Origin of the sequence: Frigoribacterium endophyticum (genome assembly GCF_011759585.1) — a bacterium.
Classification (GTDB): Bacteria; Actinomycetota; Actinomycetes; order Actinomycetales; family Microbacteriaceae; genus Frigoribacterium; species Frigoribacterium endophyticum.
Map to the genome: position 1 here is coordinate 918,737 of NZ_JAAOYV010000002.1, position 57,180 is coordinate 975,916.

Here is a 57,180-nt window from a genome sequence, read left to right on the forward strand (position 1 = left end):
CGTTGGCCGGCCAGAGCGACGGGTCGGGCGAGAGGCAGGTGCCGCCCGCCGTGCCCGTCGGTCGGTAGTCGCCCGCGACCATGCGGTAACCGGTGGCGAGCGGGAAGAGGAAGACGTCGGACGGCGTGCCCGTGGTCGTCGTCGGAGCGGGCCCGCCGAGGACGGTCGTCTTTAGGTCGTCGGGCAGGAGGACGGAGGGACCGCTGTAGTTCGAAGCGTACTTGACGGCGAAGTCGTCGCCCGGGGCGTAGGTGAACGACACGCCTGCGGAGTCGCCCTTGACGACGACGATGCCGGTCTTGACCGGGGCCGCCGCCTGGGCGGCGTCCCGCCAGGGAGCGGCGTCCGATCGGGAGATCGTGACCTTGTACGCGCCGGGGAGCACCTTGATGGCGACCGCGCAGCCGTCAGCGTTCGTGGTGCCGGGCTTCGACGCAGCGGTGAGCGCCTTGCCGGGGCTCGACGTGGTCGTGTCGGGCTCGACGGTGACGACGAGGCCGGGGACGGGTGCGCCCTGGGCGTCCTTGACGCCGACGAGGATCGTGCCGGTGTCCTGGTCGTTGAGGCGACTGTTGGGGGCGAGGATCGTCTCGCTGCGCACGGGCGAGTCGGAGCTGCGCATGCCCTCCCACTTGACCTCGACGTGGACGTGCTTGTAGAAGAGGGAGCCGTTGCCGCTCGCGGCGGCCGGGGTGCAGGTGGCGTCGACGCCGGAGGTCGTCTGCCACGACGCGGTCTGCTTGACGGTGTATGTGACTCCGCCGACGCTCTTCTTCGTCTGGCCGCTGGCCACCTGGATGACGTCGGAGGTGCCGCGGGCGACGTCGACGGCCTCGGAGGCCAGGTTCGTCGCCACCTCACGGCTGCGGTTGTCGCTCGAGATGGAGAGCGTCAGCCCCACGGCGACGACGGAGCCGACGGTGATGACCGCGAAGACCAGGAGGGCGACGACCACCTCGACGAGCGAGAGGCCGGCGTCGCGGTCGGCCGGGTCGGCGGGCCGCAGCCGGTCGCTGAGGAGCTGGAGCATGGTGGGTCACCTCCCGGTCGGGTCAGGGGTGGAGTTGCGGGGGGATGTCTCGGGGGGAGGGTGGGCGCCCTCCCCCCGAGGTGAGGAGTGCTACTTGCAGGCGCCTTCGACGACTGCTGCAGCGTCCGTGATGCTGAAGGCCTTGCCGGTCTTGCCCGTTCCGTTGATGCAGAAGGTGGTCGTGCCCGCGGTGGGCGCTGCCTTGAAGCCGAGGACGTTGTCCGCGCTGACCGTGTAGCCGTACTTGCCGAGGGTCGCGGCGTCGAGCGTGGTGGGCAGGTTGCCCGTGTCGGTCTGGAACCCGATGACCGCGGTCTTCGCGTTCGAGAGGTCGCTCTTCACGGAGGCGTCGCGGGCGTTGTTCTGCACGCCGAGGTACACCGGGATGGCGATGGCGGCGAGGATGCCGATGATGATCACGACGACGAGGAGCTCGATGAGCGTGAAGCCCTTGTCCTTGTCGGCGGCGAGGTTCTGGCGGCGAGCGCTGAGCTTGCCCATGAGCGCGAAGTACATGAGGGTGTCCATTCCGGTACGGGGTGCAGGGGGAGAGTGATCGGCAGCGGTCACTGATCACCGCCGGGAACGATGCTGCCAGCGGGCCGCGGCCCCCGGAATCCCTTGGACGGGGGGTTATGCCCTGCGACACGGCCCCAGTCCGGGGCTCCCCCGAACGGGACAGAACCCCTGGTCACGCCTCGATCACACCCGTACGGGGCACACGCACGGAGGACCCCCTCCGGGCGACAGGTGTCGCCCGGAGGGGGTCCCGGGCAGTGCGGGCCGAGCGCTACTTGATCAGCGAGGTGATCTGGAAGATCGGCAGGTAGAGCGCGACGATCATGCCGCCGACCACGACGCCGAGGAAGGCGATCAGCAGCGGCTCGATCAGCGCGGTGAGCGACTCGGTGGTCGACTTGACCTCCTGGTCGTAGAAGTCCGCGACCTTCTCGAGCATGGTCTGCAGCGAGCCGCTGTCCTCCCCCACCGCGATCATCTGGGTCACCATCGACGGGAAGACGCCGGAGGCGGTGAGCGGGGCGGCGATGGACTCGCCCTGCCGCACCGACTCCGCGACCTCGACCAGCGCCTCCTCGAGCACGTAGTTGCCCGAGACCTCGCCCACGATCCGCAGCGCGGTGAGGATGGGCACGCCGGCGCCGATCATGTTCGAGAAGTTGCGGGCGAAGCGCGCGATCGCGATCTTGCGCAGCAGCACGCCGAAGACCGGCAGTTTGAGCTTCAGCGGGTCGAGGCGCGAGCGCACCTTGACGCTGTTCTTGTTCGTGCGCCACCAGATCGAGAACACGATGCCGAGCACCAGGGCGACGGGCACCACGTACGGCATCGCCTGAGACGCGTAGACGAGCATCATCGTCGGCAGCGGCAGCTTGCCGCCCAGGTTCGTGAACATGTCCTGGAAGATCGGCACGATGAAGAGCAGCATCACGACGACGGCGACGAGCGACATCACGAGCACGACGACCGGGTAGGTCATCGCCGACTTGATCGTGCCGCGGAGGGCGACCTCCTTCTCGAAGTTCTCGGCCGTCGACTCGAGCGCCTTGTCGAGGAACCCGCCGACCTCGCCCGCCTTGATCATGTTGATCATCAGGGGCGGGAAGTCCTTGTCGTGCTTGCCGACCGCGTCGGAGAACGAGACCCCGGTCTCGACGTCGTCGCGCACCTCCCCCATGATCTTCGCCAGGCGCTTGCTCTCGACCTGGTCGGCGAGGATCGTCAGGGTGCGCAGCAGCGACAGGCCCGACCCGATCATGGTCGCCATCTGGCGCGACATGACCGCGATGTCCTTCATCTTCACGGCCTTGTCGCCGAGGCCGGGGATCGACACCTCGCGCTGCAGGCCGGTTCCGGCCGCCGCCTCCGTGATCGAGATCGGCTGCACGCCCATCGTGCGCAGGCGTGTGATGACCGCGCCCTCGCTCGAGGCGTCGACCTTGCCCTTGACGACCTTGCCCGCCGTGTCGCGCCCCTTGTAGGCGTAGGCGACCGCGCCGGCCATCAGGCGTCGCCCCGCGAGAAGGCGTCGCCGAAGTCGATGCCGCTGTCGAGGCCCTGCGACTCGCTCTTGTTGATGACGCGCGTGACGAGGCGGTCGAAGCCCTCCCGGTCGTGCACCTTCTCCATCGCGGCCTTGTGCGTCACGACGCCCGTGTTGACGAGGTCGGCGAGCTTCTGGTCCATGGTGTGCATGCCGAGGTCACGGCCCGCCTGCATCGACGAGGCGATCTGGTAGGTCTTGCCCTCGCGCACGAGGTTGCCGATGGCCGGCGTCATCATCATGATCTCCGTCGCGACGACCCGGCCACGGCCGCTCGCCTTGGGCAGCAGGGTCTGGCAGACGACGCCGCGGAGCGTCGAGGCCAGCTGGGTGCGCACCTGGTCCTGCTGGTGCGGCGGGAAGACGTCGATCACGCGGTCGATCGTCTGCGCGGCGCTCTGCGTGTGCAGCGTCGCGAAGACGAGGTGCCCGGTCTCGGCGGCCGTCAGCGCAACCGAGATGGTCTCGAGGTCGCGGAGCTCGCCGATCAGGATCACGTCCGGGTCCTGGCGCAGCACGTGCTTGAGGGCGGCGGCGAAGCTGTGGGTGTCGTGCCCGACCTCGCGCTGGTTCACCAGCGAGCGCTTGTGCTGGTGCATGAACTCGATCGGGTCCTCGACCGTGACGATGTGGTCGGCCCGGGTGCGGTTCACCAGGTCGATCAGCGCCGCGAGGGTGGTCGACTTGCCGGAGCCCGTGGGGCCCGTGACGAGCACGAGGCCGCGGGGCAGCTTCGCGAAGGTCGACACCGACTCGGGCACCCCCAGCTCGTGCAGCGGCTTGATCTCGGTCGGGATGAGGCGGAACGCCGCCCCGAGCGAGCCGCGCTGCTGGTAGAAGTTCACGCGGAAGCGCGAGTCGTCGGAGAGCGACCAGGCGAAGTCGAGCTCGAGCTCGTCGTCGAAGCGCTCCTGCTGCTCGGGCGTGAGCAGGCTCGCGAGGGCCGCGGCGACCGTCACGGCGTCCCACGGCTCGGGCGAGGTGTGGGTCGGCTGCAGCGAGCCGTCCACCCGCAGCGTGGGAGCGGCGTCGACCGTGACGTGGAGGTCGGAGGCGCCGCGCTGGACGACCTCGATCAGGGCGGCGACGAGGCCGGGGTGCGCCGTGGTGCGGGCGTGCTCGTGCAGCTCGATGCCGAGGTCAGTGGCCGAGACGACGGGCAGGGCCGCGGTGACCGGAGTCGCGGGCGAGGCCACCGGGGCGGCGTGCTGGGGCTGGGGCTGCGCCACGGAGGCGGCCGCGGGGAGCACGGGACGGGCGGCCGGAGGGGTCACGGGCGACGGGGCGGAGGCGTGCACGACGGGAGCCGGGGCCGGGGCCGGAGCCGGAGCAGCAGTCGGCTCCGCGACGGCGACCACCGGGGCGACGGCCACCGGCACGGCCGACACGGCGGGCTCGTCGGCCATGTCCGCGATCGCGTCGAAGCGCGGGTCGCTCCAGCTCGGCGTGGCCGGGGCGCGCGTGAGCCCCACCACCGCTGGTGACGACGGGGCGCGACCGCTGCCGACCTCGGCCGCGGCGGACGCGACCGCCGCGCCGAGGGCCTCGGCGAGGCGCGCGGCCCGTCGGCTCGAGGGCGCGGGCGTCGGGGTCCAGCCCAGCACCGCCTCCTGGTCGCCCTCGAGCGCGTAGACGTGCTTCGTCGGGTCGACGGGGGGCGAGGCGGGCACGAGCGTCACCGGCGCGGGCGGCTCCCACGACGTCGCGGGCGTGTCGGTGCTGACCTCGCGGCCGGGTCGGCCGGGGGCCCACCCGTCGGCGGCGTGGGGCTCGTCGGGGATCTCGTAGACGCTCATGCGGCGGCCTCCGGGGCGGTGGTGGCGGATCGGGTCTCGGGGGCGACGACGCGCGTCGCGGGAGCAGGTGCCGGTGCCGCAGCCCCGGCGGGCGCCGAGGCAGGGGCGGAGGAGGCGCGGGGCCGGGTCACGCGACCACCCGCAGGATCTCCTCGACGCTGGTGAGGCCGAGCTTCGCCTTCTCCCAGCCGTCCTGGCGGAGCGTGAGCATGCCCTGCTCGCGGGCGGTGCGGCCGATCTCGGCGCTCGAGGCGCGGGTCACGGCGAGGCGCTCGATCTCCTCCGAGACGCTCATCACCTCGTGCAGGGCGATGCGCCCGCGGTAGCCCGTGTTGGAGCACTGCTGGCAGCCGACGGGCTGGAACACCGTCGGGTCCTCGCCGTCGCGCAGCTCGAACTTCAGCGCGGCGAGCTGCCGCGGCGAGTAGTTCGTGGGCTGCTTGCAGCGGTCGCAGAGGCGCCGGGCGAGGCGCTGGGCCACGACGCAGTCGATGGCGCTCCCGACCAGGAAGGGCTCGATGCCCATCTCGGTGAGCCGCGTGATGGCGCTCGGGGCGTCGTTCGTGTGCAGCGTGCTGAGCACGAGGTGGCCGGTCAGCGACGCCTCGATGGCGATCTGCGCGGTCTCGTGGTCGCGGATCTCGCCGAGCAGGACGACGTCGGGGTCGGAGCGGAGGATGCTCCGCAGCGCGCTCGCGAACGTGAGGCCGGCCTTCGGGTTGACCTGCACCTGGTTGATGCCGCGCATCCGGTACTCGACCGGGTCCTCGACCGTGATGACGTTGATCTCGGGGCGGGCGACGGCGTTGAGCGTCGTGTAGAGCGTCGTCGACTTGCCCGAGCCCGTGGGGCCCGTGACGAGGATCATGCCGTACGGCTTCGAGTACGACGCCGCGTAGACGTCGAAGTTGCGCTCTAGCAGGTTGAGGTCGCGGAGGCTCATCGACGTGTTCGAGTTGTCGAGGATCCGCATGACGACCTTCTCGCCCCACACCGTGGGCAGCGTCGCGACGCGGAGATCGATCTGGCGGCCGCCGTGGCGCACCGACATGCGGCCGTCCTGCGGCTTGCGGCGCTCGGCGATGTCGATCTCGCTCATGATCTTGAGGCGCGAGATGACGCCGTTCTGGATGGCCTTCGGGGCCGGCTGCATCTCGTGCAGCACGCCGTCGATGCGGTAGCGGATCCGGACGTCGGTCTCGCTCGGCTCGATGTGGATGTCGGAGGCGTGGTCGGTGATCGCCTGGCTCACGAGCAGGTTGACGAAGCGCACGATGGGCACGTCGTCGTCGGGGCCGTCGGTGATGTCGGCCGCCGACTCCTGCGCCTTCTCCTCCTCGAGCGTGCTCGTGAGGTCGTTGAGCTCGTCGTCGGCGCGGAGGTAGCGGTCGATCGCGGCGAGCAGGTCGCCCTTCTCGGCGACCACGGGGTCGACGCCGATGCGGAGGCCCGCGCGCACGTCGTCGATGGCGAAGACGTCGCCCGGGTCGGCCATCGCGAGCAGGAGGCCGCCGTCGCGCACGCCGATGGGCAGCACGCTGTGGCGGCGACAGACGGCGGCGGGCACCATCGTGACGGCGGCGCGGTCGACGGGGTAGTCGATCAGCTCGACGAAGTCCATGCCGGCGGCCTGCGCACGCGCGCGGGCCACCTGCGAGGTGGTCACGACGCCCTGCGACAGGAGCTCGCGGATGGAGGCCTCCTCGTCGGTGGAGCGGCGACCGACGCGGTCGAGGTACTCCATGGGCAGCAGGCCGTGCAGGATCAGGATCTCGGTCATGGAAGCCACGGGACGTACCTCCTCGGTACAGCCGCCGCGGGTGGTCGGGATCGCGTCGGCACGGTCGCCCGGGTCGGGAGTCCGAGCGGTGTCCACGCTAAGGCGAGCAGGCCTCGGGGGCACGTCCCAGAGCGGGTGCCCCCGCAAGGGGGCACAGGGCGTCACCCGTCGCCGCGGCCGGCCGTGCAGGAGGCCTGCGGGAGGCGCGGGCCGGCTACCCGAGGACGCGCTGGTAGAGCACGTGGTCCTGCCACCGCCCGGCGATCCGGAGGTAGCTCGGCGCCGTGCCGATCAGCGTGAACCCCGACGCCTCGAGCACGCGCCGGGAGGGCACGTTGTGCGGCAGGGCGCTCGCCTCGAGGCGGTGCAGCCGCAGGCGCGTCGCGGCGAGGTCGGCCACGACCGCCACGGCCGCCCGGGCGAGGCCTCGGCCCGTCCGCTCCCGGTCGACCCAGTAGCCGACCGAGGCGGCCTGGACCGGGCCACGGACGATGTGGTTCAGCGAGATGCCGCCGACGACGCGGTCGCCGTCGGGTCCGCGCTCGACGAGGTGGAGGGGCAGGGCCTCCCCCGAGTCCGCCGCCGCGATCCGTGCCGTCAGCAGGGCGAGCTGGCCGGCCGGCTCGAAGAACGAGGCCGGGCGAGCAGGGTCCCAGGGGGCGAGGTGGTCGCGGTTGCGCGCCTGCGCGGCCGCCAGCGACGCGGCGTCGCCGACCCGCGCCTCCCTCAGGGTGACGTCGTCGGTGAGGGCCTGCTCGAACTGCACCCCACCGAGCGTAGGCGCGGGCACCACGAAGGGCCCCGGCTCTCGCAGGTGCGAGAGCCGGGGCCCTTCGTGGTGCTGGGCCTCCTGGGGAGGTGCGGGTCAGGTCAGACCCTCACCGCGCCTCCCCGGGGGTGCTCAGTTGTAGGTGCCGGGCGTGAAGTCGTCCGACGAGAACGAGTCGAAGTCGACGAAGCTGAGGTCAGCCTCGTTGAACGACGCGTCGTCGGTGAAGACGCGGTTGGGGTACCGCTCGGCCTTCGCCTCCTCCGTCGCCTCGACCGACACGTCGCGGTAGCGCGACAGGCCGGTGCCCGCGGGGATGAGCTTTCCGATGATCACGTTCTCCTTGAGGCCGACCAGCGGGTCGCTCTTGCCCTCCATGGCGGCCTGCGTGAGCACGCGGGTCGTCTCCTGGAAGGACGCGGCGGACAGCCACGACTCGGTCGCGAGGGAGGCCTTGGTGATGCCCATGACCTCCTGGCGAGCCGACGCCGTGCGCTTGCCCTCGGTGAGCGCACCGCGGTTGATCTCGTTGTACTTCGACCGGTCGACCAGCTCGCCGGGGAGCAGGTCGGTGTCGCCGTGGTCGACGACGGTGACCTTGCGGAGCATCTGACGGACGATGACCTCGATGTGCTTGTCGTGGATCGGCACGCCCTGCGAGCGGTAGACGTCCTGGACGCCACCGACGAGGTGCTGCTGCACCGCACGGACGCCCTTGACTCGCAGGACCTCCTTCGGGTCGACCGCACCGGCGATGATCTGGGCACCGAGCTCGACGTGCTGACCGTCCTCGACGAGGAGGGTCGAGCGCTTGAGCACCGGGTAGATCACCGGCTCGTCGCCGTTGTCGAGGTTGAGGATGACGCGGCGGGCCTTGTCGGTGTCCTCGATCGTGATGCGACCCGCGCCGTCGGCGATCGGGGACGCGCCCTTGGGGGTGCGCGCCTCGAACAGCTCCGTCACGCGGGGCAGGCCCTGCGTGATGTCGTCGGCCGAGGCCGAACCACCGGTGTGGAAGGTGCGCATCGTCAGCTGCGTGCCGGGCTCACCGATCGACTGGGCCGCGATGATGCCGACGGCCTCGCCGATGTCGACCAGGTTGCCGGTGGCCAGCGAACGGCCGTAGCACTGGGCGCAGACGCCGACGGCGGCCTCACAGGTCAGCACGGAGCGGACCCTGATCGACTCGACGCCCGCGGCGACCAGCTGGTCGATGAGGACGTCGCCGACGTCCGCACCGGCCTCGGCCACGACGGTTCCCTGCGGGTCGACCGCGGCGGCCGCGAGCGACCGGGCGTAGACCGTGTTCTCGACCGTGGCGTCGCGCACCATGACGCCGTCGGCGTCGGGAGCGGCGATCGGCAGCTCGAGGCCGCGCGAGGTGCCGCAGTCGTCCTCACGGATGATGACGTCCTGCGACACGTCGACGAGTCGACGGGTCAGGTACCCCGAGTCGGCCGTACGGAGGGCCGTGTCGGCCAGTCCCTTGCGGGCACCGTGCGTCGCGATGAAGTACTCGGCCACCGACAGGCCCTCGCGGTACGACGAGATGATCGGGCGGGGGATGATGTCGCCCTTCGGGTTGTTCACGAGACCTCGCATGCCGGCGATGTTGCGCACCTGCAGCCAGTTACCACGAGCACCCGAGGTGACCATGCGGTTGATCGTGTTGTCGACCGGGAAGTTCGACCGCATCTCGGCGGCGACCTCGTTCGTGGCCTCCGTCCAGATCTTGATCAGGTCGGCACGACGCTCGGCGTCGGAGATGAGGCCCTTGTCGAACTCGGCCTGCACCGCCGCGGCCTGCTTCTCGTAGCCCGCCACGATCTCCGGCTTGCGCGGAGGCGTGAGGACGTCGGAGAGCGCGACCGTGACACCGGAGCGCGAGGCCCAGTAGAAGCCCGCGTCCTTGATGTTGTCGAGGGCCGCCGCGACGGCGACCTTCGGGTAGCGCTCGGCGAGGTCGTTGACGATCGTCGAGAGCATGCCCTTGTCGGTCACCTGCTGGACGAACGGGTAGTCCGCCGGCAGGTTCTCGTTGAAGAGCGCACGGCCGAGGGTCGTGTCGAGCAGGATGTCCTGGCCGACCTCGTAGCCCTCGGGGCCCTCGCCCTCGGCGAAGTGCACGCCGTTCATGCGGATCTTGACCATCGCGTTGAGGTCGAGCGAGCCCTGGTCCTTGGCGAGGATCGCCTCGGACACCGACGAGAAGGCACGGCCTTCGCCGGTGGCGCCCTCGGTGACCGTCGTCAGGTAGTGCAGGCCGATGATCATGTCCTGGGCGGGCAGGGTCACCGGTCGGCCGTCGGACGGCTTCAGGATGTTGTTCGACGCGAGCATCAGGATGCGCGCCTCGGCCTGGGCCTCGACGGACAGCGGCAGGTGCACGGCCATCTGGTCGCCGTCGAAGTCGGCGTTGAACGCCGCGCAGACGAGCGGGTGCAGCTGGATGGCCTTGCCCTCGACCAGCTGGGGCTCGAAGGCCTGGATGCCGAGACGGTGCAGGGTGGGCGCGCGGTTCAGCAGCACGGGGCGCTCGCGGATGATCTCCTCGAGCACGTCCCACACCTGCGGGCGCGAACGCTCCACCATGCGCTTGGCCGACTTGATGTTCTGAGCGTGGCTCAGGTCGATCAGGCGCTTGATGACGAACGGCTTGAACAGCTCGAGCGCCATCTGCTTGGGCAGACCGCACTGGTGCAGCTTCAGCGTCGGGCCGACGATGATGACCGAACGACCCGAGTAGTCGACGCGCTTGCCGAGCAGGTTCTGGCGGAAGCGACCCTGCTTTCCCTTGAGCATGTCGCTCAGGGACTTCAGGGCGCGGTTGCCGGTGCCCGTGACGGGACGACCGCGACGGCCGTTGTCGAACAGTGCGTCGACGGCCTCCTGCAGCATCCGCTTCTCGTTGTTGACGATGATCTCGGGGGCACCGAGGTCGAGCAGTCGACGGAGGCGGTTGTTGCGGTTGATGACGCGGCGGTACAGGTCGTTCAGGTCGCTGGTCGCGAAGCGGCCACCGTCGAGCTGCACCATCGGGCGCAGCTCGGGCGGGATGACCGGGACGACGTCGAGCACCATCGCGGCCGGCGAGTTGCCGGTGGCGAGGAAGGAGGAGACGACGCGCAGTCGCTTGATCGCGCGGATCTTCTTCTGGCCCTTGCCCTCCGAGATCTGCAGGTGCAGGTTCTCGGCCTCGGTCGCGAGGTCGAAGGCCTCGAGGCGCTTCTTGATGGCCTCGGCGCCCATGTGGGCCTCGAAGTACATGCCGAAGCGGTCCTGGAGCTCGTGGAAGACGGCGTCCTCGGGCTTGAGGTCGCCGACCTTGAGGGTGCGGAAGTCCTCCCACACGCGCTCGAGGCGGTTGATGTCCTCGTCGAAGGCCTTGCGGGTCTGGCCCATCTCCTTCTCGGCGACGTCCTTCGCGCGACGCTTCTGGTCGCTCTTGGCGCCCTCCTCCTCGAGCACCGCGAGGTCGTCCTCGAGCTTCTTGAGGCGGTCGGCGATGCGCGTGTCGCGCTGCGACTCGAGCTGCTTGATCTCGAGGCGGAGCTCGTTCTCGAGGCCGGGCATGTCGGCGTGACGGCCCTCCTCGTCGATCGAGATCACCATGTAGGCCGCGAAGTAGATGACCTTCTCCAGGTCTTTCGGGGCCATGTCGAGCAGGTAGCCGAGGCGCGAGGGCACGCCCTTGAAGTACCAGATGTGCGTGACGGGGGCGGCGAGCTCGATGTGGCCCATGCGCTCACGGCGCACCGACGACTTCGTGACCTCGACGCCGCAGCGCTCACAGACGATGCCCTTGAAGCGGACTCGCTTGTACTTGCCGCAGGCGCACTCCCAGTCACGCGACGGCCCGAAGATCTGCTCTCCGAAGAGGCCGTCCTTCTCGGGCTTCAGCGTGCGGTAGTTGATGGTCTCCGGCTTCTTGACCTCACCGTGCGACCAAGCACGGATGTTGTCGGCCGTCGCGAGGCCGATCCGCAGCTCATCGAAAGTTGTTGCTTCGATCAAAATTCAGTCCCTTGTCAGAAAGATTCGACGTGTCGTTGTGGGAGGGGGCTCAGATTTCGTCGACGTTCGACGACTCGAAGCGCGAGGAGATGTTGATGCCGAGCTCTTCGGCGGCACGGAAGACCTCGTCGTCCGTGTCGCGCAGGCTGACCGTCTGGCCGTCGGCCGAGAGGACCTCGACGTTCAGGCAGAGCGACTGCATCTCCTTGATGAGGACCTTGAAGCTCTCCGGGATGCCGGGCTCCTGGATGTTCTCGCCCTTGACGATCGCCTCGTAGACCTTCACGCGGCCGAGGATGTCGTCGGACTTGATCGTCAGGAGCTCCTGCAGCGCGTAGGCGGCGCCGTAGGCCTCGAGGGCCCACACCTCCATCTCTCCGAAGCGCTGTCCGCCGAACTGCGCCTTACCACCCAGCGGCTGCTGCGTGATCATCGAGTAGGGGCCCGTCGACCGAGCGTGGATCTTGTCGTCGACGAGGTGGTGCAGCTTCAGGATGTACATGTACCCGACCGAGATGGGGTTCGGGAACGGCTCACCCGAACGACCGTCGAACAGGCGCGCCTTGCCGGACGAGCCGATCAGGCGGTCGCCGTCACGGGTCGGCAGGGTCGAGTCGAGGAGGCCCTCGATCTCGCGCTCGGCGGCACCGTCGAACACCGGGGTGGCGACCTTCGTGCCGGGAGCGGCGCTGAGCGCCTCCGGGGGCAGGTTCTTGGCCCACTCCTGGACGCCCTCGACGTTCCAGCCCTGCGCGGCGATCCACCCGAGGTGGATCTCGAGCACCTGGCCGAAGTTCATTCGACCGGGGACGCCGAGCGGGTTGAGGATGATGTCGACCGGCGTGCCGTCCTCGAGGAAGGGCATGTCCTCCACGGGGAGGATCGTCGAGATGACGCCCTTGTTGCCGTGGCGGCCGGCGAGCTTGTCGCCCGCGGTGATCTTGCGCTTCTGGGCGATGAACACGACCACGCGCTGGTTGACGCCCGAGCCGAGCTCGTCGTCGCCGTCCTGCGAGTCGAAGACCTTGACGCCGATGACCGTTCCCTGCTCGCCGTGGGGCACCTTCAGGGACGTGTCGCGGACCTCACGGCTCTTCTCGTTGAAGATCGCGCGCAGCAGGCGCTCCTCGGCGCTGAGCTCGGTCTCGCCCTTCGGCGTGACCTTGCCCACGAGGATGTCGCCGGGGCGGACCTCGGCGCCGATGCGGATGATGCCGCGCTCGTCGAGGTCGGCCAGCAGGTCCGGGCTGACGTTGGGGAGGTCACGGGTGATCTCCTCCTTGCCGAGCTTCGTGTCGCGGGCGTCGACCTCGTACTCCTCGATGTGGATCGAGGAGAGCGTGTCGTCCTTGATGAGGTTCTGCGACAGGATCATCGCGTCCTCGTAGTTGTAGCCCTCCCACGGCATGAACGCGACGAGGAGGTTCTTGCCGAGCGCGAGCTCGCCGTTCTCCGTCGCCGGGCCGTCGGCGATGACCTCGCCGACCTCGATGCGCTGACCGGCGTCGACGATCACGCGGTGGTTGTAGCTGGCGCCCTGGTTCGAGCGGTCGAACTTGCGCAGGTAGTACTCCTGCGTGCCGCCCTCGTCGAGCTGGACCACGACCACGTCGGCCGAGACCTCGGTGACGACGCCCGCGGCGTCGGCGGTGACGACGTCACCGGCGTCGATCGCGGTGTAGCCCTCCATGCCGGTGCCGACCAGGGGGCTCTCGCTGCGGACCAGCGGGACGGCCTGGCGCTGCATGTTGGCGCCCATGAGGGCGCGGTTCGCGTCGTCGTGCTCGAGGAACGGGATGAGCGAGGTCGCAACCGACACCATCTGGCGCGGCGAGACGTCCATGTAGTCGACCTCGTCCTTGGCGACGAGCTCCACCTCGCCGCCCTTCTTGCGGACGAGCACCTTGTCGTCGACGAAGTCGAAGCCGTCGGTGAGGGGGGCGTTCGCCTGGGCGACGACGTAGTCGTCCTCCTCCGACGCGGTGAGGTAGTCGATCGTCGCGGTGACGTGACCGGCCTCGACCCGGCGGTAGGGGGTCTCGATGAAGCCGAACGAGTTGATGCGCGCGAACGAGGCGAGCGAGCCGATCAGGCCGATGTTCGGGCCTTCCGGGGTCTCGATCGGGCACATGCGGCCGTAGTGCGAGGGGTGCACGTCTCGCACCTCGACGCCGGCGCGCTCACGGGAGAGACCGCCCGGCCCGAGGGCCGAGAGGCGACGCTTGTGCGTCAGGCCCGAGAGCGGGTTGTTCTGGTCCATGAACTGCGACAGCTGCGAGGTGCCGAAGAACTCCTTGATCGCGGCGACGACGGGGCGCACGTTGATCAGGGTCTGCGGGGTGATCGCTTCGATGTCCTGGGTGGTCATGCGCTCGCGGACGACGCGCTCCATGCGGGAGAGACCGGTGCGGACCTGGTTCTGGATCAGCTCGCCGACCGCGCGGATGCGACGGTTGCCGAAGTGGTCGATGTCGTCGACGTCGAGGCGGAGCTCGACGGCGTTGCCGTCGCGCGTGCCGTCGATGGTCTTCTCCTCGGCGTGCAGCGAGACGAGGTACTTGATCGTCGCGACGATGTCGTCGACGGTCAGGACCGAGTCGCCGAGGGGCGCGTCGATGCCGAGCTTGCGGTTGATCTTGTAGCGACCCACCTTCGCCAGGTCGTAGCGCTTCGGGTTGAAGTAGAAGTTGTCGAGGAGCGCACGCGCGGCCTCGGCCGCGACCTGCTCGCCGGGACGGAGCTTGCGGTAGATGTCCTTGAGGGCCTCTTCCTTCGTGAGGATGGCGTCCTTCTCGAGGGTGGCCTCGATGGACGCGAAGCCCTTGAACTTCTCCGTGATCTCTTCGCTCGTCAGGCCGAGGGCCTTGAGGAAGACGGTGACGCTCTGCTTGCGCTTGCGGTCGATGCGGACGCCGACCTGGTCGCGCTTGTCGATCTCGAACTCGAGCCAGGCACCGCGGCTCGGGATGACGCGGGCCGAGTAGATGTCCTTGTCGGAGGTCTTGTCGGAGGCGCGCTCGAAGTAGACGCCGGGGCTGCGGACCAGCTGCGACACGACGACGCGCTCGGTGCCGTTGATGATGAACGTGCCGCGCTCGGTCATGAGCGGGAAGTCGCCCATGAACACGGTCTGCGTCTTGATCTCACCGGTGAGGTGGTTCATGAACTCGGCGTTGACGTAGAGGGGGGCGGCGTAGGTCTTGCCGCGCTCCTTGCACTCGTCGATCGAGTACTTGGGGTCTTCGAGCTCGGGCGCGGTGAACGACAGCTGCATCGTCTCGCCGAGGTCCTCGATCGGGGAGATCTCCTCGAAGATCTCCTCCAGGCCGGAGTGGAGGGCGAGGTCGGTGCGACCCTGCTCGGTGGCCTCGGCGAGGCGCTGCTTCCAGATGTCGTTGCCGACGAGCCAGTCGAAGCTCTCGGTCTGGAGCGCCAGGAGGTCGGGGACCGTCAGCGTGTCGGTGATCTTGGCGAACGAGAGGCGCGATGCGCCACGGCCGTTCTTGGGTGAGTTGGTGTTTGCGGTGTTCGCAGCAGCCAAGGAAGTAACCTCCGTGGACCCCGTCGGGTCATCACTGTCGGACAGTATGAGTGAGTGGTTGAACGGCCCTCCCGGAGCCGTCGGGGCGTACAGTCCGAGGACCAGCCCGTTCCGACGACCGGACGCGCCCCCGCCGCGATATTCGGAGGCCGTCTCGAGGTGCGTCGTCGACCGCAATATGACGACGGGACGCACGGGGAGCGCAAAGGTCAATACTATGCAGCCGGGACACGCCTGGCAAGCCCTGTCGTTGACTCTCAGCGGAACCTTCGGTATAACGCGGGAGCGGCCCGTGTGTTCCCGCCCCCGAGGGGTGGGAAGCTGGGCCACATGGCTGCTGCGCACGACGACCCCTCCGGCGAGATCTCGATCGGCGCCGGCCTCGCCCGCGTCGACGAGGACCGCCACCGCCCCGGCGCGTTCACGCTCGTCGTCGACGGCACCCCGCAGTCGCACGTCGACCTCGACGACCCCACCCACCTCGCCTTCGAGTACGTGCGGCGCATCGGCCACGCCATCGACCTCCTGCCCGAGGGGCCGGTCACGGCGCTGCACCTCGGAGCCGGCGCGCTGACGCTGCCCCGCTACGTGGAGGCCACCCGCCCGGGGTCGCGACAGCAGGTGGTCGAGCTCGAGGCGGACCTGGTGGCGCTGGTGCGCGAGAAGCTGCCGCTGCCGAGGGGCGCCTCCATCAGGGTCCGCTACGGCGACGCCCGCGAGGTGATGCTGAAGCTCCCGGCCGGGCTGCGCGGCACGGTCGACCTGCTCGTCGTCGACGTCTTCGGCGGCTCGCGCATCCCCGCCCACGTGACCTCGCTCGAGTTCTACTCGGCCGCGGCGGAGTTCCTCTCCCCCACCGGCATGCTGATCGTCAACTCCGCCGACGGGGCCGGGCTCGCCTTCGCCCGCGGCCAGGCGTCGACGCTCTCCACGGTCTTCGACCACGTCGCCGCGGTCGCCGACCCGGCGACCCTCAAGGGCCGGCGGTTCGGCAACGTCGTGCTGATCGGCTCGCCGTCGCCGCTGCCGACCGACCGCATGCCGCGGCTCTACTCGTCGGACCCGCTGCCGGCCAAGGTCGTGCACGGCCGCGAGCTGCGCGACTTCGTCGCCGGCGCCCCCGTGGTCACCGACGCGACGGCGGTGCCGTCGCCCGAGCCGTCACGGAGCGTGTTCGGGGCGCGCTGACCGCGTGCCGCGGCGAGGCACCCCGTCTTCGCACGGGAACCCAGCCGCGGCGGGGTTCGCCTGCGAGAAGCGGGTGTGTCACGAGCAGGGCAGGGGCGCAGGCGCCGGGCGCGCCGGGCGCGCGGCGGCTACTGGTCGGTGCGGGGCGCGGGGGCGCCGAGCGCGGCGCGGAGGCGGGCCTCGGCGTCGTCGGGGGCCGCGGCCGCCGCGACGTTGGCCTCGGAGACCGCCTGGACGACCTCCTCGCGCTGGATCTTCACGCCGCGGGGGGCGTCGATGCCGATGCGCACGCCCTCGCCCCGGGAGTCGAGGACGGTGATGACGATGTCGTCACCGATGAGGATCCGCTCCCCGACCTTGCGCGTCAACACCAGCATCGGGCCAGCTTAGCGACGTGAGGGTCGCTGGCTACTCGCGCCACCCCACGGGCACGCCGAGCAGGTGCACCGTGCCGGGGGTCGCGGTGTCCTGCGCGCCGACGACCGCGACGGCCGCGACGGGCTGCACCGCGCGGACGGCCTCGACCCAGCGCGCCGTGTCGTCGTGCTTGCGGCCCACGTCTACCGCGACCCAGAGCTGGTCAGCGCCGATCGAGCGGAGCGCCTCGGGGGCGTCGTCGTCCCACGCGAGCGCGGTGACGACCGACGAGCCCTCGTGCACGCCGGTGGCCCGGGCGAGGATGGCGCTGCGGCGGTCGGAGACGTCGACCGAGCGCAGCCCGAACGCCGACGCCATCTGCGCCGCGACCCGGAACGCGTCGCCGGGGCGGCCCACCACGACGACGAGGTCGCCGGCGCCGCGCAGCAGCCCCGGAGCGGCCGGCAGGTCGGCCTGCCCGGCCGCGGCGAGCGCGGGCGACGTGGTGGCGGCGGCCGCGGCGAGGAACTCCGCGGCGGTGGTCAGCGGCCCCGGCCGGGCGTCGTCGGCGGCGGGGGCGACGACGGGGTCGACCGCGATGCCGTTGAAGGTGAAGTCGTCCATGATGTCGGCGAACGCGTCGGTGCGGGTCGAGACGTCGGCCGGCGACGGGGCCGGCACCGCGCCTCCGGCGGTCGACGAGGAGGCGGTGGTCGCGCCCGCGGCGGAGGCGGCGGCCGCGGCGGCACGGGCGGCGCGACGGGGGCTGTCGACGGCGCCCGCGTCGGCGGCGCGCGGCAGCACGACGACCTCGGGCGCCGGGCGACGGCCGGCTCCCCCGCCGGCGAGCACCTCGTCGAAGGGGTCCCGCGCGGGCGAGGGGGCGGCGGCCGCGGCGCCGGGGCGGGCCCCGTCGTCGAAGCCGTCCGCCGCGTCGGCGTCGGCGAGGAGCGCCGCGATGCCCGCCCGCGAGGCGGGCTGCGTGATGGTCACCCGGGCGACCGGGCGGTCGGTGGCCGGGTCGGGCACCTCGACGGTCACCTCGTAGTGCTTGCGGGCGAACAGGCCGCCCACTCCCCCGACGGTGACCTTCTGGGCGGCGACGACCCGGGCGCCCGGCCCGTGCACCGCGCGTGCCTCGGCGGCGAGCTGCTCGAGCGACTCCCCGCTCATCTGCACCCTGCGCGCCACGTCAGGCCGCCGTGATCGGGTCGGCGGCGCGGACGACGCCGACGGTCTCGATGGTCGAGCCGGCGGCCGTGGCCTCCTGGTACGACAGCACCGGCAGGCCGTTCTGCTGCGCCGACACGAGCCGGTGGATGGCGGGGCGGAGCGCGGGCGCGCAGACGAGCACCGCGCTGAGGCCCTGGGCCTCGACGCTCGCGACCGAGTCGCGCAGCGAGCCGAGCACCTGCTCGACGCGGTGGCCGTCGAGCAGGATCTGCGTGCCCTGGTCGCTCGGCCGCAGCCCCTCGAGCATCGACTGCTCGAGGCCGGGGTCGATCATGATGACGCGCAGCACGGCCCCGTCGAGGTAGCGCGCGGTGAGCGCGGGCCCGAGGGAGGCGCGGGCGGCCTCGATCAGCCCCTCCGGGTCGGTCGACAGCTTGGCGCGGAGCGTCAGCCCCTCGCAGATGCGCGCGAGGTCGTTGATCGGGATGCGCTCGGCGAGCAGGCCCTGCAGCACGCGCTGCAGCTCGGCCAGCGAGAGCATGCTCGGCATGAGGTCGTCGACGGCGGCGGCGTTGACCTGCTTCACGCCCTCGGTGAGCACGCGGACGTCCTCACGGCTGAGGAGGCGGGCGGCGTTGTCGCCGATGATCGACGAGAGGTGCGTGACGAGCACCGAGACGCGGTCGATCACGGTCGCGCCGGTCATCTCGGCGCTGTGGCGCATCTCGGCCGGCACCCACTTGCCGGCGAGGCCGAAGACGGGCTCGATCGTGACCGTGCCGGGCAGCGAGTCGAGCTGGTCGCCGAGGGCGAGCACCGAGCGGGCGGGCGCCTGGCCGCGGCCCGCCTCGACGCCGGCGATGCGGATCGAGTAGGTCGACGGCGGCAGGTCGACGCTGTCGCGCGTGCGGACGGGCGGCACGACGATGCCCATGTCGACGGCGATCTTGCGGCGCAGCGCCTTGACGCGGCCGAGCAGGTCGTCGGAGGCCCCGCTGACCATGTCGACGAGGTCGGGCGCGAGCAGGATCTCGAGGGCGTGGACGCGCATCTGCTCGAGGAGGTCCTCCGTGGTGTCGGTGGGGGCCGTGGGCGGGACCTCGGCCTCGAGGGCCGCCCGCGCCTCCTCGGCCTTGGCCTTCGTGCTGAGGCGCTGGGCGATGATCAGCAGCGTCGCGCCGATGACGAGGAAGGGGATGATCGGCATGCCGGGGATGAACCCCATGCCGATGGCCGCGACGCCCGCGATGGCGATCGCGATGCGCGACTGCCCGAGCTGCGCCGCCGCCTGCGAGCCCATGTCGCTGTCGGCGCCCGAGCGGGTGACGATCATGCCGGTGCTGACCGCCATCAGCAGCGCGGGGATCTGCGTGACGAGGCCGTCGCCGATGGTCAGCAGGCCGTAGTGGCCGAGGGCGTCGGCGGGCTCCATGCCGTTCTGCAGCACGCCGATGGCGATGCCGCCGATGAGGTTGATGACGATGATCAGGATGCCCGCGATCGCGTCGCCCTTGACGAACTTCGACGCGCCGTCCATCGCGCCGTAGAAGTCGGCCTCGGCGCTGACGTCGGCGCGGCGCTGCTTGGCGACCTCGTCGGTGATCAGGCCCGCGTTCAGGTCGGCGTCGATGGCCATCTGCTTGCCGGGCATCGCGTCGAGGGTGAAGCGCGCGCCGACCTCGGCGACGCGCTCGGCGCCCTTGGTGACGACGACGAACTGGATGATGACGAGGATGCAGAAGATGACGGCGCCGATGATGATCGAGCCGCTCACCGCGACGTGCCCGAACGCCTCGATGACGTGGCCGGCGAAGCCCTCGCCGAGCACGAGCCGCGTCGACGCGACGTTGAGGCCGAGGCGGAACAGCGTCGCGACGAGCAGCAGCGACGGGAAGACCGAGAAGTCGAGCGGCTTCTTCACGAAGAGCGTCGTCAGCAGGATCACCAGCGCGAGCAGGATGTTGCAGATGATCAGCACGTCGAGCATCGGGGCCGGCACGGGCACGACGAGCAGCAGCACGATCGCGACCACGCCGACGGGCACGGCGAGCTTGGGGAGTGTCTTCTTCATCAGGCGGTTCCTCCGGTGACGGACGGACGGGGAGCAGTGGGGGCACCGGCCGGAGGCGCGGTGCGGGAGGCGGCGTCGCGCGCGACCCGCAGGCGGCGGGGCATCGCGTCGGCCTCGAGCGAGCCGGGCGTGAGCACGCCGGCGACCTCGTCGGGGGTGGTGGGGCGGGGGTTGGCGTGGGTGCCGGCGACGGCGGACGCCCCGCGGGCCTGGAGGGCCATCACGAAGGTCAGCACGCGCGCGACCGGCGTGTAGAGGTCGACCGGGATCTCGTCGCCGAGGCCGCAGGACGCGTGCAGGGCACGGGTCAGGGGGACGTCGCGGACGAGCGGCACGCCCGACTCCTCGGCGCGGGCACGGATCGCGGCGGCGACGGCGCCGGCGCCCTTGGCGACGACGCGGGGCGCCGACTTGCCGGGCTCGTAGCGGAGCGCGACGGCGTAGTCGGTCGGGTTGACCATGACGACGTCGGCGTCGACGATCGCGCCCATCATGCGGTTGCGGCTCATGGCGAGCTGACGCGAGCGGCGCTGCGACTTGACCAGGGGGTCGCCGTCGCTGCTCTTGCTCTCGTCGCGCACCTCCTTCTTGGTCATGCGGGTCTTCTTGCGGTTGCGGCGCATGACGACGAAGACGTCGGCGGCGGCGAGCAGCAGCCCGGCCACGATCGCGGCGCGGAGCAGGATGCCCGTGCCGGCCTCGGCCTCGGCGAGCAGCGCGGAGACGCTGAGGCCGCCGCCGCTCATCAGCACGGGCATGAGGCCCTGGATGGCCATCCAGAGCACGACGCCGACGACGGCGGTCTTGATCAGGGCCTTCGCGCCGTTCCAGAGGGCCTGGGTGCCGAAGGTGTTCTTGATGCCGTTGAGGAGGTTGAACTGCTCGTAGTTGCCGGTCATCCGCTTGATGTGGACGCCGCCCTGCACGATCGCGGTGACGAGCACGGCGACGCCGACGACGGCCAGCATGGGCGCGATGGTCGCCGCCATCGACCCCACGCCGTCGCCGAGGAGGGCGACGACGGTCGTGTCGTCGGGGTGGCGGATGATCTCGCCGATCGAGAACAGCTGGTCGGTGCCGGCCTCGGCCCCGCGCTGGATGGTGCTCGGGATCATCACGGCGGCGGCGCCGACGCCGATCCACGCGCTGAGGTCCTGCGAGCGCGACAGCTGGCCCTTGGAGTGCACCTCCTTCATCCGCTTGTCGGTCGCGGCCTCGGTCTTCTCCCCGGAGTCGTCGGCCACGGCTACCCCACCCCCAGGAGCATCTTCGAGGCGTCGCCGGTCAGCGAGCGCACGACGCCGGGCAGGGCGAGGAAGACGCCGCCCGCGAGCATCACGGTCATCAGGATCTTGAGCGGGAAGCCCATCGCGTAGGCGTTGAGCGCGGGGGCGACGCGGCTGAGCAGGCCGAGCCCGACGTCGGCGAGGAAGAGCACGACGGCGAGGGGGCCGGCGATCTGCAGGGTCGCGAGGAACATCTGCGAGACGCCGTGCGCCATCATCTCGACCGGGCGGGAGAGGTCCATGCCGAGCCCGAGCGGGAACGCGTCGAACGAGCGGGTCAGCCCGCCGATCAGCAGCTGGTAGCCGCCGCTCGCGAACATCAGCGCCAGCGCCGTCATCTGGAAGAGGCGCGTGAACTGCGCGCCGTTCACCATCGACTGCGGGTCGAACGCCTGCGCGAGCGTGAACCCGCCGAAGAGGTCGATCAGGCTGCCCGCGGCCTGCACGGCCGAGAACGCGAGGAACACCAGGAACCCCAGCACGCCGCCGACGACGACCTCGAGCACGAGCGCCACGACGAACTGCCCGGTGGCGAGCGACTCGTACCCGGGTGTCACGCGCGGCGCGACGGCGAGGCCGAGGCCCACGCCGAGCATCGCCTTCACGCGGCCGGGGAAGGCCTTGTAGGAGAACGGCGGCGCGATGACGATGAACGCGGTCATGCGCACGGCGGCCAGCATCGTGGCCTCCAGCCAGCTGAGGTCGAGGGTCACGGTCGGGCCTAGCCGCCGCTGAGGAGCTGCGGGATGCGGTCGAAGACGGCCGTCGTGAACGAGACCATCTCGGAGATCATCCAGTGCCCGCAGACGATGAGGGCGACTCCCACCGCCACGGCCTTCGGCACGAACGAGAGGGTGACCTCCTGGATCTGGGTGATCGACTGCAGGAGCGAGATCGCGAAGCCGACGACGAGGGAGGTGATGAGCACGGGGGCGGCGAGCTTGCCCGTGATGATCAGCGCCTGCATCGACAGGTCGAGGACGGCGTTGGAGTCCATCAGCTGCCCACCTGGTAGCTCTCGATCAGGCTCGTGATGATGAGGCCCCAGCCGTCGACGAGCACGAACAGCAGGATCTTGAAGGGCAGCGAGATCATCACCGGCGGGAGCATCATCATGCCCATCGACATCAGCGCGGCGCTGACGACGAGGTCGATGACGAGGAAGGGGATGAAGATGACGAAGCCGATGATGAAGGCGGCGCGCAGCTCGCTGATCATGAACGACGGGATGAGCGTGAGCATCGGCACGTCGGCCTGGTCGGCGGGGTTCGGCTGGTCGGCAGAGCGGGTCATCAGCGCGAGGTCCTCCTCGCGGGTGTGCGCCAGCATGAACTCGCGGAGCGGCGCCGAGCCGGCGTCGATCGCGCCCTGCAGGTCGAGCTGGCCCGAGAGGTAGGGCTGCACGGCGTCGTCGTTGATGTGCCCCAGGATCGGCGCCATGATGAACAGGCTCAGGAAGAGCGCGAGCCCCGCGAGCACCTGGTTCGGCGGGATCGACGGCAGCGCAAGCGCGTTGCGGGTCATCGCCAGCACCACGAAGATCTTCGTGAACGACGTCATCATCAGCAGCAGCGCCGGCGCGACGCTCAGGAGCGTGATGCCGATCAGCGTGACGACCGCCTGGCTGGGCGTGCCGTCGGGGCCGGTGATGTCGATGTCGAGGCCGCCCGTGCCGGTGCCGTCGGTGACGGTCTGGTCGGTGTCGGTGTAGTCCGTCGGCGTGGTGCCGGCGGTGCCGTCCGTGCTGCCGACGGCGGGAGCGGTCGGGTCGACCGGCGCCGTCGGCGAGACGGGGGCGGGCGCCGGGGCGGCACTGGCGCTCTGGCCGATCAGCATCAGCAGCGCCGAGGCCACGACCATCGCCAGCAGGGCGACGACGACCGTGCGGGCGAGCCGGGTGTCGGCGAAGCGCACGGGGGCGGCGTCGATCGAGACGAAGCTGCTGCGGCGGGTGGGCCCGCCGGCGAGGGCACGGCCGCGCAGGCCGTCGTGCAGCGTCGGGGCGAGCCGCGCGACGAGCGCGGAGCCGAAGGAGGCGCGGGTCGGGCGGGCGAGGGAGGCGCGGGTCATCCGGCGCGTCCGGCCCGCAGGGCCGCGGCCGCCTGGCGCCACGTGCCGGGGGCGAGGATCGAGCCCTCGAGCGGGGTCGAGGCACGGCCGCGGCGGCGCTCTCGCGGGTCGCGCGGGGCGCGGGCGGCGGTGGCCGACGCGGAGGCGACGGTCGCGGCGCGGCGGGCGGCACCGCGGGGGCGGAGGAGCTCGGGGGCCTGGACGGCGGCGGGGGCGACGGCAGCGGGGGCGACGGCGGCGACCGACGCGGCCGGGACGGCGGCCACGGGCAGCGGGGGCTGGGTGGCGAGGACGGCCTCGAACGACATCGGCGCGGGCGCGGGCACCACGGCGGGGGCCGGGGCGACGGCCGGGGCGATCGGGGTGACCCGCGCCTCCTGCGGGGCCGTCACGGGCGCGACCGGGGCCGGCACCAGCGCCAGCGGCGCGGGGCCGGGCACCTCGGCGGCCGAGAGCACCGTGACCGACGACTCGGTGACGCCGAGCACGAGGCGCTCGCCCTCGACGTCGACGACGACGACGCTGGCCTTGGCGCCGAGGCCCTGGCGGGCGACGACGGTGACCGGGGCGGCCGACTTGCCGGAGCCCCGGACGCCCTTGACGAGGCGCTTCTGCAGCACCCACAGCAGGGCGAGCACGACGCCCAGCGAGAGGGCGACGCGCAGCGCGACGAAGAGCGTGTCCACCGGTCAGACCAGGCCGTCGGCGACGTCGAGGATCTTGGTGATGCGGACGGCGTAGTCCTGGTCGACGACGACGACCTCGCCGTGCGCGATCAGACGGCCGTTGAGCAGCACGTCGGCGGGGGCGCCGGCCGAGCGGTCGAGCTCGATGACGGCGCCGGGCTCGAGGCCGAGCACGTCGCGCACCGACATGCGGGTGCGGCCGATCTCGACCGTGAGGGCCATCTCGACGTTGTTGATGCGGCCGAGGTTGCCGGCGACGGAGTCGAACAGGGGCGACGAGGAGGCGCGGGCCGGGCTCGACCCCACGGTGCCGCCTTCCCGGATGCGGATCGCGAACCAGCCGGCCGGCTGCCCCGCGGCGGTCAGGTCGAAGACCACCGTGTCGGGGTCGGCGAGCAGCGCGTCGGCGGGCTCGCGCCGGCTCTCGCCGAGCACGCCCACGCCGAGCACGCCGGTCGCGGCCTCGAGGGCGGGGCGGAGCACGTCGCCGACGGAGACGAGGGGCGAGTCGGTGCCGGCGGCGGCGGTCAGCTGCTCCATGTCGACGAGCACGAGCGCGGTGTCGGCCGAGACGGCGCCGACGAACGAGGTCATGACGACGCTCGACGCGGCCGTGCGGCGGCCCTGGGCGACGACGGCCTCGAGCGGCACGGCACGGAGCGGCGACGGCGTCGGCAGCACGGAGACGAGCGCCTCCGCCGCGGCGGTGTGCAGGGTGATAGTCGTGCCGGTCATGAGGTTCCTTCTTCGGTGCCGGTCAGGGAGGTGGAGACGACGATGCCCGCGAGGCGCGAGCCGTTGGCCCCGACGGCGGCACGGCCGACGGACTGGCCGTCGACGGTGATCTCGAGCGGTCGCGAGCGCGGGTGCGGCAGGGGCAGCAGGTCGCCGACGGCGAGGCCCAGCACGACGCCGGGGCGCACGGAGGCGGGGGCCAGCTGGAGCGCGACGCCCACCGGCACGGCGGCCAGCTGCGCGCCGAGCAGGCGACGGGCGTCCGCGGCGCCGACGGTCGGGTTCGACTCGCCGAGCTGGGGCAGCAGCACCTCGGCCGGGATGGCCACGGTGCCGAGGGCGGTGCGCTCGCCGACGCGGATCTCGAACGTCGCGACGATCATCAGGTCGGACTTCTGCGCCGCCTGGGCGAACTGCGAGTTGTACTGGAAGCCGCCGACCGAGACCGCGTCGACCAGCAGCGAGCCGAACGAGTAGCGGAGGTCGTCGAGCGCGTCCTCCATCAGGCGGCGCACGAGCGCCTGCTCGACGGGCGAGAAGGTGCGGTCGGGCATCGCGTGCGGCTTCGAGGCGCCGAGCATGTGGCTGACCCAGCCGAGGGCGGCCGAGGTCGGGAACTGCACGACCGCCTTGGGGCCGACGCCCTCGAGCGGGCAGAGCACCATCGCCGTCGTGGCCGGCAGCGACGAGGCGTACTCGTCGTAGGTCAGCATCTGCACGTGCTCGCAGGTGACCTGCGAGAGCACGCGGACCTTGGCGGTCAGCTGCGTGCCCCACTGGCGCGCGAAGGTGTCGAAGGCGAGCTCGAGCACGCGCGAGTGCTCGCGGGCGAGCGTCGTCGGGCGGCGGAAGTCGTAGACCTCGACCTGGCGCGCCGAGCGAGCGACCGGCCCGGCGGCGGGCGCGGGGGCGGCGGGCACCGACGCGGGCGCGCTCGTCACGGCGGGGTCGAGGAGGGTCACGGACGGACCTATCGGCCCGTGCCGTCACCGCGTTAGAGGTGCGTCGTCAGTGACCCCCGGACTGGGCCCCCTCGTCGTGCGACTCCTCTTTCTTCTCGGACTTCTTCTCGTCCTTCTTCTCCGTCGGGGCCGCGGCGGCCTCCGCGGGGGCCGCGGGCGCGACGGGCTCGGGGTTCCTGCCCGCGGTCACCGCGCCTCCCGCTGCCTCGGCCGCCTGCTCGAGCTTCGGCAGCAGGGCGCTGACGTCGTCGCTCTGGTTCGAGAGCACGACGATGTCGACCCGGCGGTTCGCCGCGAGGTCGGCGTCGGTGCTGCCCTGCACGAGCGGGCGCGACGAGCCGAAGCCGACGGCCTGGGCGTGCTCGACCGGCAGTCCACCGCGCTCGACGAGGTCGCGGAGCACCTGCGTCGCCCGGGCCGACGAGAGCTCCCAGTTCGTGGCGAACGGCGCCGTCGAGCTGCGCTGGTCGGCGTGCCCCTCGACCGACACGTCGTGCGAGCTGTCGCGGAGCACGGGCGCGATCGCGTCCATCACCCGGGTCGCCTCGCCGCTGAGGTCGGCGCTGTTCGTGCCGAAGAACGTCTCGGAGCCGACGAGCCGGACGGTCAGGCCGCGGGCGTCGGTCGCGAACTGCACGTCGGCGCTGAGGCCGGAGCCCTCGAGGTTGCCGGCGATGGCCTCCTTGATGGCGGTGAGGTCGTCGAGCTCGGACTGTGCCAGGGCCTGGGCCGCGGCCGCCTGCTCGGCGGTCTGGGCCTCGCCCGACGCTGCAGCCTTGCTCATGTCGGTCTCGTCGCCCTCCGAGTAGCCCTCGCCCTCCTCCGTCACGTCGCTCGCCGGCACCACGGTGCCCGAGGCGCTGTCGACCTTGCCGACGTCGGTCTGGCCGAAGCCCGTCGCGAGCGAGTTGCGGAGCGCGATGTACTTGTCCTGGTCGACGCTCGACATCGCGAACAGCACGATGAACATGCACATCAGCACGGTGACCATGTCCATGTACGAGGCGAGCCAGCGCTCGTCGGGGTGCTCCTCCTCGGCGTGGGCCTTCTTCTTCCGCCCGCCGCGGCTGCCGCTCACGCCGCGAGCCCCTGGTCGTCGGCGCCGGCCTTCGCCTTCGCCCCCTTGGCGCCGCCCTTGCCCTTGGCGTCGGTCAGGGCGTGGGTCGGCACCATGGCCTTGAGGCGCTCGCCGAGGAGGCGCGGCTGGCTGCCCGCCTGGACGGCCAGGACGCCCTCGATCAGCAGCGTCATGCGCGCCTCGTCGAGGTCGGCGAGCTTCTTGAGGCGGCCGGCGAACGGCAGCCAGAGGAAGTTCGCGCTGAGGAGGCCCCAGAGGGTCGCGACGAAGGCGGCCGCGATCAGCGGGCCGAGCTCGTCGGGCGACGCGAGGTTCTCGAGCACGTGGGTGAGGCTGACGACGGTGCCGATGATGCCGACGGTCGGGGCGTAGCCGCCGAGGCTGTTGAAGAACTTGCTCGCGGTGCGGTCGGCGGCGAGACGGGACTCCATCTCGTCCTCGAGCAGGATCCGCAGCTCCTCGCCGTCGGTGCCGTCGGCGATGTTCTGCAGCGCGCCCTTCATGAACTGGTCGGTCGACTTCTCGGCCTCGGCCTCGAGCGAGAGCAGGCCCTCGCTGCGCGCCTTCTCGGCGAGCGCCACGATCTCGTCGATGACCGACTGCGGCGGGATCACCTTGCCGGTGAACGCGTGCGGGATCTTCTTGAAGCTGAGCAGCGCGTCCTTGATCGTCGTGCCGGCGATGCCGACCGCGATGGTGGCGCCGAAGACGAGGAGCATCGGGGCCGGCAGCAGCAGGCCCTCGACGTGGACGCCCTCGAGCTTGATCATGCCGAAGAGGGCACCGAAGGCGAGCAGGATGCCGATGATGGTCGCGGGGTCCACGTCAACGCTCCAGGGTGGTGGTCGCGGGGGCGGCGGTGGCCGTGGGGAAGGGCGAGACGAGGCCGGCGCCGCTCGAGCCGCTCGAGCCGCGGACGATGCCGAGCTGCGGGCCGGTCGACGTGCGCGAGCCGAGGGGCTGCGTCGCGGGGGCGGCGGCGTGCGGCTCGTCGTAGGCGATGGCGACGATGCGGGCGCGGTAGCGGGCGATCATCTCGATCACCTCGGCCATGGGCTCGGTGACGATGTACTTCGCCCCGTCGACCATGATCAGCGTCGTGTCGGGCGTCTCGTGGATCCGCTCGATCAGGTCTGGGTTGACAGCGAATCTGCTGTCGTTGAGTCGCGTGACGACGATCATCGGCCCGTCCTAGGTCTGTGTTCTCCCGCCACCGTCCGTGGGGCGAGCGAGCGCTCGTCCTGAGCTGCTCAGGGGGGACTATCGGCCGGCGGCGGGCCGCCGTTAGGCGGCGGCACCCGCGGTGTCCGCACTTCGGCGGACGCGCGCCGCGAGCGGCGCGTCGTCTCGTCGGCGCGGCGAGGTGCCCCGTCCTGGGCCCGCCGAGGTGTCGAGGGTCCAGGACGGGGCACCTCGACGCCCGCGGTCGCGGCGGAGACCGACCGATCGGTATGGTGTGTGGCACATATCAGTCGTGACCCCTCGGAAGAAGGCAACTGTGAGCCACTCGCACCCATCCCCCACGCCCCCCACTCCCGGAGCGACGCCCGGCGTCGTCGTGCACCGGCCGACCTGGGCGGCGTTCTGGGTCTCGGCGAAGACGCGTGCCCTCATCTTCGGGGCCGCGACGGTGTTCGTGGCGGTGCGCTCGGGCCCGTCGGGCCTCGTCGCCGTGGCGGTCGCCCTCGTCGTGGCCGGGGCCGGCTTCGCGGTGTTCCTGCGGACCGCGACGGTCACGGTCACGCCGACGTCGGTGAGCTACCGCCGTCTCGGCCGCACGAGCACGGTGGCGCTCGACGGGCGGCAGCGCGGCCTGCTCTGCATGATGGCCCAGGGCGTCCAGGGCATCCCGTGGCTCGGGGTCGTCGGCCCGGGCGGCGAACGCGTCGGCCTCAGCGGCGCCTACTTCGACGGCGCGGTGCTCGGCGACGTCGCCGCCCGCGCCGGCGTCACGGTCGTGCCGGCCGAGCAGCGCCTCACGGGGAAGGAGGCGCACGGCCTGGCCCCGGGGTCGGTGCCCGCCCTGCTGCACCGCCCCGCCCTCGTGGCGCTGATCGCGACTCCCGTGGTCGTCGGGGTGATCGCCGTCATCGCGATCCTTGCCTAGTGGTGCCACAGATGGGACCATCGAGATGAAGGCTTCGTTGCGAAGGATCGTCGAGAGCATGCGGCGCAACCCCGTCGACGTCAGGTTCACCGACCTCGAGAAGGTCTGCGACGGCGTCTTCGGTCCCCCTCGACGCAGGGGCGGCAGCCACGCGATCTACCGGACACCCTGGCGAGGAGACCCTCGGGTCAACATCCAGGACGATGCCGGCAGAGCGAAGGCCTACCAGGTCAAGCAGGTACTCGCAGCGATCGACGAGATGGAGTCACGATGAGCATCGTTCTCGACACCCCCGAGGTGCGGCACTACAGCTACGCGGTGGCCTGGTCTGCGGAGGACCAGGAGTACGCCGCCACGGTGGCGGAGTTCCCGTCGCTCTCGTGGCTCGACGCCGACCAAGACGCAGCCCTGACCGGGCTCCGCGGCCTCGTGGCCGACGTCGTCGACGATCTCGTCGCCTCCGGCGAAGACGTCCCGACACCGTTCGGAGAGCGACGCTTCAGCGGCGAGTTCCGTCTGAGGACGACGCCGGACGTGCACCGCGGCTTGACCATCGCCGCAGCTCGTCAGGGCGTCAGTCTCAACCGTTACGTGAACTCCCTGCTCACGCGCGACTGAGGGCGCTCACTCAGAACGACGCACGCCCTCAGCCGAGCGACCACCCGGGCGCGGGCGAGGAGGCGCGGGCGGGCTGGCAGGATGTCCCGGTGACCGACACCCCCGCGAACGACGGCACGCGCGACGCCACCCCTGTCGCCCGTCCCTCCTCCCCCACCGCCGAGACCGCTGCCGAGACCGCTGCCGACGGCGCGACCACGCCCACCGGTGCGACGCCGACCTGGTCGACGCCCGAGTCGACCGGGCCGGACGCCGCGCTGTCGCCCGACACGGCGACCCCGCTCGTCGACGACCCGGCCCTGACCGAGAACTCCGTGACGGTCGACGCCAACAAGCACACGCTCGCCGAGAACGTGATGGGGGTGGTGACGGGCGTCTTCATCGCCTCCTTCGGGCTGTTCCTGCTGAAGGAGAGCGGCTCGGTCTCGGGCGGCACCGCGGGCCTCGCCCTGCTGGTCAGCTACGCGACCGGGCTGTCGTTCGGGCTGCTCTTCCTGCTCGTCAACGTGCCGTTCTTCGCCCTCGCGCTCTGGAAGAAGGGAGTGGGCTTCACGCTCCGCACCGTGATGACCGTCGCGATGGTCTCGGCCTTCTCGTACCTGCACCCGGTCGCCCTCGGCATCGACCAGCTGAACCCCGTCTACGGCACCCTCGGCGGCAACCTGCTCGTGGGCGTCGGCCTGCTCATCCTCTTCCGCCACGGGGCGAGCCTCGGCGGCATCAACATCCTCGCCCTGATCCTCCAGGAGAAGGTCGGCTGGCGCGCGGGCTACGTGCAGATGGTGATCGACGTCGCCATCGTGCTCTTCTCGCTCACCGTCGTCTCGCCCTGGGTCGTGCTCGTCTCGGCCGCGGGCGCCGTCGTGCTCAACCTCGTGCTCGCCCTGAACCACAAGCAGGGGCGGTACCTCGGGCGGACGTGAGCCGCGGAGCGCCCTGGCGGCCTACGGCGCCCAGAGCGTCCAGAGGAGCACGACCGCGACGGCCTGGAGCACCACGCTGGCGACGATCGTGACGACCACGCGCCTCCTCGTGGCCGACAGCTGCGCGTCGGCGAAGAGCGGCGACAGCGGCAGCAGCATGCGGAAGCTGCTCTGCTGCGGCAGGAACACCGCCACCAGGTAGGCGACGTAGCCGATCGTGTACGTCTGCAGCTCGAGCCCCAGCCGACCCGAGCGCCTCACGAGCCCGACGGCCAGGACGGCGATCAGCACCGCCGCGGCGACCACCCCGAGCCACCCGCCCATCGCCGCCCCGAACCGGAACCACGGCGTGAACGGCACGAAGCCGTCCGACCCGATGTAGTCGCGCCACCACGACGACTCGGTGGCGAAGTAGCCGTCGCGCTCGCCCGTGACGAGCGCGACGACGACCGGCCAGGCGAAGCCGGCCGCCGTGACGACGAGGCCCGCCGCCCAGATGCGCACGTGCTCGGCGACGGGCTCCCGCTCGCGGCGCACGAGCCGCACCAGCCAGGTCAGGCCGAGCGCCGCCGACAGCGCGAGGGCCCCGGGGTGCGCGAACGCCGCCAGCACCCCGAAGACCGCGAACCAGAGCCACCGCCGGGCCGTCATCGCGAGCAGCGCCGCGAACATCAGCAGCAGGAACAGGCTCTCGGCGTAGGGCACCTGCAGCACGAACGACATCGGCGAGACCGTGAAGAAGACGGCGCCCCAGAAGGAGGCGCGGGCCCCGAAGCGCCGGAGCATCAGCCGGTGGAGCACCAGCGTCGCGCCCGCCCCGGCGAGCGTCGCGACGACGAGCGCGCCGACCAGCCAGCTGCCGCCGACCACCGGCGCGACGAGCTTCACGACCGCGGGGAAGAGCGGCATGAACGCCCAGGCGTTCTTCACGACCTGGCCCTCGTCGTTCCGCGGCAGCTCCGTCGGGTAGCCGCGCTCGGAGATCTCGGCGTAGAACCGGGCGTCCCACGACGAGAGGTAGCCGGCGAAGCCGGGGCCGCCGTCGTGCTGCGCCCAGCTCGAGGTCGCGGTCAGGGCGTACGTCGCCCCGAGCAGCACGGTGCTGAGCAGGCGCGCGAGGGCGTAGACGGCGAGGAGGCGGAGGGCCGTCGCGAGGGCGCTGGCGGTCGGCGCGGGCCGGGCCGCCGGAGCGGCGTCGAGGCTGAGGGCGGGGCCTGGGCCGGGGCCTGGGCCTGGGCCGGAGGCGGGCGGCGTGCGGTGCGCCTCCGTCCCGGTGCTCATCTCCCTTGTCTACGCACCGGGCCCTGGGAGGCCGGCTCCCGCGTACCCCGCCGGCCCCGGCGCCGGCCTCCGTCCGCGAAGAACCCCGTTCCGTTCACCGAACCCCGGCAGAACGGGGTGCGGTGAACGGAACGGGGTTCGTCCGGGCCGAGCAGGCGCGGCTCGTCATCCGCCGGGAGGAGGCGGGGCCGGACGCGGGGCCGCTACGGTGGCCGCGTGCGACGACGGGGCGGCGAGGCGGGTGCTCCACGCGCTGGATCACCCTCTCCGGGGCAACCCCGGGGCACGCAGTTCGACCACGGCACCGCTCCCCGAGCCGACCACCGCGCTGCGCGCGGAGACCGGCCCGGACCGACGCACGAGTCGCCGGCCCGTCGCCGCACGCCTCCGCACCCCGTCGTGGTCGGGCTGACCCGGGCGGTCCGCGCGCGCACCGGCGGGCGCCCGGAGGCCCGCGCGACGCCCTGCGACCCCGGTGGACGTCAGGCCCGGGGAGTCACGTGACCGCCCGAGCAGACGCCGTCGCCACGGGCCTCGCCCACGCGATGCTCGCGGCCCCCGCCTGGACGGAGGCCGCCCTCGTCGCGGCCTGCGCGGCGGCGCTGGGGCCGGCCGCGGAGCTCTCGACGACCTTCCACCACGACGCCGACCCCGGCGACGGAGGCCTGCGGGACGACGGCTCGCGCGACGACGGGCCCCACGACGACGGCCCACCGCACCCCTGGCTGCCGGGGCTGGCCCACGAGGCGCTCCGCGCGTTCCCCCGGGCCCCGCACGACGAGCCCCGGCTGCTCGCGGAGGTGCTGCACACCTCCGGCGCCCTGGGCCGGGGGCGGGCCCGCGCGGCCGCGCAGGGCGCCTCGCTGCGGATCGTCCGGGTCGCGGTCGTGACGACGCCGACGCGGGCGGCCGACCCGCGACTCCGGCGCCTGGGGTCGGTGGCCGACCTCGCCGCCCTGCTGCACCTCACGGTCGGCGAGCTCGACTGGTTCGCCGACGTGCGGCACTGGAACCGGCGGCACGCCTCGGGCCCGCTGCAGCACCACCGGTACGAGTGGCGCACCCGCCCCGGCCGCACACCGCGGCTGCTCGAGGTGCCGGGCCACCGCCTCCGCGACCTGCAGCGCGTCGCGCTCGACGAGGTGCTGGCCGCCGTGCCGCTGCACGACGCCGCCCACGGCTTCGTGCCGGGCCGCAGCGCCGTCACGGGCGCCGCCGTGCACACCGGCGCCGAGGTCGTCGTCGCGCTCGACCTGCGCTCGTTCTTCGCCCGCGTCGGCGCCGGCCGCGTGTACGGCGCGCTCCGCCGCGAGGGGCTGCCGGAGGCCGTCGCCCACGTGCTCACCGGGCTCACGACGACCTCGGTGCCGCCGGCCGTGCTCTCGGCGATGCCGCCGGGCGGCGACCCCTCCGAGCGCGCGGCGCTGCGCCGGGCCCTGGCCCTGCCGCACCTCGCCCAGGGCGCCCCGACCTCGCCCGCGCTCGCCAACGTCGCCTCCAGGAGGCTCGACTCACGGCTCGCGGGCTGGGCCGCCGCCGCGGGCGCCCGCTACACGCGCTACGCCGACGACCTGACGTTCAGCGGCGGCCCCGGGGTCGCCGCCCGGAGCGACGCCTTCGTGCGGGGCGTCGGCCGCGTCGTCGCCGACGAGGGGCACGAGCTGAACCCGCACAAGACGCGGGTGCGCGGGGCCGCGACACGGCAGACCGTCACCGGGATCGTCGTGAACGAGCACGTGACCGTGACCCGCACCTCCTACGACGCCCTCCGGGCCCTGCTGCACAACGCGGAGCGCACGGGGCTCGAGGCGCAGAACAGGGCCGGCGTGCCGGAGTTCCGGGCCCACTTGGAGGGGCGGATCGGCTGGGTCGAGCAGCTGCACCCGGCCCGCGGGGCGCGGCTGCGCGAGCTGCTCGCGCGCGTGCCGCGCTGAGCGGGTGCGGTGCGGTGCGGCTGGGCACCCGGCCCGCCGCCGTGCAGCCGCGCCGCCGGCCCCCGCACCGCGAGGAACCCCGTTCCGTTCACCGAGCCCCGGCAGAACGGGGTGCGGTGAACGGAACGGGGTTCGTCGGCGCCGAGCAGGCGCGGCGCGGCGCGCGTCTAGCTAGCGCTTCAGGTTCGTGAGCTCCTGCAGCACCTCGTCGGAGGTGGTGATGATGCGCGCGTTCGCCTGGAAGCCGCGCTGCGCGACGATCAGGTTGGTGAACTCCTGCGAGAGGTCGACGTTGCTCATCTCGAGCGTGCCGCTCGAGAGCGAGCCGACGCCGGGCGAGCCGGGGATGCCGAGCGCGGCGCCGCCCGAGTTGGCCGTGGCGCGGTAGCCCGACGCCCCCGCCTTCTCGAGGCCGCCGGGGTTGGTGAAGGTGGCGAGCGCGATGCGGCCGAGGGCGAGCGACTCGCCGTTGCTGAACTGGCCGACGAGCGTGCCGTCCTTCGAGAGGGTGAAGCCCTGCAGCGTGCCCGCCTCGCGGCCGTTCTGGTCGGTGACCGCGACGGTGTTGAGCTGCGCGAAGCCGGTGATCTTCGACAGGTCGACGGTGATGCCGTCGACGACCATCGAGCCGGCGCCGACCTGCGCGCCGTCCTGGAAGGCGAGGGTCGTGTTGCCGCCCGCGCCCGAGCCGTCGGTGCCGACGACGTTCCAGCCGCCCGCCGTGCGCGTGAACGACAGCGTCAGGGTCTTCTCCGTGCCGAAGGCGTCGTAGACCTTCGTGTCGCGCGTCAGCGTCGAGCCGACGGCGGTCTCGGAGGGGAGGTTGCCGGCCACGTTCGCGGCGGTGGTCGCCGTGGCGGGGGCCGCGCCGTTGAGGGGCAGCGTGATGTCGCCGATCGCGCCGCCGTCGTTGACGACGCCGTCCGCGGCCGAGTAGCCCTGCACGATCTTGCCGTCGGCCGACACGAGGCGGCCGTCGGCGTCGAAGTCGAAGGCGCCGGCGCGCGTGTAGAGGGTGTCGTTGCCGAGGCGGGTGACGAAGAAGCCGTCGCCCGAGATCATCAGGTCGGTCGCCTTGCCGGTGGCCTGGGCCGAGCCCTGCGCGAAGTTGGTCGAGATGCCCGCGACCTGCACGCCGAGGCCGACCTGGGCGGGGTTGGTGCCGCCGATGCCGGTCTGCGGCCCGCCGGCGCCCTGGGTCATCTGCGACAGGGTGTCCTGGAACTGCGTGGTCGAGGCCTTGAAGCCCGCGGTGTTGACGTTGGCGATGTTGTTGCCGGTCACGTCGAGCATCGTCTGGTGCGAACGGAGGCCCGAGATGCCGGAGTAGAGGGAGCGGAGCATGGCAGCTGCCTTTCAGGGAGCATGAGGGAGGCGCGTCCTGCGCGGGGAGACCGGTCGCGTCCTGCAGCCGGTGTGGTGCGGGGAGCTACGGGGCGGTGGGAGCGGTCGGGGAGGTCGGCGCGGTGATGCCCGAGATGAGGTCGAGGGCGACCTCCTTCCCGGCGACGGTGACCTTGGGCACGGAGTCGGCGAACGAGACGCTGGTCGCGGTGCCGGTGACGCTCTTGCCGTCGGCTCCGGTGTAGCTGACCTGCTGGCCGACGAGGTTCGAGGCCGCGATGCGCATCTGCAGCGAGAAGCCCTCGTTCGCGGTGGTGGTCTGGTTCGTGACCTGCTCCATCATCGCGAGCTGCGTGGTCTGCGAGATCATCGCGTTCGTGTCCATCGGCGACGACGGGTCCTGGTTCTTCAGCTGCGTGACGAGCAGCTTCATGAAGATCTCGCTGTCCATGGTCTGCTTCGGGGCGCGGCCGGCGCTGGCGGCGGCCATCGCGGCGGCCTGCGTGGCCGGGTCGACGGTTCCGGAGATCTGGTCGATGGAGGGCATGTGACGGGACTTCCTGGTCGGGGTCGTGAGGTCGAGGGGAGGCGGCGGGCGCGGTCGGTCAGGCGAGCACGTCGAGCGAGGTGACGGGCCCCGAGGAGGCGCGGTGCACGCCGTCCGCGCGGGCGGCGGCCCCGAGGCCGGTGCCGGAGCGCCGCAGCCGCTCGTCGTCGGGCGCCCGCCCGGCGGCGCCGTCGCCCCGGCCGTCGCGCTCGCCGGCTCCGGCGGCCGCGCCGCGGTCGTCGGACGGGGCGTTCTGGCCGGAGAGGTCGATGCTCGCCTGCACCCCCGAGCCGCCGAGGTCACGGCGCAGGTCGGGCAGGATCGCCCGGACCGCCTCGCGCCCGGCGTCGGACGCCGCGAACATCTCGACGTGCATGCCGTGCGCGCCCACGTGGGCGCGGACGGTCACCGGCCCGAGGGCCTCCGGGCTGACGCTGACGGTCACGACGTGGGTGCCGGGGCCGGCGGCGGCCAGCGAGAAGAGCGGGCGGTGCAGCTGCGGGGTGAGCGAGGGCGCCGGGGCCGACGGGGCCGCGGCCGGGGCGGGCGTGGCCGCGACGGTCGCGCTCGGGCCGGAGGCGGGGGTCACGACCGGGACGGCGAGGAGGGCGGCGGGCCCGGTGGCCGCGCCGGGGTCGGCCGGGGCCGGGACGGCCGGGACGGCCGTGCTGCCCGTGGCGGAGCTCGACGCGGCAGGGCCGGCCGGGGCCGCCGCGGGCGCGGCGAGGTCGGGCGTCGTCGACGTCACGATGACGGGCGCGGAGGCGATGGCCGCTCCGACGGGACCGCCCGCGGCCACGGGGTCGCCGGTCGTCACCGGGGAGGCGGGCGCCGACGCCGGTGCGACAGCCGTGGCGGACGCGGCCGCGGCCGCGCTCGTGCCCGCCGTGGGGGCGGCAGGCGCCGATGCGACGAGGCCCGGCAGGGCCGGGGTCGACGCGGACACGGCGGGGGAAGGGACGGAGGCGGCGGCCGGTGCGGAGACGCCGGTCGCGTCGCCGGGGGAACCCGCGGTGACGCCGAGGGCGGCCCCGGAGCGACCAGCAGCGCCGGAGGCGTCCGGGACGACGGGGCTGGTGCGCTCCGACGTCGCCGTCGCCGCGGCGAGGACCGTCGCGGTACCGGACAGCGTGCCGCTCACCGACGGCACGACGGCGAGGGCGGGGTCGACGACGGTGGTCGCGGGGGCGGCCGTCGGCACGGCCTCGGGCGACGGCGCACCGATCGTCGAGGGTGCCGCACCGAGCCACTGCGCGGCCGCGGCGAGGACGGCCGTCGGGAGCGGACCCGACGGGGCCGGGACGGCGGGGCCGCCGGCCGTCGGGTCGGCGGGGGCGGCCGGGACGGCTGCGCCGGTCGAGTCGCCCGAAGGGTCGACAGCTCCCGCGGCATCGTCGTCCGCCGCGGGAGCGGTCTCGCTCCGCGCTGATCCACTCCGGAGCGGATCAGCGACCCCGGCGGGCGTCGCGCCTGTGCCGGGGGCGTCGCCGATGCGCGTCGGGGCCGGGGCACGGTCGTCCGCGCCGGCGGGGCGAGCGGGGTGCGGCTGGACCCGCGACTCCCCCGCGGCCTCGCGCGTCAGCCGGGCGGCGGCCGCCCGGGTGGCGACGACGTCACGGGCGGCGCCGGCGTCGCGCGACGAGCCAGCGTCACGCGACGACCCGGCGTCACGGGCCGAGCTCATCGCCGCGCCGAAGGCGCCGAGCGCAGCCGCGCCCGAGGAGGGGACGGCGCCCGAGCCGAGCCCGGCGGCGCGACCCGACGCGGGCAGCACCGACGGCGCCGGCGGAGCGGACGGCAGCGTGCGGAGCCCGCTCACGACGCCGCTCCCGAGCGCATGAGCTGCTGCAGCTGCGCGGTCATCAGGTCGACGTTCTGCACGGAGCCGGCGGCGGCCGCCGCGGCGCCGACCGACGACACCGGCGCGGTGCCGGCCGTCGCGGGCACGACGCGGCGGATCGTCGCGAGGTCGGAGTCCTTGTACCAGTTGTTCACGATCTGCACGTCCTTGCCGGGGCGCGGGGCGTGCAGCACCTTGCCGTCGCCGAGCCAGATCACGATGTGCCCCTCGCCCTTCGGCACGAGCAGGTCGCCCGGCTTCGCCTCGGCGAGCGACGGCACCTCGGCGCCCATGTCGGCCTGGTCGGGCACGACGCGGGGCATGGCGACCCCGAGGTCGGCGAACACGCGCTGCACGAGCCCGGAGCAGTCCATGCCGCTCGCGTCCTCGCCGCCGAAGACGTAGGGCACGCCCAGGTACTTCTTCGCGGTCTCGACGACGTCGGGGCCGGTCGCCCCGCTGCCCGAGGCCACGGCGCCCTTCACGGCGTCGACGGAGGCGGTGGTCGAGAGCGAGCCCGCGCCGGCGGCCGACGAGGCGGCCGGGGTCGCGCCGGTGCCGGCGAGCGCGTCGGCGAAGGCGCCGGCGGACGCGGCGGACGCGCCGGTGCCGGTGCCGGCCGCGGCGGCGCCGCCGAGCAGCGCGGCCGCCCCGCCGGTGCGGAGCTGGGCGATCTGGCTCTGGATGTCCTGGATGCGTGACAGGACCTCGGTCACGGGGCTCACGAGCGTCCTCCGGGAGGGGTCGAGGGGGAAGGCGGGAAGGGCGGGGGAGTCGCGGTGCCGGCGGCCGGGGCTGGCGGCGCCCACGACTGCGTCGCGATCTCGTCGAGGGCGACCTGCTCGTCGTGCAGGTCCTCGGCGGCGGAGAGCACCGCGTGCTTCACCTCCAGCTTCTCGAGCCCGATGGCGGCACGGCGGGCCTCGCCGAACGCGGCCTGGGCCTCGGCGGCCTCGGCCTGGCGGCGCTGCGTGACGGCGTCGAGCTCGGCGAGCATGCCCCGGGTCGAGGCGCGCGACGCGGCGACCGCGCTGAGCATGGCCGCGTCGGTGATGGCCACGGGGCCGTCGTCGAGCGTGCGCCGCGCCGCGAGCCGCGCGTCGGCGGCCGTCCGCAGGCGGCCGTTCGCGTCGGCGAGGCGGCCGGCCGCGATGTCCTGCTGCGCGTGGCGGAGCCGGAGCAGGCCCGCGAGGGAGAAGGAGCGGGCCATCAGGCACCTCCGAGTCGAGCGGTGAGCTGGGCCAGGCGTCCCCACGACTCGGCCGAGGGGGCCTGGTCGTCCATGGCCTGCTGGAGGAAGGCGTCGATGGAGCCCTGGTGGTCGACGGCCGCGTCGACGAGCGGGTTCGTGCCGCGCTGGTACGCGCCCACGTCGAGCAGGTCCTGCGCGGCACGGCGGGCGGCCATGACCTTGCGGAGGCTCGTCGCCGCGGCGCGCTGGGCCGGAGTGGTGACCTTCGAGGCGACGCGCGAGACCGAGCCGAGGGCGTCGACGGACGGGAAGTGGCCGGTCACCGCGAGCTTCCGGTCGAGCACGACGTGCCCGTCGAGGATGCTCCGCGCGGCGTCGGCGATCGGCTCGTTGTGGTCGTCGCCGTCGACGAGCACCGTGTAGAGGCCCGTCACGGAGCCGACGCGGTCGGTGCCGGCGCGCTCGAGCAGCTCGGCGAGCACCGAGAAGGTCGACGGCGGGTAGCCGCGGGTGGCCGGGGGCTCGCCCACCGAGAGGCCGATCTCGCGCTGCGCCATGGCCACGCGGGTCAGCGAGTCCATCATCAGCACGACGTCGGCGCCCTCGTCGCGGAACGACTCCGCGATGCGGGTCGCGACGAACGCGGCGCGCAGCCGCATCAGGGCCGGCTCGTCGCTGGTCGAGACGACGACGATCGAGCGCGCGAGGCCCTCGGGCCCGAGGTCGTCCTCGAGGAACTCCCGCACCTCCCTGCCGCGCTCGCCGACGAGGGCGACGACGCTGACCTGGGCGTCCGTGCCGCGGGCGATCATCGAGAGCAGCGACGACTTGCCGACGCCCGAGCCCGCGAAGAGCCCGACGCGCTGGCCGCGGCCGACGGTGGTGAGGGTGTCGAGCACGCGCACGCCGAGCTGCAGGGGCGTGTCGATGCGGGCCCGGTGCATGGCGGAGGGGGTCTCGTGGTGCAGGCCGACGAGGTCGACCGGACGGCCGTCGGGGCGGCGCAGCGGGCCCTTGCCGTCGATCGGGCGGCCGAGGCCGTCGAGCACGCGGCCGAAGAGGCCGGCGCCGGTCGGCACGAGCAGCGGGCGGCCCGTGGAGCGGGCGGGCGTGCCCGCGGTGACGCCGGTCAGTCGACCGAGCGGCATGCAGCGGAGGCCCTCGGGGGTGGTCGCGACGACCTCCGCGAGGGTGGCGCCCGGAGCGCCGGGGCCGGCGGAGTCGCCGACGGTGACGACGTCGCCCACGGCGGCGTCGAGCCCCTGGACGGTGAGGCCGAGGCCCACGGCGCTGACGACGCGCCCCACGCGCTGCGGGCGGGCGGCGACGCGGGCGGCCGCGACGCGCGCGCCGAGGTGGGCGGCGAACGGGTCGCCGGTGCGCTCGGCGGAGAGGTCGAGGGGAGTCGCGGTGAGGGTCACGAGGCCACCTCGTCGCCGTCGCCGAGCAGCGCCGTGCGTGCCCGGCCGAGCGCCGTCGACAGCCGGGCGTCGACCAGGCCGGTGGGCAGGTCGGCCTCGGCGTCGCCGGGGCGGAGCGACGGGTCGGCGACGACCTCGACGCCGGCCGAGCGGGCGGCGTCGGCGACGAGGGAGGCGTCTGCCGGGTACAGGCGCACCCGCACGACGACGGAGGGGTCGAGGCCGTCGAGGGCCCGGGCGAGGGCGGCGCGGGCCGTGCGGCCCCCGCGCGGGTCGCCGTCGCGCGAGCGCTCGGAGGCGGCGACCTCGTAGCCGACCACCGCGGAGGCGAGGTCCAGCGCGGTCGCGACCAGCGCCTCCTCGGCCTCGTGCAGCACGGGCACGACGCGCTCCTCGAGGGCGCGGCCGGCGGCCGCCAGGGCCGTGAGGGAGGCGGCGGTCGCCTCCTGCAGGCGCGCCAGCGCGTCCGCGTGCTCGGCCTCGAGCACGGCTCGACGGGCCGTCAGCTCGCGGTCGGCGGCCCGGAGCCCGGCGGCGTAGCCCGCGGCGTGGCCTGAGGCCTCGGCACGCGTGCGGCGCTCGACGTCGGGGTCGGCCTGGTCGGTCGCACGGGCACCGGTGAGCGACGGGTACACGAGGCGCGAGAAGGCGTCCTGGGCGGACGGGGCGTCCGGTCGGGACATCACGGGATCGAGCACAGAGCAGCCGTTCGACGGTGGGGAGTGCGGCCGATCCGTGGCCAGGGAGGTGAGCGATCCGTGCTCAGCTGCGACTCTCGGCGGCCGCGCGGGGGGCGTTAGCGCTCGCCCCGAAGGGGGGCCGGGCCGCCGGCCGCCGGCGGAGAACGAGAGGGATCCGGCGCGGAGCACCGGGGACGCCGCGATCCCGGGGCCGCCGCCGGCCGATCACTCTCAAATTTGAGAGAGAGGGCTGCCGAGGGCGGGCGGGCGCCGCGGGGGGGGGCGGCCGGGCTACGCGCCACTCTCAAATTTGAGAGTGATCCGCCGCGGCGCGGGCGGGGCTAGTCGACGAGGGCGTCCTCGTCGGCGCGGTGCACCGTGATGGCGCCCTGGGCCTCGAGCTCGCGGATGGCGCGCACGACCTCGGCCCGCGCCTCCTCTACCTGCGACTTGCGCACCGGGCCCATCGACTGCAGCTCGTCGTCGAGCAGCTCGCGGTTGCGCTCGGAGACGTTGCCCCGGATGACCTCGGTGACGGCGGCGAGCGCGCCCTTCATGGCGGTCGCCAGCACGGCGGCGTCGATGCCGCGGAGCACCTGCTGGATGTCGCGCGACTCGAGCTTGACGATGTCCTCGAAGGTCAGCATGCGCGAGCGGACCTCCTCGGCGAGCGCCGGGTCGCGCTCGTCGAGGCCGTCGAGCAGGGCGCGCTCGGTGGCGCTGTCGCTGCGGTTGATGATCTCGACCAGGGGCTGGATGCCGCCGACGACCTCGACCTGCTCGCGCGGCGCGACGACGGCGCCGGCCCGCACCTTGAGGGTGGTCGCGACGATGCCGACGGCCTCCGGGGTCGCGGTGCCCATCGTGGCGATGGCCTGGGCGACGTCGGCGCGCACCTCGACGTCGAGCCCGGCCAGCACGGCGGAGGCCTGCTGCGGCCGGAGGTGCGCGAGCACGAGGGCGATGGTCTGCGGCAGCTCGCCGTCGAGCAGGGTGATGACCTGGCCCGGGTCGGCCTCGTCGAGGAACTCGAAGCTCTTCCCCATCGCGTTCGAGGCGAGGCGCTCCATCACGCCGGCGGCGCGCTCGGAGCCGAACGAGGCCTCGAGCAGGCCGACGGCGACGTCGTGGCCGCCGCGGCGCTGGTAGCGGCCGCTGACGCTGAGGTCGTGGAACTCCGCGACGGCCGACTCGGCCACCGCGGGGTCGACGCGGCGCAGCCGGACGATCTCGGCGGTGATCTCCTCCGCCTCCTCCTCGCTGAACTGCTTCATCACGGTGGCGGCGCGGGTCTGCTCCATCTGCATGAGGATCACCGCGACCTTCTGCGCACCGGTCAGGGGGGCGCCGCCCGCACCGGGGGCGGCGGTGCCGAGCCCGGCCAGGGGCACCAGGCTCACGAGCCGACCCGCTGGTCCATCAGGCCGCGCAGCAGCTCGGCGGTCTTCTCCGGGTCGCGCTCGGCGAGGGCGTCGATCTCGGCGCGCTTGCGCTCGGCCGACACGTGCTCGGGCGAGGGCTCGGGGGCGTCGACGCTGAGCAGCTGGGTGGGCGCGTCGTCGCCGAGCATGCGGCGGCCGGAGGCGCCGGCGTCGCCGAGGTCGAGCGGCACCGTGGCGTCCCAGGTCTGGGCCGGGGCGCCGGCGCTCAGCTCGCCGAGGTCGATCTCCTCCCGGGCCTGGCGGCGGCTGCGCTTCGCGAAGACGATCATCGCGACGATGATCGCCAGGGCGATCGCGCTGACGATGCCGACGGTGCGGACGGTGCTCCACATCGCGGCGTCCGCGGCGGCGGCGTCGGCGGCGGCGAGCGCCTCCTTCGCGGCGTCGGCGCCCGAGGTGTCGAAGTCGACCAGGGCGACCTGCACGTCGTCGCCGCGGGCCGCGTCGATGCCGGCCGCGGCCGTGACAAGGTCGTTGATGCTCTGCAGGTTGACGTTCTTCGCCGCGTTCGCGTCGAGGGCGACCGAGACGGTCTGTCGGCTGACGCCTCCCGAGGGCACGCTCATCGTCTCGGTGGTCTTGTCGACAGCGTTGTTCTTCGTCGCCGACTCGTTGACGTAGCCGTCGTCGCCCGCGGCGCCGCCGGCGGCGGTGCCGCCCGCGGTCGCGGTGTTGTTCGGCACGGCGATGTTGTCGGGGCCGAGCACGCCCGTCGCCCCGGTGCCGCCGGCCCCGGCGGCTCCCGCTCCGTACTGCTCGGTGGTGCTCGACTCGCTGAGAGCGATCGGGCCCGTGGTGGGCTGCGAGAACGACTCGGTGACGCGGGTTCCGGCGTCCTGGTCGAGGTCGGCGGCGACCACGACCGACGAGTTGCCGACGCCCACCACCTTGTCGAGCATCGCCTGCACCGACGACTGGACCTTGGTCTCGTAGTCGCCCGCCTGGTCGCCCGCGCCTCCCACGGCCCCGGTGCCGATCTGCGAGAGCACGGCCCCCGAGGCGTCGGTGACGGCGACGTCAGTGGTCTTCATGCCCTCGACGGAGGCGCTGGTCAGGTTCACGATCGCCTGCACCTGCTGGTCGGTGAGGGTCGCGCCGCCCTGCGTCTCGACGAAGACGGAGGCCGTCGGGTCCTTCTGCTCGGAGACGAAGACGCTCTCCTCCGGCACCGCGAGCTGCACGCTCGCGGTCTTCACGCCCTTCATCGCCATGATCGTCTTGGCGAGTTCGCCCTCGATGGCGCGCTTGTAGGTGACGTCCTGCTGGAACTCCGACGAGGTGACGCCCATGGTGTCGAGCAGCGAGTAGCCGCCCTCGCCGTTCGTCGACGGCAGCCCCGCCGCGGCCGCGGTGAGGCGCTCCTGGTAGACGCTCTCCTCCGGCACGAGGATCGTCTGGCCGCCGGCCGTCAGCTGGTACGGCACGCCGTCGGCCTTGAGCTGCTCGACGATGGCGCTCGCGTCGACCGGGTCGATGCCGCTGAACAGCGGGGTGTAGGTCGGCTTCGTCAGCCAGCTCGTCAGCGCGAACGCGCCGAGCGCGAGGGCCGCGACGAGGATGACGACGATGGTCTTCTGGGCGACCGAGAAGCCGGCCAGGGTGGCGCGCAGCTTGTCGAGCGTGCCCTTCAGTGCGGTGGGCATCAGGCCTGCATCCTCATGATCTCGGTGAAGGCGTCGACGGCCTTGTTGCGGACGGCGCTGACCAGCTCGAGGGTGACCTGGGCGCGCGTGGCGGCGATGGTGGCGTCGTGGATGTCGGTGAGGTCGCCGGTGACGGCCTTCACGGCGAGGGTCTTGGCCTCGCCCTGCAGCTGCTGGAGGCCCTCGACGGCGCCGACCATGCTCGCGCCGAAGGTCGCGCCGGAGGCGGTGGGCGCCCCGGCCACGCCGGTCACGTCGGCGACGCCGCCGGCCCCGCCCGCGCCTCCCGCCTGCATCAGCGACGACACGTCGGCGTAGCCGGACGGCTGAACGGCTCCGAGAGCCGGGATCCCTGCGACAGGCATCAGCCACGTCCGATCTGTAGTGCGGCCTCGTAGGCCGTCTTGGCACGGTCGACGACAGCGGCGTTGGCCTGGTAGCCGCGCTGCGCCATGATCAGGTCGCCCATCTGGGCGCCGAGGTCGATGTCGGGCATCCGGACGTAGCCCTCGGCGTCGGCCAGGGGGTGGTCGGGGAGGTACGTGACGCGGCCGGCCTCGCTGCCGTAGCGGTCGGCACGGACGAAGACGCCGGAGGTGCCGGCGCCCTCCTGCACCTCGACGTAGCGGGCCTGGAAGGCGGTGTCGTCCATCGACTTGACGGTGTTGACGTTGGCGATGTTGTCGGAGACGGCGTCGAGCCACTTGCGGTGGACGGTGAGGCCGGTGCTCGCGATGCCGATCGCGTCGAAGGCGGGCATCAGCTCGTCCGGAACGCGGCGCGCACGGCCGTCAGCTCGGAGTTCATCGCCTGCGTGGCGAACTGGTAGCGGAGCACCGTGTCGACGTTCGAGAGCGTCTCGGTGTCGAGGTTGACGTTGTTGCCGTCGAGCCGCGTCGGCTCGAGCGACCGGCTCGTGGTCGCGCCGACGGCCCCGCTGCCCTGCGAGACGGAGCGGCCGAGGGCCTCCTCGAACGCCACCCGCTTGGCCTGGTAGCCGGGGGTGTTCACGTTCGCGATGTTGGCGGCGATGGTCTTCTGGCGCAGCGAGAGGCCGTCGAGGGCGCTCTGCAGGGCGGCCTGGGTCACGGATTCGAGGGGCATGCACGTTCCAGGGGTCTCGTGTCTCCGTGTCAGGGAGACGAGGGGCCGATCCGTGGCCGGGGTGTCGAGCGATCCGTGCTCAGGGCGCTCTATCGGCGGTGCACGGGGGTGCGTAAGCTCACGCCCCCGGAGTGGGGGCTCCGCGTCGACACACCACGTCCTCGCACGCGAACCACGCCGCGGCGTGGTTCGTCTGCGAGGACGTGGTTCTCCTCGACGGTCGGGAGGCGAGCAGCGCGGGAGGCGCGGGTCGGGTCAGGCGCGGAGGTAGCGGTGCTCGGGCCGGCCGGCCGACCCGTAGCGGAGCTGCATGGCGAGGTGGCCGTCGGCGGCGAGGGAGGCCAGGTACCGCTGGGCGGTCGCCCGGCTGACCCCGACCTGGTCGGCGACCTCGGCGGCGCTGAGCTCGGCGGCGGAGGCGACCACCGCCTCCAGCACGGCCTGCTCCGTCGCCGAGCGCGACCGCGACGACGCCCGCGCGTCGCCGGAGTGCAGGATGCGCTGCGCGCGCTCGACCGCCTCCTGGTCGACGCCGCCGCGCTCGCCGGCGCCCCGCCCGGCTGCGCCGCCGCCCTGCTCGGGCCCGTGGTCGTCGAGCACGTGCTCGAAGCGCCGGTAGGCCCGCAGCCGCTCGTCGAGCAGCTCGGCCGCGAAGGGCTTGATCAGGTAGGCGAGCGCCCCGCGGCGGAGGGCGGTGCGCACCGTCGACGGGTCGGAGGCCGCGCTGAGCACGAAGGCGTCGACGTCGAGCTCGCGCAGCAGGTCGAGCCCGCTGCCGTCGGGCAGGTAGAGGTCGAGCAGCACGAGGTCGACCGGCTGCTCGGCCAGGGCCCGGCGGGCGGCCGCGACCGTGCCGACCGGGGGCAGGGCCCGGAAGCCGTCCTGCGCGTCGACCCGCGCGCGGTGCACGTCGGCGACCCAGAAGTCGTCGTCGACGACGAGCACGGTCAGCGGGGAGGCGGGCGTGGCGGTCACGAGGTGCTCCTGGAGGGGTCGGGGCGGCCGGCGAGGCCGGGGGCGGGCGGCACCGCGCCGACGGGCGGCACCGCGCCGGCGGGCTGCACCGTGCCGACGGGCTGCACCGCACCGACGAGCCGGGCGCAGAAGACGGCGCCGTGGCCGTCGCCGCCGGGCGAGCCGAGCCAGACGTCGCCGCCGCGGCGACGCGCGGTGTCGCGCGACAGGGGCAGCCCGAAGCCGAGGCCGTGCACGGGGTCGTGCCCCGCGCCTCCCCCGGGCTCGCCGTCGTCGGCCTGCGACGGGCCGGGCACGTCGCGGCGGCGCTCGAAGAGCCGCTCGGGCCGCGCGACCCCGTCGCCGGAGTCCATCACCGAGAGGTGCAGGTCGGGGCCGTCGTCGAGCAGCTCGACCTCCACCCAGGCCGGCGTCGTGCGGCCCGCGACGGCGGCGCGCACCGCGTTGTCGACCAGGTTGCCGAGCACCGTCGTCACGTCTCCCGCCTCGACCACCTGCCCCGCGACGAGCGTCTCGGGGCCGAGCTGCAGCAGCACGCCGCGCTCCGCCGCCTCGACGCCCTTGGCGCCGACGAAGGCCTGGAGGTACGGCTCGGCGAGCCGGTCGGCGTGCTTCACCGGGTAGCGCAGCGGCCCGTGCTCGAGCACGTCGGCGAGGTAGCCCTTCGCCTGCTCCACCCGCCCGATCTCGAGCAGGCCGGCGACGGCGTGCAGCCGGTTCGCGAACTCGTGGCGCTGCGCGCGCAGCGCCGTCGTCATCGCGCCCACCGCGTCGAGCCGGCGGGTCAGCGCCTCGACGGCCGTGCGGTCGCGCAGCACGGCGACGCGGCCGAGGTCGACGCCCTCGCGGGCCACCGGGCGCACGTCGACGATGAGCACCCGGGGGCCGACGACCAGCGTCGTGCCCGCGGGCCCGAGCGACCCCGCCGAGGGCGACCCCGAGGAGGCGCGGGCCGGGTCGAGCAGGTCGGCCAGCTCCCCCGGCAGCTCCAGCTCCGCGAGCGCCCGACCCACGACGTCGTCGCCCGCCGAGCCGAGCGCCAGCAGCTGCGCCGCCTGCTCGTTGCAGACGCTGACGCGGCCCTCCCGGTCGACCGCGAGCACCCCCTCCCCCACACCGCCGAGCACGGCCTGCTGGTTCTGCACCAGGGTCGCGAGGTCGTCGGGCTGGAGGCCCAGCGTGAGACGGTCGAGGCGACGGCGGATGAGCACCGACGCGACCACGCCGAGCAGGAGCGCGAGGGCCGCGACGCCGACCACCGGCAGGGAATCGCGCGCGACGGTGTCGTAGACACGGGCGGGGGCGTAGCCGACGCTGACCTCGCCGACGACGACCGGGCGCTCGCCGGGGGCCGCGTCGGGGGCGAAGACCGGCACCTTCGCGCGGGCGGAGTCACCGAGCGTGCCGCGCTCCCACGACACGGTCTCCTCGCCGCGGAGCGCCGCGTCGGGGCTCGTGCTGACGCGCTCGCCGATGCGGTCGGGCTCGGGGTGGGCGAGGCGGACGCCGCGGTCGTCGGTGACGACGACGAAGAGGGCGCCGGTGCGCTGCTGCACCGACGAGGCCGTGAGCTGCAGCGGGCCCTCGGCGAGCGCCTCCTCGTCCAGGGCGGTGCCGTCGACGCTGAGGGTGGCGACCTCGCGGCGCACGTCGCCGTCGGCCGCGACGCTCTGCGCGACGGCGAGGGCGGTCGACTCGGCCTCGTGGGCCAGACGCTGCACGGCGACGCCGACGAACACGGCGGTGGTGAGCAGCACGACGGCGGTGACGACGGCCAGCTGCAGCAGCAGCACCTCGGTCGCGAACCGGCGCCGCGGCCGCGGCGGTCGGGCGCGGGCGCTCCGGGGTGAGCTGTCGTCGGTCACGAGCGTCAGCGTAACCGGGGCCGGGGAGGCGCGTGAGCAGAACGAGCAGAACGCCGACAACGTGCGGAACGGCTCCAACGCGCAGAAGCGCGACGCGCCTCCGACCTGGCCGCTAGCGTGCCCGGACGCGCCGCGCACCCGACCGGCCTGCCCCCTCGGGGGCGGTGACGACGGGCCGGCCCACCGACACGCTCACGGACGAAGGAGTCCCGATGCTCGTACTGCTCGGCTATCTGATGATCCTCACCTTCATGGTGCTGATCATGACGAAGCGGCTCTCGCCGATGCTCGCGCTGATCATGGTGCCGACGATCTTCGGCCTCTTCGCCGGCGCGGGGCTCGGCATCGGCGACATGGTGATCGAGGCGGTCGGCGACCTCGCCCCGACCGCGGCCCTGCTGATGTTCGCGATCATGTACTTCGGGCTGATGATCGACGTCGGCCTGTTCGACCCGCTGGTGCGGCTCATCCTCCGCGCGACCGGCAACGACCCCGCGAAGGTCGTGCTCGGCACCGCCCTGCTGGCCGGGGCCGTCTCGCTCGACGGCGACGGCTCGACCACCTTCATCGTGACGACGGCGGCCATGCTGCCGATCTACCTGCGGCTCGGCATGAGCCCGGTCGTGCTGACCTGCGTCGCCGGCCTGATCAACGGCACGCTGAACATCGTGCCCTGGGGCGGGCCGACCGTCCGCGCCGCGGCGGCGCTCAACGTCTCGCCGTCGGAGATCTTCGTGCCCCTCGTGCCGTCGCTCGTCGCCGGCCTCGTCATCGCGTTCGCCTTCGCCTGGCTGCTCGGGCTGCGTGAGCGGAAGCGCCTCGGCGGCAGCGTCTCGCTCGACACCGCGGCCGTCGCCGTGCCCCTCTCGAAGGCGATGGCGAACGCCGGGGCCGGCGTCGCCGAGGGCCGCGGCGTGTCGATGTTCACCAGCCCGACCGTGGCCCTCGGGCTGCGCGGCGGCCGCGCCGACGGGTCGCGGGCCGACGCCCCCGGGGAGCGCGCCGTCGACAACGCCGGCACGGGCCTGTCGGAGAACGGCACCCCCGGCGTCGGCACGATGGCCGACACCATGCTCGACCCGACCCGCGAGACGCTGCGCCCGCGGCTGATCTGGTTCAATCTCGTGCTGACGGTCGCCGTGATGGTGCTGCTCGTGCTCGACCTCTTCCCGCTCGCCTACGTCTTCATGGTGGGCTCCGCGATCGCGCTGCTCGTCAACTTCCCGAAGGTGAAGCAGCAGACGGCCGAGATCGTCGCCCACGCGCCGAGCATCGTCGGCGTCGTCTCGATGGTGTTCGCCGCGGCCGTGCTGATCGGCGTGCTGAACGGCACCGGCATGGTCAGCGCCATGGCCGACTGGCTCGTCGACGTCATCCCCGACGCGATGGGGCCGTACCTCGCCGTCATCACGGGCCTGCTGAGCCTGCCGCTCACCTTCTTCATGAGCAACGACGCCTTCTACTTCGGCATCCTCCCCGTGCTCGCCGAGAGCGCCTCCGCGTTCGGCATCGAGCCCGTCGAGATGGCCCGCGCCTCGGTGATCGGCCAGCCGGTGCACCTGCAGAGCCCGCTCGTGCCGGCCATCCTGCTGCTCGTCAGCCTCGCGAACGTCAACCTCGGCGACCACCACAAGAAGGTGCTCTGGAGGGCGGCCGTGGTGTCGGTCGTGATGCTCGTCGTCGCGGTCGTCGTCGGCGTCATCCCCTGGGGCTGACGCGTCGGCACCTTACGCGAGTGGTCACGGACTGCTGCTCCCGGCGACGGGAGGGGCAGTTCGTGACCACTCGGCCGTGGGGGCGGGGGTCGGGGGGGGTGCGGGCGTCAGCCCGTGGCGTCGAGGTAGACCGGGCGCTCGGGCTGGTGCGAGGCCTCGACGGTGCGCACGACCTCGAGGTGCCGCAGCACGACGAGGCGCGCGTCGTCGATCTGGGCCAGGGCGTCGCGCTGGGCCGCGGCGACGGCGGCCGCGCGGTCGGCGAGCTCCGCCGGCAGCGGCCCGAGGCCCGTCGGCGGCGTCCACGATAGGAGGCGCGGGGCCGAGTCGTCGAGGCCCGCCCCGCCGGTCGCGTCGACGGTCAGCGCGAGGGCCTCGAGCTCGTCGAGGGCGGCGGCCCACCCGGCGTGCGCGAGCACGTCGGTGTCGGCGACGGCCGCCGGCGCCTCAGCGGGGAGCACGTCGGTGTCGGCGACGGCCGCCGGCGCCTCAGCGGGGAGCACGTCGGCCTCAGGCGACACCGAGCGCTCCGCCGAGCGACGACGAGGAGGCGATGGTGGCGCCGTAGCCGGAGGTGGCGCTGCCGAACGCGGCGACCCCCGCCGGCTGCGGCAGGCCGGCCCCGGGCACCGCGGCGCCCGGCGAGGCGGGAGCCGGCAGCGGGACGCCCGCCGCGCCTCCGGCCTGCAGCGACGCCGCGGCGTCGTGCCAGGCCTGGCGGAGCGGGTCGAGCAGGCCGACGACCTCGCGGGTCAGCTCGACGTCGTGGTGCACGTTCGCGTTGACGAGCGCGGTCGAGGTGTAGCCGTAGAGCGCGAGCAGCCCCTCGCCGCCGTCCCAGACGTCGACCTTGAGCGACGACGACAGCTCGGCGACGATCGCCTGCGCGTGCAGCAGCTGCTCGGCGGCGGTGCCCCAGTCGGCGACGAGCTGCGCCGCCTCGGCGCGGCCGAGGTCGAGCATGAGGCGGTCGTAGAGCATCGTGACGAGCTGCACGGGCGTCGCCGAGAGCACCGCCTCGGCGTTGTACTGGGCACGCTGACGCTGCGCGACGGCGGTGGGCCGGGGGGCGGCGGCGAAGGCCGCGAAGGAGGAGGCGTCCATGGTCACTTCGTCTGGGCGGTGAGGGAGGCGACCTGGCTGCTGAGCCAGGTCGACTGCGAGTTGAGGTTGCTGAGCGTGACCTCGAGGTTCGAGTACACCGTCTGCAGGGTCGCGCGGCGGGTGGCGAGCCGGAGGTCCCAGTCGGCGATGCGGCCGCCGAGGTCCTTGACGACCGACTGCTGGCCGGTGATCACGGTCGTGAGCGTGCCCGAGGCCTTGTCGGAGGCGCTGCTCGCGGCCTTCGCGATGCGGTCGGCCAGCGTGCTCAGCATCGACTGGGTGCCGACGGGGTCGGCGGCGAGCGCCGCGGAGAACTTGTCGGCGTCGTACGAGAACGAGCCGTCCTTCTGGATCACGACGCCGATCGTCGAGGGCGACTTGCCGCCGATCGGCTGCGAGGCCGCCGACTGGAGCGCCTGCTGCACGGCCCGGACCGACGACTCGCCGGTGTAGGCCCCGCCCTTGACGGTGGTGTTGCCGGTCGCGCCCGTCGTCGACGTGGTGGCCTGGCCGGCGGTGATCGCGCCGAGCACGGCCGTGAGGCTCGAGACGAGCCCCGAGGCGACCTTGCCGGCGGCGGTCGCGTCGCGTCCGATCATGATCGTGACCGGGGCGGCGGCCCCGACGGCGGCGGCGGTCACGTCGACGGAGACGCCGGGCAGCAGATCCGTGAACGTGTTGGAGGCGCTGGTCACCACCTGCTCGGCGGCGGTGCCCGCGTAGAGGGTCAGCGAGGCGTCGCGCGCCGTCTTGACGACGGCGGCGCCGGGCTCGGCGAGGAGGTCGGGGGCCGTGCCGGCCGTCGTCTCGGCCGCGGTGCCGCGGTGCACGGCGAAGTCGCCGGTCGCGCCCGAGGTGGCCGAGGTGAGCTGCAGCCGGTAGACGGCGGCGCCGGACGCGTCCTTGCCGACGGGCACCTTCACGGCCTTGACGCCGGCGGCGGAGTCGTTGACGGCCTTCACGACGTCGTCGAGGGACGAGGAGGCGGCGGTCACCTCGGTCTGCTTCCCGGCGCTCGAGGTGAAGGTCAGCGTCGCCGGGCTCGTGGGCCAGGCGGTCATCGCGGCCGTGACCGCGGTCTTCGCCTGCGCCGTGGCGCCGACGGTGAACTCGATGCTGCCCGAGGCGGCGCCGGCCGCGGCCTTCGCGGTGACGGCGGTCGAGCTGCTCGTGGCGGTGAAGAGGTCGATCGAGCCGGGCTTCGCGGCGGTCGTGGCCGTGGTCGCGAGGGCGGCGACCTGGGCGTTCAGCGTCTGCATCGACGTGACGAACGAGTTGGCCGCGGTGACCTTGTTCTTCAGGAGCGTCTGGGGCGTCGCCTCGATCGACATCAGCGAGTTGATCAGCGACGTGGTGTCGAGGCCGCTCGCGAGGCCGTCGATGCCGAGGTTCGCCATGGTGGTGCCTCTCGCGGTGGGGATCGGGCGGGTGGGGCGGGGTGGAGAGCGTCGGGTGCGCGACCGGCGCGCTCGGGGGGAGAGGATCAGCTGCTCCCCCGTCGCGCACCGGTCACGCGCCCGACCAGGGTGGTGCTCGGCGCCTGCTGGGATCAGGCGTCGGGCCGGTCGCCGACGAGTCGGTGACCGTGTCGCCCGCCGACTAGCGGAGGAGCGACAGGACGCCCTGGGTGCTCTGGTTCGCCTGCGCGAGCATCGCCGTGCCGGCCTGGCTCAGGATGTTCGAGCGGGTGTACTTGACCATCTCCTGCGCCATGTCGGTGTCGCGGATGCGCGACTCGGCCGCGGTCAGGTTCTCCTTCGCCACGTTCGTCACGTTGATCGCGTGCTCGAAGCGGTTCTGCACGGCACCGAGCTCCGAGCGGGCCGTGGAGACCGTCTGGATCTGGGCGTCGATCAGCTTGATGGAGGCCTGGGCGTTGTCGGCCGTGTCGAACTTGAGGCCACCGGTGGTGGTGGCTCCGGCAGTGCCCGCGACGACGCCGGTGCCGGCGTCGTCGGCGACGCTGACGGCGCCGCCGTTGTTGGCGGTGACGACGATGCCGGTGCCGGCGCCGTTGGCGTCCTTGGTCACGGAGACCGAGAAGTTGGCCGAGAAGGCCGCGTCCTTGGTCAGCGCGTCCGCGTAGCCCTGCACGCTGTCGAACTTGCCGGCAGCACCGAGGTCGGCCGTCTTGATCGTCTTGGTCTCGCTGCCGCTGGTGACGCTGAACGTCTGGACGCCCGCGATGTCGGCCGGGGCGGCGACCGTGAAGGACGAGCCCGTGGTGCCGAGGTCGCCACCGGTGAGGTTGTTCGCGATGGCCGAGACGTTCGCCTTCGACAGGTCGACCGTGATCTGGCTGTCCGCACCGCTGTTGGCGCCGACCTGGAACTTGAGGGCGGTGTTGCTGCCGTCGAGCAGGTTGGTGCCGTTGAAGTTCGTCGACGCCGAGATGCGCGTCAGCTCCTTCTGCAGGGCCCCGACCTCGGTCGTGATCGCCTTGCGCGAGTCGGCGTTGTTCGAGTCGTTGCCGGCCTGCACGGCGAGGTCACGCATGCGCTGCAGGATCGAGTGGGTCTCGGTGAGGCCACCCTCAGCGGTCTGGACGACGGAGATGCCGTCCTGGGCGTTGCGCGCGGCCACCGTCAGTCCGCCGACCTGCGAGCGCAGGCCCTCGGAGATCGAGAGGCCGGCCGCGTCGTCAGCGGCACGGTTGATGCGGAGGCCCGACGAGAGCTTCTCGAGGCTCTTCGACAGGTCGTTCTGCGTGGCGTTCAGGTTGCGGTACGTGTTGTTCGCAGCGAGGTTGGTGTTGATCTGCATGCCCATGGTGTTTCCTCTTCCGTGACTGGGTGGTGTTCGTCAGCCCGTCCGTGGGCTGACACCGGCTACTGTCGGCCGGCTGCCGGTGGTCGTTAGCGACCTCCGGAAGTTTTCTGGGGCCGCCTACACGGCGGCGCTGAAGCCCTCCGTGGCGGGCTCGCGCATGGCGCGGGCGATGCCGACGGCGGCGTTGGTGGCGACGCGCGACAGGTAGGCGCTGCGGCGCGCGGGCGCGGTCTTCGAGACCGGCACGAACTCGGCCGCCTCGTCGTCGGAGTAGTGCGCCGCCAGGGCGTCGCGCAGCAGGCGGACGGCCTCGGTGCGCTGCTGCGAGACGGCGCTGTGGGTGATGCCGAGCTCGTCGGCGATCTCGGTGACCGTGCGGTCGCCGAAGTAGACGCCCTCGACGATGAGGCGCATCCGCTCGGGCAGCGCCTCGACGGCGGCGCGCACGTAGCGGCTGCGCTCCGCGGCGAGCAGCTGCTCGCCGGGCAGGGGCACGTCGGCGGCGAGGTGGTCGGCGACGGTGTCGTCGAGGCTAGAGACGGTCCGCGCCGCGTCGGTGAGGGCTGCGGTCGCGGTCTGGCGGTCGACCCCGAGGGCACCGGCGATCTCGTCGACCGAGGGGGCGCGCCCCAGCGACGCGCTCAGCGCCTCCTGCACGGCCAGGGTCTCCTTGATGCGCTTGCGGGTGCCGCGGCTCGCCCAGTCGCCCGAGCGCATGTCGTCGGCGAACGCGCCGACGACGCGGGTGCGAGCGTAGGCGCCGAACGGGATGCCGAGCGTGGGGTCGAAGGCCTCGGCGGCCTGCACGAGGGCGACCGCGCCGACGCTGGCGAGGTCGTCGCGCGAGAGGTGCGTGGCCCGTGAGCAGACCTCGGAGACGAGGTAGCCGACGAGGGGCAGGTTCTCGACGACGAGGGCGTCGCGGGTGGCGCGGTCGGTGCGGTTCATTCACTTGCTCCCAGCAAGAGGGGCCTGCGGGGGCAGGCACGTCCGAGGTGTTCCAGGGCGCGACGAACAGCCCTCTGATCAGGGCTGTCTCGATCCGTCACGCTGCCTGCCCCGTGAGGGGCGCGGCGGTGGTGGTACGAGGTGGGGCGGGCGGTGCTGCAGGCCCCGGATCGAGTCCGTGGCCCGGCGTGTCGATGTGGCCCGCCGTGCACCAGCAACGCTATCGACGCGCGGTGGGCGGGTGGGGGCCGCGCTGTCCCCAGAGCGGGGGCGCGCCTGTCACGTCTCCGGGGGGGGCCTCGCCGGAGGTGCCCCCCGAGCTGGGGTGGAACGCCCCTTCCGCCGACCCCCGCCGACCCTGTAGGGCCGACCGCACGACATCGTCCGGCCCCGCGCCTAACGCGCCACCGGGGCGGGCCGATAGTCCCCGCTGAAGAGGACGTCACCGCTCCTCGACCACACCCGACCACAGGAGACCGACATGGGAGCGAACGAGCTGTCCGCTCTGCTCTGGCGAGAGCGCGAGCTCCTCGAGCTGCTCACCTTCAAGCTCGAGGAGGAGCAGCTGCTGCTCACCGCGGGCCGGACCCGCTGGGTCGACCACGCCACGCGCGAGGTCGAGCAGGTGCTCGACCGCCTCCGCGAGGCGGGGCTCGCCCGCAGCGTCGAGGTCTCGAGCGTCGCCCAGGAGTGGGGCACCGACGAGGAGGCGCCCCTGCGCGACATCATCGCCGCGGCTCCCGCAGGCCCCTGGGGCGAGATCTTCACGGCCCACCTCCGCTCCATGACCGACCTCACCGCGCGCATCGCGCAGCTGCGGGACGAGAACGAGCGCTTCCTCCGTGCCGCCGCCCGGGCCACGCAGGAGACCCTCGCCACGGCGGCCGACGCCGCCGCCGGCAGCATCTACGACGCGAGCGGCTCCGTGGGGGCCGGCGCCCCCGGTCGCCGCGGCGGACCGGCCGGCGCGACCACCGCCTCCGGCGGGCACCTCTTCGACGGGAGGCTGTGACCGTGGCCAGCACCTTCGGCGGGCTCAGCACCGCCTACACCGGCCTCGTCGCCGCCCGCACCGGGCTCGACGTCACCGGCCAGAACATCGCCAACGTCAACACCGAGGGCTACACCCGCCAGCGCGTGGGGCAGTCGTCGGTGGAGGCGCCGGCCCGCGTGGGGCTCTACAGCTCCGGCGTCGTCGCCGGCCAGGGCGTCTCGGTCGACGCGATCGCCCGCCTCGGCGACCAGGTGGTCGACGGCCAGGTGCGCGGCACCGCCGCCGCCGCCGGCTACCAGTCGGTGCGCGCCTCCGCCCTGTCGACCCTCGAGGAGTCGCTCGGGGAGCCCAGCGGGACCGGGATCGCCGCCCAGCTGGGCCAGTTCTGGAACGCCTGGAGCGACCTCGGCAACCACCCCGGCGAGACCGGCCCCGCGGCCGTGCTGCTCGGGCAGGCGACCACCCTGGCCGGCAGCCTCGCCAGCGGCTGGAAGGCCGTCGACGACCAGTGGAGCGCCGTGCGCGGCCAGGCCGACTCGCTCGCCGGGCAGATCAACAGCGCCGCGACGCAGGTCGCCGACCTCAACGACCGCATCCGCACCGCCACCCAGCAGGGCGTCAGCGCGAACGAGATGATCGACGCCCGCTCGCGCCTCACCGAGAAGATCGCGTCGCTCGCCGGCGGCACCGTCCGCGACGCGGGCGACGGCACGGTGGACGTGCTCGTCGGCGGCAACGCACTCGTCAGCGGCACGACCGCCCGCAGCATCGTCGTCACCGGGGAGCACTCGATGACGACGGCCGCCGCCGGCGGTGCGGCGTCCGTGGGCCTCGCGTGGAGCCACCGCCCCGGCGACGCGATCGCCCTCGACGGCGGCAGCCTCGCCGGCGCCGTCTCGCTGCTCGCCCCGGCCGCCAGCGACGGCCGCGGCGGGGCCATCGCCCAGGCCGCGGCGTCGTACGACGCCCTCGCCAGCCAGCTCGCGACCCAGGTCAACGCCGTGCACGCCACGGGCGTCACGGCCGACGGCTCGCCCGGCGGCGCCTTCTTCGGCCAGACCGCGGGCGTCTCCGCGGCGCGCGGCCTCACCGTGCTGCCGACCAGCGCCGCGACCATCGCCTCGCGCTCGGCCACCGGCGGCGCGCTCGACGGCTCGATCGCCCAGGCGGTCTCGCAGGTCGGCGTGGGCACCGGCTCGCCCGACCGCACCTGGTCGACGATCGTCGCCGGCGTCGGCGCCGCGTCGCAGACCGAGTCGGCGCAGTCGACGCTGACCGACCTCGCCGCGACGTCGGCGAAGTCGCGCCAGCTCAGCGGCGCCGGCGTCAGCCTCGACGAGGAGAACGTGAACCTGCTCAGCTACCAGCACGCCTACCAGGGAGCCGCACGAGTGATGACCGCCATCGACGAGATGCTCGACACGCTGATCAACGGCATGGGCCGGGTCGGGAGGTAGGGGCGATGCTGACCCGTGTGACGAACCAGATGACCGCGCTGCGGTCGCAGGAGCACCTGCAGGCCGGGGCCACCCGCCTCGCCCAGATGCAGGACAGGGCGTCGAGCCTGAAGGCCATCTCCGTGCCCTCCGACGACCCGACCGGCACCGCCGAGGCGCTGCGCGTCAAGGCCCTCCAGTCGGCCGCCGCCCAGCACAGCCGCAACGTCGACGACGGCTCCGGCTGGCTGAACACCGCCGACAGCGCCCTCACCGCCGCCGACTCCGTGCTCGCCAAGGTGCGGCAGCTGACCGTGCAGGGCGCCAACGAAGGGGCGCTCTCCCAGGACGCCCGGAACGCCATCGCGACCGAGATCAGCGGCCTCCGTGCCGACCTGCTCGCCGACGCCAACGCCAGCTACGCCGGCCGCAGCGTCTTCGCCGGCACCTCCGACGCGGGCGTCGCCTTCCGGCCCGACGCGACCTTCACCGGCGTCGCGGGCGCCGCGGTCACCCGCCGCGTCGGCCCCGAGACCACCGTCCGGGTCGACGCCGACGGCGCCGCCGCGTTCGGCTCCGGCGACGACTCGGTCTTCGCCCTCCTCGACCGCATCGCCACCGACCTCCGGGCCGGCACCACCGGCATCGCCGGCCACCTCACCGCCATCGACACCCGCGTCAGCGCGCTGCGCGGCGTCCA

The 57,180-nt window shown here is 73.1% G+C and carries 51 protein-coding genes (2 of these 51 only partly in view); 10 read left to right on the plus strand and 41 right to left on the minus strand.

Annotation, left to right across the window (positions count from 1 at the left end; genetic code table 11):
• The 8 genes from FHR77_RS11630 to rpoB all read right to left on the minus strand — a co-directional run.
• Window positions 1-1,030, minus strand: the 5' portion of a protein-coding gene (locus FHR77_RS11630) for a carboxypeptidase-like regulatory domain-containing protein (RefSeq protein ID WP_167260410.1). Its footprint begins 386 nt before the window's first position; the window shows 1,030 of its 1,416 coding nt (coding positions 1-1,030); its start codon is at window positions 1,028-1,030; its stop codon lies beyond the left edge, outside the window.
• Window positions 1,031-1,120: 90 nt separating this feature from the next.
• Entirely contained in the window at window positions 1,121-1,558 is a 438-nt protein-coding gene (locus FHR77_RS16660) for a type II secretion system protein (RefSeq protein WP_341777338.1), read from the minus strand.
• 262 nt (window positions 1,559-1,820) lie between these two features.
• Window positions 1,821-3,053 (minus strand): type II secretion system F family protein, encoded by a 1,233-nt coding sequence (locus FHR77_RS11640; RefSeq protein WP_167260412.1) that lies wholly within the window; start codon window positions 3,051-3,053, stop codon window positions 1,821-1,823.
• The gene (locus FHR77_RS16430; protein ID WP_279589073.1) at window positions 3,053-4,888 is read right to left on the minus strand and encodes a type IV pilus twitching motility protein PilT; all 1,836 of its coding nucleotides are present in this window, start codon (window positions 4,886-4,888) and stop codon (window positions 3,053-3,055) included. The genes FHR77_RS11640 and FHR77_RS16430 overlap by 1 nt, the downstream gene beginning before the upstream one ends.
• Window positions 4,889-5,015: 127 nt before the next feature.
• The gene (locus tag FHR77_RS11650) at window positions 5,016-6,677 is read right to left on the minus strand and encodes a GspE/PulE family protein (protein WP_167260414.1); all 1,662 of its coding nucleotides are present in this window, start codon (window positions 6,675-6,677) and stop codon (window positions 5,016-5,018) included.
• A 205-nt stretch (window positions 6,678-6,882) separates the two neighbouring features.
• Entirely contained in the window at window positions 6,883-7,434 is a 552-nt protein-coding gene (locus tag FHR77_RS11655) for a GNAT family N-acetyltransferase (protein ID WP_056057454.1), read from the minus strand.
• A gap of 135 nt (window positions 7,435-7,569) precedes the next feature.
• Window positions 7,570-11,451 carry a DNA-directed RNA polymerase subunit beta' gene (locus FHR77_RS11660; RefSeq protein ID WP_167260416.1) on the minus strand — a complete coding sequence of 1,294 codons (3,882 nt, stop codon included), beginning with the start codon at window positions 11,449-11,451 and terminating at the stop codon, window positions 7,570-7,572.
• Between the two features lie 49 nt (window positions 11,452-11,500).
• Window positions 11,501-14,992, minus strand: coding sequence for a DNA-directed RNA polymerase subunit beta (gene rpoB / locus FHR77_RS11665; RefSeq protein ID WP_056057461.1), 3,492 nt, complete (start codon window positions 14,990-14,992; stop codon window positions 11,501-11,503).
• Between the two features lie 330 nt (window positions 14,993-15,322).
• Here rpoB and FHR77_RS11670 point away from each other — a divergent pair, with 330 nt between their 5' ends.
• Window positions 15,323-16,180, plus strand: coding sequence for a spermidine synthase (locus tag FHR77_RS11670; RefSeq protein ID WP_167260418.1), 858 nt, complete (start codon window positions 15,323-15,325; stop codon window positions 16,178-16,180).
• A gap of 128 nt (window positions 16,181-16,308) precedes the next feature.
• On the opposite strand, the gene csrA is transcribed toward FHR77_RS11670, so the two are convergent.
• From csrA to FHR77_RS11735, 13 genes are all read right to left on the minus strand, one after another.
• Window positions 16,309-16,557, minus strand: coding sequence for a carbon storage regulator CsrA (csrA, locus tag FHR77_RS11675; RefSeq protein ID WP_167260420.1), 249 nt, complete (start codon window positions 16,555-16,557; stop codon window positions 16,309-16,311).
• Between the two features lie 31 nt (window positions 16,558-16,588).
• Complete coding sequence (locus tag FHR77_RS11680; protein WP_167260422.1) at window positions 16,589-17,710, minus strand: hypothetical protein; 1,122 nt, start codon at window positions 17,708-17,710, stop codon at window positions 16,589-16,591.
• Window positions 17,711-17,729: 19 nt separating this feature from the next.
• Window positions 17,730-19,781: a flagellar biosynthesis protein FlhA gene (locus FHR77_RS11685; RefSeq protein ID WP_167260424.1), complete on the minus strand. Its 2,052-nt coding sequence runs from the start codon at window positions 19,779-19,781 to the stop codon at window positions 17,730-17,732.
• On the minus strand, window positions 19,781-20,977 hold the full coding sequence (locus FHR77_RS11690) for an EscU/YscU/HrcU family type III secretion system export apparatus switch protein (protein ID WP_167261374.1): 1,197 nt from the start codon (window positions 20,975-20,977) through the stop codon (window positions 19,781-19,783). Before FHR77_RS11690 ends, FHR77_RS11685 begins: the two co-directional genes overlap by 1 nt.
• Window positions 20,978-21,027: 50 nt before the next feature.
• A complete protein-coding gene (locus FHR77_RS11695) occupies window positions 21,028-21,747 on the minus strand; it encodes a flagellar biosynthetic protein FliR (protein ID WP_167261376.1) in 720 nt (239 codons plus the stop codon).
• A gap of 41 nt (window positions 21,748-21,788) precedes the next feature.
• The gene (gene fliQ / locus FHR77_RS11700) at window positions 21,789-22,064 is read right to left on the minus strand and encodes a flagellar biosynthesis protein FliQ (RefSeq protein ID WP_056057474.1); all 276 of its coding nucleotides are present in this window, start codon (window positions 22,062-22,064) and stop codon (window positions 21,789-21,791) included.
• Window positions 22,064-22,927 carry a flagellar type III secretion system pore protein FliP gene (fliP, locus tag FHR77_RS11705; RefSeq protein ID WP_243861868.1) on the minus strand — a complete coding sequence of 288 codons (864 nt, stop codon included), beginning with the start codon at window positions 22,925-22,927 and terminating at the stop codon, window positions 22,064-22,066. The genes fliQ and fliP overlap by 1 nt, the downstream gene beginning before the upstream one ends.
• 206 nt (window positions 22,928-23,133) lie before the next feature.
• Complete coding sequence (locus FHR77_RS11710; protein WP_167260426.1) at window positions 23,134-23,823, minus strand: flagellar biosynthetic protein FliO; 690 nt, start codon at window positions 23,821-23,823, stop codon at window positions 23,134-23,136.
• A 3-nt stretch (window positions 23,824-23,826) separates the two neighbouring features.
• Window positions 23,827-24,558 (minus strand): flagellar motor switch protein FliN, encoded by a 732-nt coding sequence (gene fliN / locus FHR77_RS11715; protein WP_056057482.1) that lies wholly within the window; start codon window positions 24,556-24,558, stop codon window positions 23,827-23,829.
• Window positions 24,555-25,520, minus strand: coding sequence for a flagellar motor switch protein FliM (locus FHR77_RS16665; RefSeq protein ID WP_341777340.1), 966 nt, complete (start codon window positions 25,518-25,520; stop codon window positions 24,555-24,557). The genes fliN and FHR77_RS16665 overlap by 4 nt, the downstream gene beginning before the upstream one ends.
• 46 nt (window positions 25,521-25,566) lie before the next feature.
• The gene (locus FHR77_RS11725; RefSeq protein ID WP_167260428.1) at window positions 25,567-26,598 is read right to left on the minus strand and encodes a flagellar motor protein MotB; all 1,032 of its coding nucleotides are present in this window, start codon (window positions 26,596-26,598) and stop codon (window positions 25,567-25,569) included.
• Window positions 26,595-27,422, minus strand: coding sequence for a motility protein A (locus FHR77_RS11730; protein WP_056057484.1), 828 nt, complete (start codon window positions 27,420-27,422; stop codon window positions 26,595-26,597). The genes FHR77_RS11725 and FHR77_RS11730 overlap by 4 nt, the downstream gene beginning before the upstream one ends.
• Before the next feature lies 1 nt (window position 27,423).
• Window positions 27,424-27,780, minus strand: a complete 357-nt coding sequence (locus FHR77_RS11735) for a flagellar FlbD family protein (protein WP_167260430.1) — start codon at window positions 27,778-27,780, stop codon at window positions 27,424-27,426.
• Between the two features lie 316 nt (window positions 27,781-28,096).
• Between FHR77_RS11735 and FHR77_RS11740 the strand changes: the two genes are divergently transcribed.
• The 4 genes from FHR77_RS11740 (at window position 28,097) to FHR77_RS11755 (ending at window position 30,246) form a co-directional block, all read left to right on the plus strand.
• A complete protein-coding gene (locus FHR77_RS11740; RefSeq protein ID WP_167260432.1) occupies window positions 28,097-28,705 on the plus strand; it encodes a hypothetical protein in 609 nt (202 codons plus the stop codon).
• 25 nt (window positions 28,706-28,730) lie between these two features.
• Window positions 28,731-28,979: a toxin HicA gene (locus FHR77_RS11745; RefSeq protein ID WP_167260434.1), complete on the plus strand. Its 249-nt coding sequence runs from the start codon at window positions 28,731-28,733 to the stop codon at window positions 28,977-28,979.
• Window positions 28,976-29,323: a type II toxin-antitoxin system HicB family antitoxin gene (locus tag FHR77_RS11750; RefSeq protein ID WP_056057490.1), complete on the plus strand. Its 348-nt coding sequence runs from the start codon at window positions 28,976-28,978 to the stop codon at window positions 29,321-29,323. The genes FHR77_RS11745 and FHR77_RS11750 overlap by 4 nt, the downstream gene beginning before the upstream one ends.
• A gap of 299 nt (window positions 29,324-29,622) precedes the next feature.
• Complete coding sequence (locus tag FHR77_RS11755) at window positions 29,623-30,246, plus strand: DUF6198 family protein (protein WP_243861871.1); 624 nt, start codon at window positions 29,623-29,625, stop codon at window positions 30,244-30,246.
• A 21-nt stretch (window positions 30,247-30,267) separates the two neighbouring features.
• On the opposite strand, the gene FHR77_RS11760 is transcribed toward FHR77_RS11755, so the two are convergent.
• Window positions 30,268-31,527, minus strand: a complete 1,260-nt coding sequence (locus FHR77_RS11760) for a mannosyltransferase family protein (protein ID WP_167260436.1) — start codon at window positions 31,525-31,527, stop codon at window positions 30,268-30,270.
• Window positions 31,528-32,027: 500 nt separating this feature from the next.
• Here FHR77_RS11760 and FHR77_RS11765 point away from each other — a divergent pair, with 500 nt between their 5' ends.
• Window positions 32,028-33,461: a reverse transcriptase domain-containing protein gene (locus tag FHR77_RS11765; RefSeq protein ID WP_208380809.1), complete on the plus strand. Its 1,434-nt coding sequence runs from the start codon at window positions 32,028-32,030 to the stop codon at window positions 33,459-33,461.
• Between the two features lie 171 nt (window positions 33,462-33,632).
• Here the strand turns inward: FHR77_RS11765 and FHR77_RS11770 are convergent, their stop codons facing one another.
• The 14 genes from FHR77_RS11770 to FHR77_RS11835 form a co-directional block, all read right to left on the minus strand.
• On the minus strand, window positions 33,633-34,805 hold the full coding sequence (locus tag FHR77_RS11770; RefSeq protein WP_056057496.1) for a flagellar hook protein FlgE: 1,173 nt from the start codon (window positions 34,803-34,805) through the stop codon (window positions 33,633-33,635).
• An 85-nt stretch (window positions 34,806-34,890) separates the two neighbouring features.
• Window positions 34,891-35,352 carry a flagellar hook assembly protein FlgD gene (locus tag FHR77_RS11775; RefSeq protein WP_167260438.1) on the minus strand — a complete coding sequence of 154 codons (462 nt, stop codon included), beginning with the start codon at window positions 35,350-35,352 and terminating at the stop codon, window positions 34,891-34,893.
• Window positions 35,353-35,410: 58 nt separating this feature from the next.
• Window positions 35,411-37,171, minus strand: a complete 1,761-nt coding sequence (locus FHR77_RS11780) for a flagellar hook-length control protein FliK (RefSeq protein ID WP_167260440.1) — start codon at window positions 37,169-37,171, stop codon at window positions 35,411-35,413.
• The gene (locus FHR77_RS16670) at window positions 37,168-37,917 is read right to left on the minus strand and encodes a C40 family peptidase (protein WP_341777341.1); all 750 of its coding nucleotides are present in this window, start codon (window positions 37,915-37,917) and stop codon (window positions 37,168-37,170) included. Before FHR77_RS16670 ends, FHR77_RS11780 begins: the two co-directional genes overlap by 4 nt.
• Window positions 37,914-38,402 carry a flagellar export protein FliJ gene (locus tag FHR77_RS11790; protein ID WP_208380811.1) on the minus strand — a complete coding sequence of 163 codons (489 nt, stop codon included), beginning with the start codon at window positions 38,400-38,402 and terminating at the stop codon, window positions 37,914-37,916. Before FHR77_RS11790 ends, FHR77_RS16670 begins: the two co-directional genes overlap by 4 nt.
• Window positions 38,402-39,691, minus strand: a complete 1,290-nt coding sequence (locus tag FHR77_RS11795; protein WP_341777399.1) for a FliI/YscN family ATPase — start codon at window positions 39,689-39,691, stop codon at window positions 38,402-38,404. Before FHR77_RS11795 ends, FHR77_RS11790 begins: the two co-directional genes overlap by 1 nt.
• Window positions 39,692-39,801: 110 nt before the next feature.
• The gene (locus tag FHR77_RS11800) at window positions 39,802-40,488 is read right to left on the minus strand and encodes a FliH/SctL family protein (protein WP_167260444.1); all 687 of its coding nucleotides are present in this window, start codon (window positions 40,486-40,488) and stop codon (window positions 39,802-39,804) included.
• A gap of 338 nt (window positions 40,489-40,826) precedes the next feature.
• Window positions 40,827-41,885, minus strand: a complete 1,059-nt coding sequence (gene fliG / locus FHR77_RS11805) for a flagellar motor switch protein FliG (RefSeq protein ID WP_341777342.1) — start codon at window positions 41,883-41,885, stop codon at window positions 40,827-40,829.
• Complete coding sequence (gene fliF, locus FHR77_RS11810; protein ID WP_167260446.1) at window positions 41,882-43,570, minus strand: flagellar basal-body MS-ring/collar protein FliF; 1,689 nt, start codon at window positions 43,568-43,570, stop codon at window positions 41,882-41,884. Before fliF ends, fliG begins: the two co-directional genes overlap by 4 nt.
• Window positions 43,570-43,866, minus strand: coding sequence for a flagellar hook-basal body complex protein FliE (gene fliE / locus FHR77_RS11815; RefSeq protein WP_481797696.1), 297 nt, complete (start codon window positions 43,864-43,866; stop codon window positions 43,570-43,572). Before fliE ends, fliF begins: the two co-directional genes overlap by 1 nt.
• Before the next feature lie 68 nt (window positions 43,867-43,934).
• A complete protein-coding gene (locus tag FHR77_RS11820; protein WP_056057516.1) occupies window positions 43,935-44,330 on the minus strand; it encodes a flagellar basal body rod protein FlgC in 396 nt (131 codons plus the stop codon).
• Entirely contained in the window at window positions 44,330-44,674 is a 345-nt protein-coding gene (gene flgB / locus FHR77_RS11825; RefSeq protein ID WP_167260450.1) for a flagellar basal body rod protein FlgB, read from the minus strand. Before flgB ends, FHR77_RS11820 begins: the two co-directional genes overlap by 1 nt.
• 255 nt (window positions 44,675-44,929) lie before the next feature.
• Entirely contained in the window at window positions 44,930-45,649 is a 720-nt protein-coding gene (locus FHR77_RS11830; protein ID WP_255465061.1) for a response regulator, read from the minus strand.
• A complete protein-coding gene (locus FHR77_RS11835) occupies window positions 45,646-47,514 on the minus strand; it encodes an ATP-binding protein (RefSeq protein WP_167260452.1) in 1,869 nt (622 codons plus the stop codon). The genes FHR77_RS11830 and FHR77_RS11835 overlap by 4 nt, the downstream gene beginning before the upstream one ends.
• A gap of 212 nt (window positions 47,515-47,726) precedes the next feature.
• Here FHR77_RS11835 and FHR77_RS11840 point away from each other — a divergent pair, with 212 nt between their 5' ends.
• Entirely contained in the window at window positions 47,727-49,229 is a 1,503-nt protein-coding gene (locus FHR77_RS11840; RefSeq protein WP_167260454.1) for a CitMHS family transporter, read from the plus strand.
• 107 nt (window positions 49,230-49,336) lie between these two features.
• Here the strand turns inward: FHR77_RS11840 and FHR77_RS11845 are convergent, their stop codons facing one another.
• The 5 genes from FHR77_RS11845 to FHR77_RS11865 form a co-directional block, all read right to left on the minus strand.
• A complete protein-coding gene (locus FHR77_RS11845; protein ID WP_167260456.1) occupies window positions 49,337-49,750 on the minus strand; it encodes a hypothetical protein in 414 nt (137 codons plus the stop codon).
• Entirely contained in the window at window positions 49,740-50,333 is a 594-nt protein-coding gene (gene fliS / locus FHR77_RS11850) for a flagellar export chaperone FliS (RefSeq protein ID WP_082514615.1), read from the minus strand. Before fliS ends, FHR77_RS11845 begins: the two co-directional genes overlap by 11 nt.
• Window positions 50,334-50,335: 2 nt before the next feature.
• On the minus strand, window positions 50,336-51,730 hold the full coding sequence (gene fliD / locus FHR77_RS11855; RefSeq protein ID WP_167260458.1) for a flagellar filament capping protein FliD: 1,395 nt from the start codon (window positions 51,728-51,730) through the stop codon (window positions 50,336-50,338).
• A 202-nt stretch (window positions 51,731-51,932) separates the two neighbouring features.
• A complete protein-coding gene (locus FHR77_RS11860) occupies window positions 51,933-53,102 on the minus strand; it encodes a flagellin N-terminal helical domain-containing protein (RefSeq protein ID WP_167260460.1) in 1,170 nt (389 codons plus the stop codon).
• 117 nt (window positions 53,103-53,219) lie between these two features.
• On the minus strand, window positions 53,220-54,050 hold the full coding sequence (locus FHR77_RS11865) for a sigma-70 family RNA polymerase sigma factor (protein WP_167260462.1): 831 nt from the start codon (window positions 54,048-54,050) through the stop codon (window positions 53,220-53,222).
• Window positions 54,051-54,531: 481 nt separating this feature from the next.
• Between FHR77_RS11865 and FHR77_RS11870 the strand changes: the two genes are divergently transcribed.
• The 3 genes in view from FHR77_RS11870 to FHR77_RS11880 are tightly spaced (at most 5 nt apart) and all read left to right on the plus strand, a layout consistent with a single transcriptional unit that may run on beyond the window.
• Window positions 54,532-55,062, plus strand: coding sequence for a flagellar protein FlgN (locus tag FHR77_RS11870; protein ID WP_167260464.1), 531 nt, complete (start codon window positions 54,532-54,534; stop codon window positions 55,060-55,062).
• Between the two features lie 2 nt (window positions 55,063-55,064).
• Entirely contained in the window at window positions 55,065-56,501 is a 1,437-nt protein-coding gene (gene flgK / locus FHR77_RS11875; RefSeq protein ID WP_167260466.1) for a flagellar hook-associated protein FlgK, read from the plus strand.
• A 5-nt stretch (window positions 56,502-56,506) separates the two neighbouring features.
• Window positions 56,507-57,180: the 5' portion of a flagellin N-terminal helical domain-containing protein gene (locus FHR77_RS11880; protein ID WP_056057544.1), read on the plus strand. The gene runs 214 nt beyond the window's last position; only the first 674 of its 888 coding nucleotides appear in the window; it begins with the start codon at window positions 56,507-56,509; its stop codon lies beyond the right edge, outside the window.

Excerpts from the sequence above, each read along its gene's own strand:
- FHR77_RS11775 (WP_167260438.1), bottom strand. The coding sequence starts at position 35,352 with ATGCCCTCCATCGACCAGATCTCCGGAACCGTCGACCCGGCCACGCAG.
- csrA (WP_167260420.1), bottom strand. The coding sequence starts at position 16,557 with ATGCTGGTGTTGACGCGCAAGGTCGGGGAGCGGATCCTCATCGGTGAC.
- fliS (WP_082514615.1), bottom strand. The coding sequence starts at position 50,333 with ATGGACGCCTCCTCCTTCGCGGCCTTCGCCGCCGCCCCCCGGCCCACC.
- FHR77_RS11865 (WP_167260462.1), bottom strand. The coding sequence starts at position 54,050 with ATGAACCGCACCGACCGCGCCACCCGCGACGCCCTCGTCGTCGAGAAC.
- FHR77_RS11695 (WP_167261376.1), bottom strand. The coding sequence starts at position 21,747 with ATGCTGGCCGCCGTGCGCATGACCGCGTTCATCGTCATCGCGCCGCCG.
- FHR77_RS11770 (WP_056057496.1), bottom strand. The coding sequence starts at position 34,805 with ATGCTCCGCTCCCTCTACTCCGGCATCTCGGGCCTCCGTTCGCACCAG.
- fliN (WP_056057482.1), bottom strand. The coding sequence starts at position 24,558 with ATGACCGGCACGACTATCACCCTGCACACCGCCGCGGCGGAGGCGCTC.
- FHR77_RS11685 (WP_167260424.1), bottom strand. The coding sequence starts at position 19,781 with ATGAAGAAGACACTCCCCAAGCTCGCCGTGCCCGTCGGCGTGGTCGCG.
- FHR77_RS11690 (WP_167261374.1), bottom strand. The coding sequence starts at position 20,977 with ATGAAGGAGGTGCACTCCAAGGGCCAGCTGTCGCGCTCGCAGGACCTC.
- FHR77_RS11670 (WP_167260418.1), top strand. The coding sequence starts at position 15,323 with ATGGCTGCTGCGCACGACGACCCCTCCGGCGAGATCTCGATCGGCGCC.
- flgB (WP_167260450.1), bottom strand. The coding sequence starts at position 44,674 with ATGCCCCTCGAATCCGTGACCCAGGCCGCCCTGCAGAGCGCCCTCGAC.
- fliE (WP_481797696.1), bottom strand. The coding sequence starts at position 43,866 with ATGCAGGCGGGAGGCGCGGGCGGGGCCGGCGGCGTCGCCGACGTGACC.
- FHR77_RS11800 (WP_167260444.1), bottom strand. The coding sequence starts at position 40,488 with ATGTCCCGACCGGACGCCCCGTCCGCCCAGGACGCCTTCTCGCGCCTC.
- fliP (WP_243861868.1), bottom strand. The coding sequence starts at position 22,927 with ATGGTCGTGGCCTCGGCGCTGCTGATGCTGATCGGCCAGAGCGCCAGT.
- FHR77_RS11840 (WP_167260454.1), top strand. The coding sequence starts at position 47,727 with ATGCTCGTACTGCTCGGCTATCTGATGATCCTCACCTTCATGGTGCTG.
- FHR77_RS11745 (WP_167260434.1), top strand. The coding sequence starts at position 28,731 with ATGAAGGCTTCGTTGCGAAGGATCGTCGAGAGCATGCGGCGCAACCCC.
- FHR77_RS11760 (WP_167260436.1), bottom strand. The coding sequence starts at position 31,527 with ATGAGCACCGGGACGGAGGCGCACCGCACGCCGCCCGCCTCCGGCCCA.
- FHR77_RS16430 (WP_279589073.1), bottom strand. The coding sequence starts at position 4,888 with ATGAGCGTCTACGAGATCCCCGACGAGCCCCACGCCGCCGACGGGTGG.
- FHR77_RS11860 (WP_167260460.1), bottom strand. The coding sequence starts at position 53,102 with ATGGGCATGCAGATCAACACCAACCTCGCTGCGAACAACACGTACCGC.
- FHR77_RS11680 (WP_167260422.1), bottom strand. The coding sequence starts at position 17,710 with ATGAGCGGGGAGTCGCTCGAGCAGCTCGCCGCCGAGGCACGCGCGGTG.
- FHR77_RS11820 (WP_056057516.1), bottom strand. The coding sequence starts at position 44,330 with ATGCCCGCCTTCGACGCGATCGGCATCGCGAGCACCGGCCTCACCGTC.
- FHR77_RS16660 (WP_341777338.1), bottom strand. The coding sequence starts at position 1,558 with ATGGACACCCTCATGTACTTCGCGCTCATGGGCAAGCTCAGCGCTCGC.
- fliQ (WP_056057474.1), bottom strand. The coding sequence starts at position 22,064 with ATGGACTCCAACGCCGTCCTCGACCTGTCGATGCAGGCGCTGATCATC.
- FHR77_RS11735 (WP_167260430.1), bottom strand. The coding sequence starts at position 27,780 with ATGATCGTCGTCACGCGACTCAACGACAGCAGATTCGCTGTCAACCCA.
- FHR77_RS11640 (WP_167260412.1), bottom strand. The coding sequence starts at position 3,053 with ATGGCCGGCGCGGTCGCCTACGCCTACAAGGGGCGCGACACGGCGGGC.
- FHR77_RS11870 (WP_167260464.1), top strand. The coding sequence starts at position 54,532 with ATGGGAGCGAACGAGCTGTCCGCTCTGCTCTGGCGAGAGCGCGAGCTC.
- fliF (WP_167260446.1), bottom strand. The coding sequence starts at position 43,570 with ATGCCCACCGCACTGAAGGGCACGCTCGACAAGCTGCGCGCCACCCTG.
- fliD (WP_167260458.1), bottom strand. The coding sequence starts at position 51,730 with ATGGCGAACCTCGGCATCGACGGCCTCGCGAGCGGCCTCGACACCACG.
- FHR77_RS11750 (WP_056057490.1), top strand. The coding sequence starts at position 28,976 with ATGAGCATCGTTCTCGACACCCCCGAGGTGCGGCACTACAGCTACGCG.
- FHR77_RS11790 (WP_208380811.1), bottom strand. The coding sequence starts at position 38,402 with ATGGCCCGCTCCTTCTCCCTCGCGGGCCTGCTCCGGCTCCGCCACGCG.